Raw genomic sequence first — 57,671 nt, 5'->3', positions numbered from 1 at the left:
TCGGCATAAACGTTTGGCACACGACTTCACGGTATTGAGCCATCAAACCTTTGATGCTAACGAGCAGTCTAAAGGTGAGTTTGTGGGTAAAATCACATTACCATCTGACTTAATGACCAATGCAGAGCGCTTGGCTTGGGTGGCTTGGATTGAACAAGAAGGGCAAGCCATTCAAGCTGTCGGTGATTGGCTGGTGCCCAATAACATTCATTAAGCAGAGCAAAAAGCCCCAATAAAGGGGCTTTGGGGTGATGACCGATTAGAAGCGGTAATCAACAGATAGGTAAAGCTGTTGGCTGTCGTTCAGTGAAGCCTGTTCTGTAAAACCAGTTCCCATTGGCGTAGGTTCACCATAAGACCCTGACGCTTCGAAGTCTTGTTTTAAGTAACGGTAACCAATCTCAGTGCTCACGTTATCGTTAATATTATACATTAAGCCTGTTTGACCACCCCAGACGAAACGGTTCTTTGAGCTGTATTCTGCCGCATCAGGGCTGACATGATTCATACCTGCTGTAGCACCGATGAACCAGTTGAACTTATTGTTTGCGTCGAGGCCGACTAAGTAATCGTACGACACTAATAGGCTTTGCTGTCTGGTTGCATCGTCTGAGTTATAAGAGTAAGTACCATATACACGGTTGTTGTCATTGAGGTATGCACCAGCGCGTAGTTCATAAAGAACGTTATTTTCTGTCTCTTTGAAGTTATCGGCGTTAAATCCTGGGTCCACATTTTGAGTGACAGACCCTTTGTAGGTGTTTTGCTGTGCGCCAACACCGCCACCGATGAACCAGTCTGCAGCCATGGTTGGGGCTGAAAGGGCGACTGTCATTACTGCTGCTAGTGCTAATGTCTTGGTTTTCATAATATGCTCTCTCTGTAAAATGGACTGTGTTCGTTTTCGTTGAGGGCATAGTAGAGTAAATAAGCTGAACGATAACTGAATGATATATCAGTGAGGTGAAAGATATGATTTTTGTATTACTGTCTAAGGTACTTGCACCATGATATCGAAGGTTCTGCAGTCAGTGTGGTATAACGAGGATCACCACTTTTGTTTAGGGATGAATAATGAAACTTGTTTTTATACATGGATGGAGTGTCACCAGCACGCAAACTTACGGTGAATTGCCCCAAGCACTGGCCAGTTTGGCAGGCTCTTCATTAGCCATTGAGATCACGCATATTTATCTCGGGCGTTACATCAGTTTTAACGATGCGGTCACGCTGGATGATATTGCGATAGCATTTGAGTCTGCTCGTCAACGAGAGCTCGACGGTTGTGAATTTTCGGTGATCACCCACTCAACTGGTGGCCCAGTGATAAGGGCATGGTTATCTCGGTTTTACGGAAATCATCTTGAGGATACGCCGTTAAAGCATATGATCATGCTGGCTCCTGCTAACCATGGTTCATCCTTAGCACAATTGGGTAAATCACGTATTAGCCGTCTTAAATCATGGTTTGATGGGGTTGAGCCTGGTCAAAAGGTGCTAGATTGGCTAGAACTTGGCAGCGATGGTCAGCACTCTCTAAATCGTGAATGGCTTGATTGGAACTGCCTTGAAAAGGGGATTTATCCGTTTGTATTTACTGGAGAGACTATCGACAAAGCACTGTATGACTATATGAATAGCTATACCGGTGAAGTGGGGAGCGATGGTGTGGTGAGAGTGGCGGCAGCAAACTTAAACTTTAACTATTTAGCATTGGCGCAGCAAACGGTGCAAACATGTATGAGTTTCGACGGTCAGTGCGCTCAGCTACTGCAGCTAACGGAGCAAAAATCATCACTTAGCCAATACGTGTTCGATGTGATCCCTAAAGCGAGCCATAGTAATAAAAAAATGGGGATCCTCAATGCCATTACACGGCGAAATGCCCACAATAAACCTGTGGTGCAGCGAATACTTGCGAGCCTTTCAGTCGATTCTACCTATGATTACCATGACGTTCGTAAGCAGTTTGTTGATAGCAGTCAGCGCAAAGGTATGGGACGTTATTGCATGGTGGTGGTAAGGGTGTGTGATGACTTAGGCCACAGGGTGACCGATTTTGACTTTTTCCTCTTGTGTGGCGATGACTATCATGCGGGTAACTTGCCTAGTGGACTTGTCTTGGACAAGCAGCGTAACAGTGTCAATGGCAACACCATTACACTCTACTTAGATGCCAATAAGTTAAATAGACTCAAAGCAGGAAAACTAGGATTCAAGGTCTCGGCAAGACCTGATAGTGGCTTTAGCTACTATAAGAGTGTCGAATTTCACTGTCAGCCAGACCAGGTATCGCAATGGCTGTGTGCTGACCAGACCTTGATGTTAGACATTACCTTGAAGCGGTATATAGCCGATGACACCTTTAGCTTTGCGCAGGTGGGTGATGAGCCAAGCTTTAAGTCTCTGACGGGCGATTAAGTCTTAATGGGGAGAAGAGCATAGGGTGATAAGGGCCAATTAACCCTAATCACCCACTTACTTTTTTGACGGCTATTTTTTAAAGAAAGCTTCGTTGGTGCCGTATGGGCCTAAGTTTAGATCGCGCTTACGGATCTCATCCACCCGGTCAAAGGCTTCTTCGGCAACGCGAAGGTTTTTAACGTCTTTACGCCAGTAGTATTTAAAGCCATCGAAATGGGCATTGTTTGGATACCAGTACATCACACCTAAGCCTTTTTCAGACATGATAGGGGTATTGTGAATGGTCGCCCCCGGGATGTAGAAGTATTGCCCAGTGCCCAGCTTTTTAAATTGATTATCAGCTAGTGTTTGACCTTCACCATTTACCACGTAGTAGCACTCTGGTTGACCATGGAAATGTGGCGCGTGATCTGACTTGCCGCCATCGGTGATACCTATCACGACAGGGCTGTCTGACAGCTCTTTCCAGATATAGCCGACAGGCGATTGAGTGCGATCACAGTCTTTAACTTCCAATATGTTACCGTCATCATCTAAGGTCTTACAGAAGCGTTGATCCATCGCAATGCTGGCGTTGGCTTGAATGGTATTGAAGTCAATTTTACCCGCTTCCCATGCGGCAATATAGGCTTCAACTTCTGGGTTACTGCACTGCGCTGGCATAGTGTCTTGCGGTGAGTATGGCGTGCTGTCATATGGCACTGGTGTCATCTGTTGGTATGGAAGTTGAGCGTGGTTACATTGTGGCCCTTGGGCTACTGCAGCGGTTGATGCAAGTGCTGCAATACCGAAGATCATTTTAAGTTTCATCATTCCTATCCTATTTTTATTAGTGCAGCAAAGCTGCGGTATTTTGCTTGTAAATTGGTGCTTGAACTAACAATAAAGTGATTAGTTTGTTGTAAAGTTGAATTGGATCACGCTGCATTTTTAACAGCAAAATTATTCGTGACTCAGCTCGCGAATAATCTTACCTATCTAAGTTGATTACAGATGAAATTGCATACTGAGTTGGGCGTAGTTAGAGGCCCCTTGTGCGGGGACGGTCTGATGATATGAGCTGTTCGCGTCATTGATTTGATAACGACCAACCTCAAATCCCAGCACTAATGCTGGGGATAAATTAGTAAACACATTTAAGCCAATATGAGAGCGATCTGTGGCTTCGACATCTGTCTTGGTGCGGCCATAGAATAAGCTTGAACGCGTGCGCTCGGTCCAGAAGTGACGATAAGCAAACATTGCGGCAGTGGTTGTTTCTAATTCACCATTGATGATGTCACGTGCCGCATCGGTACCTACATAGCGACCAAGATTGCCGTAATGCAATTGCAATTTAATATCATCACGGCCGAAAGTGTTTAGGTTGGCGGCGAGAGAGACTCCTGCGCCAAACTGTGCTGTATTGGCCGGATCTAAATACCGAAACAGACTCGACAGTGAGACGTTGCCCCAATCGCCGTGTTTGTTATAGCGAATAATCGCATCGGGAACATAGTCGTTGTTTGTATCGATCCACTGTTTATCTTTGGTGGTTGTTTCAGGTTGAGTGCCGTAGGTGTAAGGGTTCTCTAGTGCGAGTTGCCAATTCCCTTGGGTCAATTTTACCAGCGCTTGGCGCACCATGGCTTGACCAACGAGTGGGCCACCTAAATCAGCGGTTTCGGCAAAGGCGCTGCTGTTGACCATAGTTGACCAGGTTTGTCCGGCGGTAATACCCTGATATTCGATATAGGCATGCCTAAGGCGAGGGCTATAAGAGTTAGAAAATACACCATTGCCTTGCGATGAACCTGCAAAATCGATTTCCACAAATCCAGTCACATCACCATGTTTTATCCCCATATTAAAGCGACTTTCAGCGGCGCTAAATTGGGTTCGCTTGGCTGACTCAGCGACACTACCGCCGCCAGTCCAGCTATCCTGAAACGCGATGTTGCCGTCGATAAATAGCATGTTCTGGCAATTGGCGAGTTCAGAAAAAATTGAAATATTACGTCATCGCGTAAATCTGTTTTGGAGTTGTATTCGAGCGCCTATCGAACAGGCGGTTGCCCAAGGTGAATTAGTTGCAACTGAGATGGACATTAAGGAGTTGGTACAGTCACTGTATTTCTTCTTAGCGGGGGCGACATCCTCTTACGAAAGCCGGTTGATGGATGAGTGTTATTTTACTCCCGATGATGAGACTGGTTTTCGCCACATTAGTCGTTTAATGAACCGCTATGCGTGGAAAACACCGATCACCCAGGAGATGATGTGCGATATGGTGGTGAGGATCAGCGAGTTTCTCGATAGAGGGGAAGGTAAGGTTCGAACCTATGAAACCTGCTTAACGACCGGTAAACGTCATGATTGCCGAGGCTAATCTTGCCTCATTTTTTGCTATAAAACTATTCACTGATAAGGTCATTAACATAGGTTGGCCTGAATCAGTGTGTGGTGCAAACCTTCTCATCATACTTTTCGTTTAACTGTTTCAAAATCTGTACTCCTTTCTTGATGAAGACTTTGATGACAGCCCCCATTGTGCTTGACTTTATAGCGGTGCATCCATAGTCTGCTTATTCAGTAATCAAGGTGGTATGCAATGCACATAAACTATAATTTAAAACCTGCGTCTGAGCGCCGTACTGAGCAGTTTCAGCCTGAAACCAATGTTGGATTCGGTAATTTAAGAACTGATCATATGTTTTTGATGGATTATCGCGATGGGGAGTGGCGTGATCCGAGAATTGTCCCATATGGACCTTTTGAGGTCGCCCCTGGCGCGATAGCGCTGCACTATGGGCAGTCAGTGTTTGAAGGTGCCAAAGCCTTTATGCATGAAGATGGTGAAATATATACTTTTCGTTTAGACAAAAATGCCGAGCGTTTAAACCGCAGCGCGGACATTATTTGTATTCCAGCGCTTCCAGAAGCGATGCAGCTTGAAGGCATTAATGCCTTAATTGACGTTGACCGTTTGTGGTTTCCAATGCAAGAGGGCGCGTGTCTTTATATTCGTCCCTTTATCTTTGCCACAGAGGACCGTCTATCTGTCAGCCCAAGCCAGCAATATACTTTTTGCGTGATGTTGAGCCCAAGCGGCGCGTATTACGCAGATGGTTTTGATAAGGCGATTCGCTTGCTGATCACTGAACGCTTTCACCGTGCGGTGTCCGGTGGTACGGGGGCCTCTAAAGCCGCTGGTAACTACGCGGCATCGTTGAAAGCCGGTAAGGCAGCAGCAGAGTATGGTGCAGCGCAAGTGCTCTACCTTGACGCTAACAACAAACAGATTGAGGAAGTGGGTGCAATGAACCATTTCCATGTGCTCAAAGATGGCACCATTATTATTCCTAAATTTACCGACACCATTTTGAAGTCAATCACCTCGCAATCTATTTTGGATTTGGGTGAGGTGCTGGGCTGTGAAGTGCGCCAAGAAACAGTGATGTTGGATCAGTTTATTCGTGATATCGAGTCAGGTGAAATCATCGAAGCGGGTGGATTTGGCACCGCTGCCGTTGTCTCGCCTGTGGGCTCTTATATCTTTGAAGACAACCGTGTTGTGACGGTCGGTAATGGTGAAGTGGGTGAGCATACTCGCCGAATTTATCAAGTGTTAACCGACATTCAAAAGGGCAAGCGTGAAGGCCCTAAAGGTTGGATTCAACACGTTGAGCGTATCGTGGGTTAATCCAGTAAGTATCTGGTTAAAATGCTATTTTACTCACTTAAAAGGCGCTGATGGCGCCTTTTTTATTGGCCGTGGGATGGGGTTTTAAAATGAGAAAAAGCCTCGCCGGAAGGGTGGGGCGAGGCTGTCTCATGTCAATGGCTACCAGTTCAACACTCGATAACCATGAACCCTGTGTCGAGGGCTCGGTATACCAACGGCATCAATAAATCACGCATCTATTGAATGACATTTGTATGACTCGTGCACTCATTAAAATTTGGATAATCATTTTTCTATTGGCTTTGCTGTAATGTCGCTAAGCGTTTCTCTGTATTCTTTCTGCCCTGCTCAATATGGCGTCGCATTAATAAACTGGCTAACTCACCATCTCGCTGGGCAATCGCTTCGACAATGCGCCGATGGTCAGCCAAGGCCTTGGTCGGCCGGTTGATGTTGGTGCATTGATAACGATACATTCTCAGTAGGTGATAAAGACCACCAATCAAGGTTTCTTGAAGGTGTTTACTCCTACTGGCCTGAATGATTCGATAGTGAAAATCCACATCGCCCTCTTTTTGAAAGAAGGTATCCCCAGCCGCTAATGCCTGCTCTTGTTTGACGAGCAGTGCCTCTAACTGTGCGAGTTCCTCTTGATTGATATGTTGTGCCGCAAGCTCACAGGCCATGCCTTCTAATACGCTGCGCAGTCGATATAAATCGTTAAGCTCCTCGATTGTTAATTCTGCAACCCGCGCGCCAATATGGGGTGTTCTGACAATGAGGCGTCGTCGCTCTAGGGTGAGCAGTGCTTCTCTTGTCGGCCCGCGACTCATTCCATATTGCTCAGCTAATGCTTGCTCATTGATTTTACTGCCTGCAGCTAACTCGCCCTTAATAATACTGGTTTGTATTGCAAGCAAGGCCTTATCAGCCAAGGTTGCACCAGATTTTGTCGGGTGACTTGTTTGATGCTTGGACAGGTTCAAATGATTCTGCTCTCGGTTTTGTGTGCACTGGTAAAATTAGAGCGACACATGTCTATTGTCAACAATCTAACTGTTAGACATAAGTCGCAATGGCTTTGGTTGGTGATTTAAGTTGTTGTTTTTTGGTTGTGGATGATTTTTATTGTCGAGTTCAAGGTGGGTTGTATAGCTTGTTTACGGCTTTATTGTTGACAATTTTTTGTGCGATAATAAAAAAGTCGCCCTGAGGCGACTTTGTGTGGCTGGCCTCTAAGAGGCAAAGATTAGTGAGACTCTATTGCGTCCGATTCTTGTTTTGAACCAGAGAGTTGCTTAGAGTTGTACTTGAGCAAAATTTGATGGATCTGTTCATCTTTTTGTTGCCACACGCCATTAAGCCAGCGTTGAAATTGTGCGCGACAATCAGCGTCACTAAAGTATTTAGCATCATCGACTTCAGGTACTGGCATGGTCTCAATGCGCACCACAATGCGTTTTATTTTTCCGTGCATCACTTCAGTTAGTGTGTCATCTGCAGAATCTGGATACACTAAAGTCACATTGAGTAAGCTGGTAAACTGTTCGCCCATTGCTGAAATAGTAAACGCGATACCACCGGCTTTAGGGCGAAGGAGATAGCGGTATGGAGAACGCTGACGGGCATGTTTCTCTTTGGTAAAACGGCTGCCTTCGACGTAGTTGATAATAGATGTAGGCATGGTTTTGAACTTCTCGCACGAACGACGAGTCGTTGCTAAATCTTTTCCTTTCAGTTTAGGATTCTTACGCAACTGCTTAGCGCTAGTACGGTTCATAAATGGCATATCAAGCGACCAACAACCTAACCCCATGAAAGGCACCCAAAGTAGCTCCTTTTTTAAGAAGAACTTTAACATTGGGATGTTATTGCGCAGGACATACGTGAGCGCAGCGATGTCGAACCCGCTAAGATGGTTGCTAATCAGTAAATACCAACCATCTTTCTTAAGCCCCTCTAGGCCCTCAATATCCCATTCTATCTTGGCGATAAGATAGAGAATACCGCCATTGCAGGTCGCCCAGCCCCACATAAAGCGGTTCATGATGATGGTTATTATTCGTCGAAATCCAGCAATAGGCACCAATAGTTTTACTAAGCCACCAACACAGATCAAACTGCTCCACAGTACGGTATTTATCACCAGCAACAGTGAACTCAATGCAAATAAGATGGGGCCTGGTAAAAAATTTAACATCTTTCTGAAATACCTTTGTTTAGTACAAACTATTGCTTAGCCAATTTATCTAATGTGAGATCTTTGTCTTTCCAAATTTGGTTAAGCTCATTTTGGAAACTAATTTTAAACTCTCTATCATTCATATAGTCACCGCGCATGGCTGGGGCGATTTCAGACACTTTAATGTCGACTCTAACTTGTTTCACTTGGCCAGAAATATATTCCCAATAGCTAGGGGTTTTACCTGGATAGTAAATGGCAACATCAACCAGCTTGTGGATCTGTCCGTCCATGGCTGATAAGGCAAATGCCATTCCGCCCGCTTTAGGCTTGAGTAACCGTTTAAATTCAGAGTTTTGCTTGCGGTGCTTTTCGGCACGAAAACGTGTGCCTTCGACGAAGTTCATGATACTGACGGGTTTAGATTTAAATTTAGCGCACGCTTTACGGGTGATCTCGATATCTTTCCCTTTGAGTTTAGGGTTTTTTCGCAGTTGTGCGCTGCTGTAGCGTCGCATGAAAGGAAAATCTAATGCCCACCAAGCAAGGCCTAGTACCGGCACATAAATCAGTTCTTGTTTGAGGAAGAATTTTAAGAATGGGATCTTATGATTGAAGACTCTCTGTAGCACAGGGATATCCACCCATGACTGATGATTTGCGATCACCATATACCACTCTTTAGTCGAAAGTTGTGCATCACCTTCAATAATGATTTCAACAGGATGAAATATGCGCTCGATAACCGTATTGACACTTATCCAGGCAGTGGCGCAGTGATCAAGTAGATAGCTACAAACGGTTCGCAGTGGCGTAATGGGGATGAGTTTTATGATACTTACCAATAAGATAGGTATTACCCAAAAGATGGTATTAACGATATAGCAGCTAAAAGCTATGCTGCCTCTTATCCGTGATAAAACCGAGCCCATTTAATTCCCCATTAAAAATTCGGAGACCTATGTTACTCGCCCTAGCGCTTGAGCTCAATGATCACGTGCTAACCTCTGTGCCGATATGGCCAAAAACCATAAAAAATTCGATGATATCCTAACAGTTACTCGCCCTAGCGCTTGAGCTCAATGATCACGTGCTAACCTCTGTGCCGATATGGCCAAAAACCATAAAAAAATCGATGATCTCCTAGCAGTTACTCGCCCTAGCGCTTGAGCTCAATGATCACGTGCTAACCTCTGTGCCGATATGGCCAAAAACCATAAAAAATTCGATGATAGCCTAACAGTTACTCGCCCTAGCGCTTGAGCTCAATGATCACGTGCTAACCTCTGTGCCGATATGGCCAAAAACCATAAAAAATTCGATGATATCCTAACAGTTACTCGCCTGCGAGGTTGATGCTACAGATCCAAAATCCTGAACCCAGATTTAATAACTATTCTGCAGACTATGTAGTAGACGATCCATTGCCCTGTAACCTAAAGCTTGTGCAATGTGACTGCGCTCAACCATAGGAGACTCGGCCAAATCGGCAATGGTGCGTGCCACACGCTGTAACCGATGGTAACTGCGTACAGACAGGCCAAGTTTATTGACGCTTTGCTCTAAGAACTCCAGATCAGTTTGCGAAAAACCACCAGTCGCTGCGAGTTGTTTACCCGTTAACTCAGCGTTTAGGACGCCTGCTCGGGTAAGTTGACGCTCTCTTGCTGCCTTTACTCTGCCGGCAACTTGTTGGCTAGTTTCTGTGGGCTGATGTTGCTGCGTCAAGGTGCCTTCGGGCAGCCGAGGAACATCAATCGTGAGATCGAAGCGGTCAATAAAGGGTCCAGAAAGCCGTGATAGGTAACGTTGAATTTGATCTTGAGATGCCCGAGCATTCGCGGTATCACCACAAGGACTGGGGTTCATTGCGGCAACCAGTTGAAAACGGCTGGAGAAGGTCAGTTTAGCCGCGGCTCTAGATATAATCACCTCTCCCGTTTCCATCGGCTCTCGCAAACAATCAAGCACTTTGCGAGGGAATTCAGCGACCTCGTCGAGAAATAGCACTCCACGATGCGCCAGTGAGATCTCGCCGGGCTTAGGGTGACTACCTCCGCCGACAAGGGAGATAGCTGAGCTGGTGTGATGAGGGCTGCGAAAGGGCCGCTGGTAAAATTGATTGGTAGGAATGGTCTGCCCTGCCACTGAATGAATGGTGGCGACCTCTAATGCCTCGTCATAGTCTAGTGGTGGCAGCAGTTGCACAATACGGCTGGCAAGCATGGTTTTCCCTGTGCCTGGTGGGCCTAGAAAAAGTAGATTATGGTTCCCTGCAGCGGCGATTTCGAGTGCGCGTTTAGCCTGATATTGACCGATAACATCGCTGAGGCATTTCTGTTGCGAAGTTGCCTCTTCGGCAACCCATTGCAGCCCCGTAGCGATGCTAGGGAGTGATTGCTGCCCATGAAGGTATTCACTCAATGCTTGTAGGTGGCTAGCGAAAAAAGTCTTTTGGTAGCCCACTAAGTCGGCATCACAGCGGTTATCGAGCGGAATCACCACGATTTTTTGCTGCTTGCGCGCATCAACGATAACCGGCAGTAGTCCATGGCAGTGACGTATGTGGCCTGATAATGCCAGCTCACCCACAAATTCATGATCTTTTAGTGCTTGTGCGGGGATCTGTTTAGAGGCGGCTAAGATACCTATAGCGATGGGAAGATCGTACCGTCCTCCCTGTTTTGGCAGATCGGCTGGCGCTAAATTTACAGTAATACGTCGTTGAGGAAATTCAAATCCGGCGTTAATGAGTGCGCTGCGTACTCGCTCTTTAGCTTCTTTGACGGAGGTTTCTGGCAGGCCGACTAAATTGAACGCGGGTAGTCCGTTACTGAGGTGCACTTCAACGGTGACTTCAGGGGCATCGACACCAAGGCTGGCTCGGGTGGTCACACAGGCTATTGCCATAAACAAATCCTTTTGTTTTGTTGGTTGAGATTATCGTGTGGCGAGGCAGTAATACTAGTAAGTGTAGCAGGCATTTGCTGGTGTGAATTTATTCTCAATCGCAGTGCTTACTATTTGTAGACTGTGGTGTAGTGCGCAATATTTGCCCAATTTAGTGAATTTATATTGCCTAATTTTAGGTTTCTGATATACAGACCACACTTATCTGCATCCACTCAATACTAAGTGCTTTATTACTCACCTTCAGGCGTTGTTACTGCATCAACCACCGCTATTTAGACGGGGGAAGATAAAGAGATCCTGTCACTAGTTTGAGTAGCCTAGAGCACTTTTCTCGTTGGGTTTGCAGTGGTTGCGCGAAGCGGTATGTCTGCCATGCCGCTCGTAGGTTAATGTCGCTGTAAAATTTTTTAGGTAAATAAATGAGTCTCTTTGATAACACCATGATTATCTTGTTGTTGATTGCCACCAGTTGCTTTTTCTCCATGTCAGAAATTGCGTTAGCGGCTGCTCGAAAAATTCGGTTGCGTGCCATGGCTGATGAGGGAGATATGAGGGCGGAAAAAGTGTTGCAGCTACAAGCACACCCGGGCAGCTTTTTTACTGTGGTACAGATTGGGCTGAATGCTGTGGCCATTATGGGGGGGATTGTGGGTGAGTCGGCATTCACTCCCTATTTTTATATGTTGCTGTCCAATTGGGTTGCCGATCCTTGGTTGAGTCAAATGAGTTTCGTGTTGTCTTTTGTTTTGGTAACCAGCCTCTTTATTTTAATTGCAGATTTAATGCCTAAGCGTGTGGCGATGGCGATGCCTGAGTTGGTGGCAGTCACACTGGTAAGCCCAATGATGGTGTGTATTCGTATACTAACACCGCTGGTCTGGGTGTTTAATGGCTTAGCGTCTGGAATTTTTAGGTTGTTACAGATCCAAACGGCACGCAATGATCAGGTGACCTCTGATGACATCTATGCGGTGATGGATGCAGGGGCTGAAGCGGGCGTATTAGATAAAGATGAGCAGAAGATGATGGAAAACGTGTTTGAGATGCAAACCGTGCCAGTGACTTCAGCGATGACAGCCCGTGAGAGTCTCATTTACTTTTTACTGCAAGACAGTGAAGAGGAGATCAAGCGAAAAATATCAGATGAACCTCATACTAAGTTTTTAGTGTGTGATGGTCAGCTTGATACGATAAAGGGGGTTGTGGATGCTAAAGAGCTACTTATTAGGGTAATCAATGGTCAGAGTATCTGCTTAAGTGACAGTTCGCTACTGCATAGCTGTCCAATTATTCCCGATACATTAACCTTATCTGAAAGTATGGAGTATTTTAAAAATACGCGTGCCGACTTTGCTGTGGTGATGAACGAATATGCTTTAGTGGTCGGCATTGTGACCACCAATGATTTACAAAGTGCGGTAATGGGAGCATGGTCACTCCATGAGAGCGAAGAGCAGATCATCGCCAGAGATAAGCACTCTTGGTTGGTGGATGGGGTTACTCCCATTACTGATGTAATGCGTACCTTCGGCATAGAGTCGTTTCCTCAAAGTCAAAATTACGAAACCATTGCTGGATTTATCATGTATATGCTGAGAAAAATTCCACGTCGTACTGATTTTGTTAATTATGCTGGATTTAAGTTTGAAGTGGTTGATATTGACGCTTATAAAGTCGATCAGTTACTTGTTACGCGTATTACAGAAGGAGATAAGGCGTTACTGCTTGATGAGCCTAGTCAGCTGGTTAGTTGAGTGATGCATGTAGATAGATGATGACATTTTCGTCTCAACGCTCATCGTTGGCTGAAAGTGTTTACGATTGGGGGAAGTCGTTAATGTCGTCATTCGTGGAGTAGGTTTCGTAGGTGTTACCACTTCGCTTAGCTTTGTACATGGCAATGTCGGCATTTTTCATTAAGGTTTTTCTGTCTTCGCCATCTTGTGGGTAGCATGCAATGCCGATACTGATCCCAACAGCTAGACGATGGCCTTCGCATAAAATATCTTGCATGATGTGCTGCTGAATACTTTGTGCTAATTGTTTGGCTTGATCAATGCAAGACGATGGTAGTACAACTGCAAATTCATCACCACCTAGCCTGACTGCTAGAGCTTGCATTGGCATCATGGTCTGGATTCGGTGAGCGATTATCTGTAATACTTTGTCGCCAGCGTCGTGACCTAAGTTATCGTTGATCATTTTAAAGTCATTAAGATCCATCATTAAAAAACAAAAATGCGTGTTCTCGTTTTGACTTAGCTCGTCTATTTTCTCATACAGTTGATGTCGATTGGCGAGATCGGTGAGTGGATCGTGGTAGGCTTGATAGTGTTTTTCGGCCAAGGTGTTTTGCAGGGTTAAAATGGTTTCTTGACTCATTTTTACGACTAGCCAAACAAACCCGCCCCCTGCTGAAAATACCGCAGCAACAACCATCTCCAGCGATGCCGTGTTTCTGTGCATCAGCATCCATAAAAAACCCACGTAGCCTAAAATAAACATGCCAATCATTGCTAACAGGAGGTGCCAACCACGGTGTCCTGCCTGTTTTTGGTGGCAGATTTGATAAGTCGGAATTAGTGAGCCCACTAGCCCCATTAAACCGATTAACACAATGAATACGGCAACGGCTGTCATGCGTGCATTAGCTCCTCTTAAGTGTTGAGGCGGTATGAAATTTTGCAAATTGAATTTAAGTATAGGCCAAGTTTTGTAACTGTTTATTTAATACAGGCTTTAACCTAAATGTTGGCAGAGTAAGTGAGGTCAGAGTGGTAGTAAGGTTGTGATCGTTGCACGATTTTAGCGTACCTAAGGTAATAGTCATGTGGAGGCTGTTCTTTCATTTATTGTCTAAATGCTCTTCTTTGTGAGGCGATGGCTATTAGGGAGACGGTTTGATTTTATCTAACAGATCCAGTTGGTATTCAAGCATACGTTGCAGCTCACCATCGGCTCGCAGTGAAGCGACTTTGCTGTCAAATAGCGCTTTTATCTGGTGCTTGTATTTTGATTGATGCGAAATCAGCATATGAAAAGGCTCCGCTTGCGTCCCTGGTACTCTAATCCCTCTAAGGAGTTTGGACAGCTCATATTCGCTATTGATTGCCAGAGTGCCACTAAGGGTTTCCTTGCGGGCGAGAAAAAACTGACATCGTCCGCGCTGTAACATTTCTGGCAAATGGGCGAGATCGCGAATTTCATATATTGTTTCATTTTTAGTGACGCCAAAATTTTGGTAATTGAACCCTTTTATCCCACAGATGGTACCGTATTGCCTTAGGTCGCTGAGGTTGTGTACTCGCACTCCATCTGGAAAGCTGAACTTAAGGAAAAAGTAACTTGGCGTTAAATGGTAGTAGGCGGCTGAAGACAGAAAGTCTCTACTTCGTTCTGGGTTGAGCGAAGCACTCATTGCCGCATCAATGGTGCCTTCTTTGACATCTTTTAAGCAGCGACGCCAGGGTAAGGCGATAACCTGATGCTTAAAGTCGCTTACGGAAAAAACACGATTGAGGAGATCGATATCATAACCAGTGCTGGTCCCCTTTTTGCCATTTTCTCTTTGAAAATAGTTAAATGGTGGAAACTCGGTATCTTCAACGCAAAAGGTGATCGTTTGCTCGGTGGCTTGAGCCACAGGCAATAGGGAGAATAATAAACAACAGATAATCACGATTAACCATCGCAAGTGGCTCATATTGAGAAAGTCCAATTAAGTCTATGCAATGAGTATAGCAGAGCAAATTTCTTATTAAGTTTATCGCTATATTGGTGTTACCTCTTTGAGGAAAGCTGCCAAAACGGGTTCATCTGAGCGGCTTTTTTTACTACAACATCCGAGTTCAAATGGTGCAATGGCGACTGGAGAGGGGAGTTGTTGGATCCTGTCTTTAACCGGACTATTTTGAATGACTATCTCAGGAGTAATACTTACGCCACAGCCTAGAGCCACCATAGAGGCTATCGCCTCTTGGCCAGAGACTTGGGCATAAACGTTGGCATTCAGTCCTAACTGTTTAAACCAATTGTCGATGCGTCGACGTCCGGGGCCGTGCTCAGGAATGATAAAGGGTAATCTGTCCCAGGGGATGTATGATTCGGTGAGTAATTGTTGTACGGCACATTTAAAGGTCGGAGCGATAATCACCAGTGGCACATCATCGATTTTTATAAAGTGCAGTGATTCAGGAAGGGTTTCTGGCAGTGCTGCGATGCTGATGTCGGCGCGATTTTGGCGCACCATATCGACCGCATTGGCGGCATCTCCAGTGGTTAGGGCTATCTCAACCAAAGGATGTTCGTTACGGAATCGGTCGAGTAACGCAGGTAAATGGCTATAGGCTGCGGTGACAGAGCAGTATAAATTGAGTCGGCCGCGTAGCAGATCTTGCTTGGGGTCGAGACGGTGTTTTAGTTTGCCCCAGTGGTCCAGTGTTTGTTCGGCGAAGTGGCGATATTCAATCCCCGCGCTCGTCAACGCCACGCTGCGATTGTCACGTTCAAATAACTTTGCACCGACTTCGTCTTCTAATCTTTGCATCGTGCGGCTCAGTGTCGACGGACTGACATGCATCTGCTGCGCAGTTTTAGCAAAGTGCAGGCTATTTGAAAGATGCAAATAGAGTTTTATTGTACGAATATCCATCAAAGCCGCCTATGTTACTAAATAACCTGTGTTGCAAAATATGCAATGTGATGTTTCGAATATATCATTTTAAGCAACGCTAGTCATCGGCTATAGTGATCTCAATCACGGCTTAGCCAAGGCGGTTAAGCAAGTTTTTTACGTCCTCATTCAAAGGTGGAACATCCGATGGCTAATTACTTTAACTCTCTGAATTTGCGTCAACAATTAGATCAGCTAGCGCAATGTCGCTTTATGGATCGCAGTGAATTTAGCCAAGGTTGTGACTACATCAAAGGCTGGAATATCGTTATTTTAGGTTGTGGTGCTCAAGGGCTTAACCAAGGTTTAAATATGCGTGATTCTGGTCTCAATATCTCTTTTGCACTGCGTCCACAGGCGATTGCAGAGAAGCGTGCTTCATATCAAAAAGCTACAGGCAACGGTTTCCGTGTCGGTACCTTTGAAGAGCTAATCCCTGATGCAGACTTAGTGTTAAACCTGACACCAGACAAGCAGCATACCGATGCGGTAAATAGCGTCATGCCTTTGATGAAAGAGGGGGCTGTATTGTCTTACTCTCACGGTTTCAATATCGTCGAAGAGGGAATGCAAGTTCGTCCCGATATTACCGTTATCATGGTGGCGCCTAAGTGTCCTGGCACTGAAGTACGTGAAGAGTATAAGCGTGGTTTCGGTGTGCCAACATTGATTGCCGTTCACCCTGAAAATGATCCAAAGGGTGATGGTTTCGAAGTCGCTAAAGCCTATGCGAGTGCTACAGGCGGTGACCGTGCAGGGGTATTGCACTCATCATTTATCGCCGAAGTGAAATCAGATCTGATGGGTGAGCAAACTATCCTTTGCGGCATGCTGCAAACCGGAGCCATCCTTGGTTATGAAAAGATGGTTGCTGACGGTATTGAGCCAGGTTATGCCGCTAAGTTGATTCAACAGGGTTGGGAAACGACCACAGAAGCACTTAAGCATGGTGGCATCACCCATATGATGGATCGTCTATCAAATCCTGCCAAGATCAAAGCGTTTGAAATGGCTGAAGAGCTTAAAGGTATCCTTGCACCGTTATTTGAGAAGCACATGGATGACATCATCAGCGGTGAGTTCTCTAAGACGATGATGCAAGATTGGGCTAATGATGACGCAAACCTGCTTAAGTGGCGCAGTGAGACCAATGAAACTGGTTTTGAAAATGCACCGCAGTGTGATGAAGCGATTGATGAGCAAGCCTATTTTGACAAAGGTATCTTCCTAGTTGCCATGATTAAGGCGGGTGTAGAGCTGGCGTTCGATACCATGGTATCAGCAGGCATCGTTGAAGAGTCGGCTTACTATGAGTCTCTGCATGAAACGCCACTTATCGCTAATACGATTGCGCGTAAGCGTTTGTATGAGATGAACGTAGTGATCTCTGACACTGCCGAATATGGTTGCTACTTATTCAACCACGCAGCGGTTCCTATGCTACGTGATTACGTTAATAACATGTCATCAGAGTACTTAGGTGGTGGACTACAAGACACTGGCAACGGTGTTGATAATCTACGCTTAATCGAAGTGAACGATGCTATTCGTCACACGTCAGTTGAGTATATTGGTGCCGAGCTTCGTGGTTACATGACCGAGATGAAGCGCATTGTCGAAGAAGCTTAACATATAATATCCATGCACTAAGCCCAGCATAATCCTGTGGGCTTAGTGACATAGAAACAAAGCTATGTGTCGTCGAGGATGATTGAACATAGAGAATAATTTGGTCCAATGAGTAGCAAGGTTATCAAAGCAAGCGTCGCTTCATGGCAGATTTTTGTTGAAGAGATTAACTGTTTCGAGAGATAGCCGCAGGTTTTGGTTGTGTTATTCACAGGCTTTGTGGTATTGATTAAAAGGTCTACAGAAATTGAGTACCGTAGACACCGAATTTAAGCAAACACACTGATTAGGAATTTCCAATACACCATGTTTAATCAAGCTGCCCTACTCATTATTGAGATTATTACCGTCGTGATTATTAGATCACAGCGGGGGCATCGCATGGCGCATCGAAAAACCTAATTAGGTTAAGATTGCAACAATAACCCCCGCTCCGAAAGGACCGGGGGTTTTTTGTTTTTAGCGGTTTGAACTGAACGCTTAACCCCGAAACAATGAAATGCAGGAAGTCACGAATGGAACAAGGGCAGAAGATTAGAGGCGCAGACGCCGTTATCAAGGTACTCGCCGCACACGGTGTTACCACAGTTTTTGGTTATCCGGGTGGTGCGATTATGCCCATCTACGATGCACTCTACGGCGCACCCGTTGAGCACCTGTTGAGTCGTCACGAGCAAGGGGCAGCTTTCGCGGCGGTTGGCTATGCTAGGGCGAGTGGTAAAACTGGTGTTTGTTTCGCGACCTCGGGCCCCGGAGCGACCAACCTAGTCACCTCGCTTGCCGATGCCTTACTCGATTCTGTTCCCTTAGTTGCCATTACTGGGCAAGTTTCCACTGCCGTTATCGGTACCGATGCGTTTCAAGAGATCGATGTGTTGGGCATGTCACTGTCGTGCACTAAGCACAGCTTTATGGTGACCGATGTCAATGAGCTTATTCCAACCCTGTATCGTGCCTTTGAGATCGCGGCCTCGGGTCGCCCAGGCCCGGTGCTGGTGGATATACCTAAAGATATTCAGATTGCGCTGCTCGATTACAAGACGCCGCTATTGGCGATTAGCCCCGAGCCTCAAGCATCTGAGCAACAAATCGAGGCTGCCAAAGCGTTGTTGAGTGAAGCCAAAAAGCCAATGCTCTATGTGGGCGGCGGTGTTGGGATGGCTGGTGCAGTTGATCAACTACGTGGCTTTATCGATGTTACTGGCGTGCCATCGGTCGCGACACTCAAAGGGTTGGGGAGTATCCCTCACGACGACGCTGGTTACTTGGGAATGCTTGGCATGCACGGCGGTAAAGCTGCCAACATTGCCGTGCAAGAGTGTGATTTATTGATTGTGGTTGGCGCACGTTTTGATGACCGAGTGACGGGACGTTTAGCCACATTTGCTGAACATGCCAAGGTTCTTCATCTTGATATCGATGTGGCGGAGTTGGGTAAATTACGTCGTCCTGATGTAGCGATTGCTGGCGACCTGCGTCAGATCTTACCGGCGATTGCACAGTCGCTTGAGATTGCCCCTTGGCAGGCAGAAGTTGCTAGTCTTAAAGCCAACCACCAATGGAACTATGAGCGTCCTGGTGAGCTAATTTTCGCCCCTAAGATGCTTAACCGTTTGGCTAATAAACTCCCTGAAGACAGTGTTATCGCTTGTGATGTGGGTCAGCACCAGATGTGGGTAGCGCAACATATGTGGTTTAGGCGTCCAGAAGATCACTTGTCTAGTGCAGGCTTGGGCACCATGGGGTTTGGTTTGCCAGCCGCGATTGGCGCTAAAGTCGCCCGTCCTGACGCCTGTGTAGTCGCGGTGTCAGGTGATGGCTCATTTATGATGAATGTCCAAGAGTTAACCACTATCAAACGTCGCCAAATACCGTTAAAAATCTTGCTTATTGATAACCAGAAACTGGGCATGGTTAAGCAGTGGCAGCAACTGTTTTTCGAAGAGCGATTTAGTGAAACCGACCTGTCAGATAACCCTGATTTTGTCACCATGGCATCGGCGTTCGATATTCCTGGTCGCACGATTACTCAAGGCGATGAAGTTGAGCAAGCATTAGATGAGATGTTAAATGCAACAGGGCCATTTTTACTGCATGTGAGAATTGATGATGCTCATAACGTGTGGCCACTGGTACCGCCCGGTGCTTGCAACCGAGACATGATGGATGAGATGGAGAAGCAGACATGATCTATAACTTAGCCCTAACCCTAGTACAGCAACCCGAGGTATTGGAACGGGTACTGCGAGTGACTCGCCATCGTGGTTTTAAGATCACTGAACTCGGTATGCAGCTTGACGCCAACGGTGACACAAAGTTGGATATGGTGGTTGAGAGTGAGCGCGCATTAGAGCAGCTTAGTCACCAGCTCAATAAACTAATCGATGTAACAGAATGCAAAGTCGTATCGACTAAGCAGCTAACCCAAACCGCAAACGCATAAATGCTTAGAAGATAGGTGACAAATTATGGCCGCGAAAACTGCAGAATTTATTTGGTTCAATGGTGAAATCATGCCTTGGGGTGACGCCAAGGTGCACGTGATGTCTCATGCGCTGCACTATGGGACATCAGTGTTTGAAGGTATTAGAGTCTATGATACTCATCTAGGACCTGCGGGTTTCAGGCTCACTGAGCATGTACAACGCCTGTATGATTCGGCCAAAATTTACCGCATGCCTATCCCTTACTGTTTTGATGACACCATGCAAGCGTGTCGTGATGCAGTATTGAGTAATAAGCTTAACAGTGCCTATATTCGTCCATTGGCTTTTTACGGCGATGTGGGCATGGGGATCACGCCACCTAAAGATGCACAATGCGACCTACTGGTGGCGGCATTTCCATGGGGAGCCTATTTAGGTGAAGAAAGCATGGAGCGAGGTGTTGATGTGGCGGTAACGTCATGGAATCGCCTAGCGCCGAACACCATCCCAACGGGTGCGAAAGCAGGTGGTAACTACCTATCTTCATTGCAAATTTCGACCGAAGCAAAACGTAATGGTTTCGATGAAGGGATAGCGTTAGACGTTAACGGATTGGTCAGTGAAGCTGCTGGTGCTAACCTGTTTGTCATCAAGAAAAATAAACTTTATACCCCGCCAGCCACAGCGGCTATTTTAATGGGGATCACCCGCGATACCATCATTACGCTTGCCAGAGATAGCGGCTATGAGGTGGTTGAAGAGGCGATGTCACGTGAGTTTTTATACTTAGCCGATGAGATATTTATGACAGGCACCGCTGCTGAGCTAGTACCAGTTCGTAGTGTCGATCGCATCGAAGTGGGCGCAGGCAAGCGTGGCCCAATTACCAAGGCTATTCAGCAACGTTTCTTCGGCCTGTTTAATGGTGAGACCGAAGATAAATGGGGTTGGTTAGAACCGCTATAAATCTGCGTGGATTTATCCCTCGTTTGATAGATATTTAAGATAAGATGACTCAAAGCCTGATAACTCCTTAGGGGTTATTGAGGACTCAAATTTCAAAGCTAGGCGATCTGATGTCGCCTAACGATAAAAAGGAAGCAGTATCATGGCAAAATTACGTTCAGCTACCAGTACCGAAGGTCGCAATATGGCTGGTGCTCGTGCACTTTGGCGAGCAACAGGTGTAAAAGATAACGATTTTGGTAAGCCGATTATTGCCATTGCTAACTCCTTTACCCAATTTGTACCAGGTCATGTGCACCTGAAAGATATGGGGTCGTTAGTGGCGGGTGCGATTGAAGAAGCGGGCGGTATTGCAAAAGAGTTTAATACGATTGCCGTTGATGATGGTATCGCCATGGGGCACGGCGGCATGCTCTATAGCTTGCCGTCACGTGAGTTGATCGCCGATAGCGTAGAGTACATGGTTAATGCCCACTGCGCCGATGCGTTAGTGTGTATCTCTAACTGCGATAAAATCACCCCTGGTATGTTGATGGCGGCGTTGCGTCTCAATATTCCTGTAGTGTTTGTATCGGGCGGGCCGATGGAAGCGGGTAAGACTAAGCTATCAGATAAGATTATTAAGCTGGACTTGGTTGATGCCATGGTTGCCGCTGCTGATGACCGTATCTCTGATGAAGACAGCGAAAAAATTGAGCGTAGTGCATGTCCAACTTGTGGTTCATGTTCGGGGATGTTTACTGCTAACTCGATGAACTGCTTAACCGAAGCCCTAGGGTTGTCGCTGCCGGGTAACGGATCTATGTTGGCAACTCATGCCGATCGCCGAGAGCTGTTTTTAGAGGCGGGTCGCCGAGTGATGGATCTTGCCACACGTTACTACAAGCATGATGATGAGTCTGCATTGCCGCGTAACATAGCTAATTTTAAGGCGTTTGAGAATGCCATGGCATTGGATATCGCCATGGGTGGTTCATCGAATACCGTATTGCATCTACTGGCCGCAGCCCAAGAGGGCGACGTCGATTTCACTATGGCTGATATCGATCGCATGTCACGTCAAGTCCCCCATTTATGTAAAGTTGCGCCATCTACGCCTAAATATCACATGGAGGACGTGCATCGCGCTGGCGGTGTCATGGGTATTTTAGGTGAGCTTGACCGCGCGGGTTTATTGCATACCGATGTGAGCCATGTCGCAGGTGACAATCTTAAAGCGGTATTGGCTAAATATGATATTGCCCAAAGCAGTGACGAGGCGGTGCACAAGTTTTTCTCAGCAGGGCCTGCAGGCATTCCAACCACTAAAGCCTTTAGTCAGGCCTGTCGCTGGCCAAGTGTCGATGTCGACCGTAAAGAGGGCTGTATTCGTACTCGTGAGTTTGCCTTTAGCCAAGAGGGCGGGCTAGCCGTTTTGTCGGGCAACATTGCTCTAGATGGTTGCATCGTCAAAACCGCTGGCGTAGATGAAGCCAACCATACCTTTGTGGGCAGTGCTAGAGTCTATGAAAGCCAAGATGACGCCGTTGCAGGCATCTTAGGCGGCGAAGTCGTTGCGGGCGATGTGGTAGTGATTCGCTATGAAGGCCCTAAAGGTGGCCCAGGCATGCAAGAGATGCTTTATCCAACGAGCTATTTGAAGTCAAAGGGGTTAGGCGCAGCGTGTGCATTAATTACCGATGGACGATTTTCTGGCGGTACGTCGGGGCTTTCTATTGGTCATGTCTCGCCAGAGGCCGCAGCTGGCGGCACTATTGGTTTAGTTGAAACTGGGGACCGAATCGAAATCGATATTCCTGCACGTTCAATTAAGCTTGCTGTAAGTGAGATAGAGCTAGCCAGCCGCCGCGCAGAGATGGAAGGGCGTGGTAAGCAGGCCTGGAAGCCGAAAAGTCGACAGCGCGCGGTATCGCTTGCGCTTAAAGCCTACGCGATGCTTGCGACCAGTGCCGATAAAGGCGCTGTGCGAGATGTTAGTAAGCTGGAGGATTAATATGTTGGCATTAGCCTCACAATCTCAGTTAGATCTGGCGCACTATTATCTGCAGAAGATATTGCTATCTTCTGTCTATGATGTGGCCAAGGTTACCCCACTGTCTAGCTTAAATAAGTTGTCGGCGCGCTTGGGGTGTCAGGTGTTTCTAAAGCGTGAAGATATGCAACCTGTGCACTCATTTAAGCTACGCGGCGCCTATAACCGAATTGCGGAGCTCAGTACCGAAGAGTGTGAACGCGGTGTGGTGTGTGCGTCAGCGGGTAATCATGCTCAAGGTGTGGCGATGTCAGCATCGGCGCGCGGTATCAGTGCAGTGATTGTGATGCCAGAAACCACGCCTGATATTAAAGTTGATGCGGTGCGCAGGCTAGGCGGCAATGTGCTGTTGCATGGTCAATCCTTTGATATGGCTAACGAGCATGCCCAACAATTGGCCAAGACTGAAGGGCGTGTGTACGTGGCACCGTTTGATGATGAAGCTGTGATTGCGGGACAAGGCACGGTAGCGCAAGAGATGTTACAGCAGCAGCGTGATCTCGAAGTGGTCTTTGTGCCTGTTGGTGGTGGTGGCTTGATTGCAGGCATTGCAGCCTACTACAAAGCGGTGATGCCACAGGTCAAAATTATCGGAGTTGAGCCAGAAGATTCTGCTTGTCTTAAGGCCGCGCTGGCGGCCGATGAGCGGGTAGTATTGCCGCAAGTTGGGCTCTTTGCCGATGGTGTTGCCGTAAAGCAGATTGGCGCAGAGCCCTTTAGGTTGGCTCGCGAATATGTTGATGATGTGGTGACCGTCACCTCTGACGAAATTTGCGCTGCAGTGAAAGATATTTTTGAAGACACCCGGGCCATTGCCGAACCTGCGGGAGCGTTATCACTGGCCGGTTTAAAGAAGTATATTGGTGATTCAGGTAAAGGGCAGAAGGTGGCAGCCATCTTGAGCGGGGCTAACGTCAACTTCCACAGCTTACGTTATGTGTCGGAACGTTGTGAATTGGGCGAGCAAAAAGAAGCGATTTTGGCAGTTAAAGTCCCTGAGCGTCCAGGTATCTTTTTACGCTTTTGCGAGCTCTTAGAGAAGCGCGCTATGACCGAGTTTAACTATCGCTTCTCTAGTCGCGATAAAGCGGTGGTGTTTGCGGGTATTCGTTTATCTAATGGTCAGGTTGAACTTGATGAGATCATCGCTAACTTAGAAAATGATGGCTTTGAAGTGCAAGATCTCTCTCATGATGAAACTGCCAAATTGCATGTGCGTTATATGGTGGGAGGTCATCCGCCAGAGGCGCTTGAGGAACGTTTGTTTAGTTTTGAGTTTCCCGAACATCCCGGGGCCTTGTTTAAGTTTTTAACCACGTTACAGAGCAAATGGAATATCAGTCTATTCCATTATCGTAATCATGGTGCCGCCTATGGTCGGGTATTGGCTGGATTTGAGGTACCTGAAAGTGACAGTATCGCCTTTCAGCAGTTTTTAACAGAACTCGGCTTTGTCTATCAGGAAGAGACTCAAAGTCCTGCTTATAAACTGTTTTTGGATAACCGCGATTAATGGCTATTTTTATGGCCGGCGGCTACAAACTTTAACGGTTAAAGGGGCGCAGTAGCGCCTTTTTTTATGTTATCTTGCAATGCACTAAGACTAATAAGATGCCAATCATGGCACTACAATAACTGTTAATACGTAGGGAGATAACCTAACGCCTGAGCGGACGTTATCTGATAACACGACAGTTAGCCTTAACCCTAACTTTTTAAGCCACGGCTTTAAAGAGGAAACAAGATGTTAGCAGCACCTAAAGTAAACGCGTTTAATCCCCCACGTAGAACATTGATGGGTCCAGGCCCGTCAGATGTGTACCCCGAAGTATTGGCAGCCCAAGCTCGCCCGACTATTGGACACTTAGATCCCCTTTTTGTCGGCATGATGGATGAGCTTAAGTCGCTTATTCAGTACGCCTTCCAAACTGAAAATGCTATGACGCTTGCGGTATCTGCCCCAGGCAGTGCTGGTATGGAGACCTGCTTTGTTAATTTGGTCGAACCCGGCGAGAAAGTCATTGTGTGTCGCAATGGTGTTTTTGGGGAGCGGATGCGCCAAAACGTTGAACGTGTCGGCGCGATTGCCGTTGTGGTTGACAATGAATGGGGCGAGCCCGTTTCTGTGAGTGATGTTGAAGCCGCTTTAAACGCCAACCCAGATGCGAAATTCCTGGCTTTTGTCCATGCTGAAACTTCAACCGGTGCGCTATCAGATGCCAAACGCCTCTGTGCGCTGGCCAAGCAGCATGATTGTCTCTCTATCGTTGATGCGGTGACCTCATTAGGTGGGGTTGAGCTGCGAGTCGATGAGTGGGGTATCGATGCGATTTACTCAGGTAGTCAAAAGTGTCTCTCCTGCGTACCAGGCTTATCGCCCGTTTCGTTCTCACCAGCGGCGGTCGAGAAACTTAAAGCCCGTAAAACACAGGTACAGAGTTGGTTTTTAGATCAAAGCTTAGTGATGGGCTATTGGAGTGGCGATCAAAGTGCGGGTGGTAAGCGCAGTTATCATCATACCGCGCCTGTGAATGCACTGTATGCGCTTCATGAGTCGCTTCGTCTACTTGCCCAAGAGGGGCTTGAAAATGCGTGGATGCGTCATCAGAGCATGCATCAAGTCTTGCGCGATGGACTCGAGTCATTAGGGCTTAAGTTTGTTGTTGAAGAGCAATCTCGTTTGCCGCAACTCAACGCCGTGTATATTCCTGAAGGGATTGATGATGCCTTAGTGCGTAAGCAATTACTGGAGAACTATAATCTAGAGATAGGCGCGGGATTGGGGGCATTGGCTGGTAAAGCATGGCGTATCGGTTTAATGGGCTTCGGGGCAAGACGTGAAAATGTTGCTCTGTGCCTCAGAGCCTTACAAGAGGTACTTAGCTAATCACTCACAAACAGAAGGGGAACTTAGCTTCCCCTTTTTAGTGACGGATCACTCGCGCCGAGCTATCTAATCTATTGTCATGCCAAAGGAGATTAGCGACACGGTTGAGACCACCGTGACCAGCGAGAATATCGTCCCCAAAATTGCAAATATCTTCTTACGCTGTTTCTGGCATAGCCCCGCTATACCTAACCCTGTGGCGATCAGTGCGGTACCGATAAAAGCAAATAGCAGTAACCCCACTACGATAGCTTCTATAGATTCTTCATTCATGCCGCCAGGAGTGGTGGCTTCGAGTACACCTGCGACAATTAATAAGCCAAAGGTGAGCACTAACGAAACGATGCTTAATACCAATCAGTATAAAGATGTGATCGCTCAGCGAGAAGTTAGCGCTTATGAGGCAAGGCAGCGAGTGAAGAGCATAGTTGTTCTACGGTCAAACTCGTTAACACTGAATCGAAAGCGCTAAAACTCGCCTGTTAGGCGTGTTTTTGGCTGCCTACTTCTGCGTTGAACGGCCTCACAAGGGAACAACCATTCCGTCGCCCATTCGTCTTGAATTAGTTGCCAAAAAACACGCTGAGTAGATCACTTTCTTATACTAATTGGTATAATACAAATGAAGTAATACCAAGCCCTGAATGTTTGGCTTCAATAGCTGGGGTTGCTGACGTTGTTGAGTTTGCTGGTGTGAGTGTAGCTTCCATGCGCTGTCCTTGCTACTGTGGTCAAATCAGTGAAAATAGTTCGACTGACTTTATTTGGATTAAAAATACGCTTCGTAAGAAACCACTTCAACAAAAACATTATCGATAGCAATAGATGCTAGGCGCCCAATTGATGTCCTTATTTTTTATAATGATGAGTTTGAGAGGAGTTAGATCGGGATTTAGTTGGGCTTTAGCAAGATGCCAAAAAGTGAAAGTGACTTTTCACGAGTCGTAGATAACTAACCAGTTTAATGGCTATGAAATAGAGAGAAGGCACCGAGAGGTGCCTTCTCTATTGCTAAACCTTAATAATTCAGGCAAACCGCAGGCGGCAGTGGCGTGTCATCTTCTACCATTAATGCTGGAAACTGGTTGGTGATCTCAGTGTAGGTTTCAGGGTATTTCAAACGTACCAGTGACATTAAACGTTGATGATGCGGATGGATATTGGGTTCAAGTAGCATTAGCAAGGATAAGTACTCCAATAGATGCTCAGGCTTAAATTGGTAATGGCTGGTATCTAGTAACAGGTAAAGCGGATCTCGTCCATTAGCTTTAACTGGGTAGCTAATATGCTGATTAACCAAATGGTTGAGCAGTGGGAGATCGTGTTCAAGTATCGCAATATCTAACCAACTTTTACCCGCATAATCTAGTTTGTCTATGTCCAAACCTTGGTTGATAAGAGAAATGGTTTTGCTACGCGCAACTTGGTACAAAGTGTCGTAGTCGAAAGTCTCTTGACGTAATTCGCTCAGTTGTAATAGCGTGAAATACTCAGGGTTGTAACCTAATAGCTGATAGAAAAACCAACGATTTACCGCCTCTTCTAACTGCGCGTTCTCAACCATTTCAATGGCTTCATTTATCTGACGCTTAGCCGCCAGCCCATATACCGTGCTGCTTAAGCTGTTATCGCCGCCTTGCCAGCTGGGGAGGTGTTGCTGCTGTCGATAGGCAAAGCAATCGGCTAATGCAGGATCAATGTGATGTAAATTTGTGGCGGTGACCTCATGCCCCTCTTTGATTAGTTTATTGCTAAAGTAATCAAGATTATGTGGCTGCCATTGAGTATCGACCTTTTTAACCAGCGATCGGCAACTTGCCACCATTTCAGGTGTGGCACTGTTTGTATTTAGCGTTGCAAAATTGGCGTTAAGTTCCGCTAAAAATGGGGAGTGAGCATCGAATACTAAGGTAGCCTTTGGGGCTATTTCGGTGAGTGTGAGGCCATACATCTGCTGTAAATGTGTTATTTGTTGTGCATCGAAACGGTAAATATGACGAGGAAAGAAACCTAAGGCCTTTTGTTTCGACAGAATGCTAAAGTTGGCAGTGCTATTTACCCCGTGAAGCGCTTTAATTATGTTGGCTTGTTTTGCAATTAACTCATCTTCTAAAGGGGTATCCATGCGGAAATAGTAATCTAGACGGGCAAGGGCATACTCCATGGTTGTGCCAAGGTAGGCATCGTCACTGAGCACGCTGTTTTTTGCCAGTAGAGCTGTGACGATTTGCTCTCTGCCATAGTAGGCTGCGGTATCGATAAGGCGTAGCGTTTCGCCAAAGCCGATAAGCGCGTCAGTATCATCTATTTGTTTAACGGCTAGTAACAACAGCGGCTCATCTAGTGAATCTTGTTTCAGTAACCAATCAACATCCTCAATGGTGAGTTTTACTTCTTTAATCAGGGCTAGCGCGTCAGCTTGGCTGAGTGATGCAATATTATCTATTTGAGGTTGAGGAATACTTCTCTCGACTCGAACAAAAGTAGGTAAGTCAGGTGCTAAGGCTTTTACTTTCTCTGTTAGATTTTGATTCTGCTGTTTAAGTTTCGAGTTCTTTTTGAGCTGTTCAGCTCGCCAACTCGCAGCGAAGTTTGAGTTTAAAAAGTGATCGATAGCCAAGGTGATATCATCGATAGAATACCCCTTGTCTAACCATTGAGCCCATTCGATCTTTCTAGCCCAATTCCATCGTGTTTCTTTGTTAGATTCGATAAGTAACTTACAGCTTTGATAATCCTTAGGCGCGTTAACCTCTGGTTGAGCGGATTCACTATCGAGAGTGACGGGTGATGAGAGGGGTGGGTTTGTGTTTATGCTGTCATTTAACGGCGACGAGCTAGTAGATGGGGTTTGGTTAAACCAAAATAGCACAGCTATACAGACGACTACGGCGACAATGACCTTCTTCATTTAGTTTCAATCCTTAAAACTAGAATACAATTATAGTTATGTTTTATATGGGAATAGTAGCATTAGTGTTCGTCATAGTATAGCTGCGATAACAGGCAAGCTTACGCTTGCCTGTTGAGGGTAATGGAAAACTAACCTGAGATCAGTTGCACTATGATAAGAATGATTAAGACAGGGCAAACAAATTTTACGTAAACAGGCCAAATCTTCCAAAAAAGACCATCGGCATTGGCACCATCTTGTGCGCGAATAGCGGTAATCAGGCTGTTTCTGTTCCATACCCAGCCCAGATAGATGGCGATACCTAGGGCAATAAGAGGTTGGGCGCGTTCAGTGGTGGCGGTGATCATAAAGCCAAACAGCAGCTCAAAGTTTAACACCATAATAATAGACAGCAGCGTGATCACTCCTGCCACTAAATAGGTGGCGCGGTGGCGTTCTATGTTGGCTTTCTCAACAATGTAGCTGGTCGGTACTTCGACAATCGATATTGCAGATGTTAAGCCCGCAATGGTCATTAGTATGAAAAAGATGATAGCAATCAGCGGCCCTAGGACCCCCCCTAAGGTGTCAAACAGGGCTGGTAATACCGTGAATACCAGCGTGTCGGCATTTAATAAGCTGCCGTCGGCGCTGAAGATCTGCACGCCATTATGCTGTGCCACATACATGGCTGGGATGATCATTAACGCTGCAAGAAAGGCCACACTCGTATCCGTTAAGGTGACGTAAGCGGTGAGGGTAGCAATGTTTTCCTGCTTGTTAAGGTAAGCGCCGTATACCATCATCGCGCCAGTTCCAATGGTCAATGAAAAGAAGGTTTGCCCTAGTGCGCCGACTAACACCTCGGTTTCCCAAATTCGGCTAAAATCAGGGACCAATAGCGCAGTTAACCCTTCAGACGCGCCGGGTAGCGTAAGAATATAACCAACGCCTATTACCAATATCAACAGCAGTAATGGCATGAGTCGTTTAGACCAGCGCTCAATTCCTTGTTGCACACCTTGGCGAATGACCAGAACAACCATCAAGGTGAAGATAAGAGTGAATAACAGATTTCGTTCAACCGAGAAGGCCATTAACCAGTTTGCCATTGGTTCAAAGCCCGAAAGCTGGGCAATGGGCGCAATAGCAAAGCTGACAAACCAGCCTGATAGAATCATATAAAAAGTGCAGATTAAGCTGGCGGTGATAATAGAGGCAAAGCCAATAAGCTTACCGACTTGGCGGCTGAATGTTGAGCGTCCAATATTCGCCATGGCGTCTGCGGGGTTAGTTTGGCCGTGACGACCAATCATTAACTCTGCAACCAGCATGGGGTAGCCGAGGATAAGAATGAGCACCAGATAAACCAGTAGAAATGCACCGCCGCCATGGGTTGCTGCTTGCGTTGGAAACCCCCAAATATTGCCGACACCGACGGCACTACCTGCTGCGGCCATGATGAAGCCAATTCTTGAACTAAAATGGCTGGAATCGTTTGAACTCATCGTGCTCTCCCCTGCAAAAGAGGGCGAATCATAGACCTTTATTCTAGCGGGTCAATAGTAAAGTTCTGCCGGTTTTAGGCTCTTTGTTGGCGAGTATTTCTGTATTTTTGCCTGTTTGTGGATAATTATTGCTAATAAATATTATATCTTGAGATTTACTTGCTTTGTGGTTTGAGTGGGGACGGTTAGCGCGATCTGATTGCGCCAGAAAATAAAACCCAATCTGTGCAAAAGATCGGTTTTATTGCCTGACACTAATGAGGTGTTGGGCTTGTGGCTAGGATTTTGGTAATGGAATTGCGGTTTGGTTTTTCACCTGTTTCAGTACAAAGCTTGAACGAATACCGGCAATATCTTGCTGGGTGGTGAGCTTCTCTAATAGAAAGCGCTTAAAGGCTTCCATGTCGCACACCAGCACTTTTAGCTGATAATCGGCATCACTACCTGTGAGTAAACAGCATTCAAGTACTTCATCGTAGCTGCTCATTGCTAGCTCAAATGCATCGAGTATTGCTTGGCTGTGCTTCTCTAAGCGGACCTGGATATAGGCGGTGAGCTGCAGATCAAAGTGCTTTGGGTTAAGCAGTGTGGCATAACCTGCAATAAAGCCGGCCTCTTCAAGCGCTTTAACCCTGCGTGAGCAGGGCGACGCCGATAACCCTACAAGCGAGGCTAACTCTTGATTGGCTAAACGACCATGTTGCTGAAGCAACGCCAGTATTTTCAAGTCGATATCATCTAGCTGCAGGGTCATATTAAGTACTCTATGGCGTGGTTAATGGTTTTGTATTGGTGAGCGTTGCGATTAAGGTGGCAAGGCGAGGCCAGCATCGATTCATCCCCCAAATACAGGCTAAACCTATAAGACCGCCGATAACCGTCGAGGCCAGCACGTCTTGTGACCAGTGCATTCCTAGCAGCATGCGGCTAAAGCCCATACCTAAGCTCCACAAACATAATAGAGATGGTAATAGATATTGGCCGCTAAGCAATAGGAAGTAGCTCATTACCATAGATAAGGTCACGGCAAATAGCGTATGCCCAGAGGGGAAAGCGAAGCCGACTTCATTCCGCCAATGACTGGCGATAAGAGGCGATAATTGCAAATTATGGGGGTCAGTGGTGAATTGATTGACGGCATGGTTGATAACAGGTTTGCGTTGCGCTGGGGCTAGTTGATAAAACTCGTTAATATTGAGCAGTTGTTGCTGATGCAGTAATTGGGCATTGGGCCTAGGTTCGCTGAAGTACGGCTTTAGAAACTGGTTGAGCGCTAAGGTCGACACCATACTAATAGAGACCGTGATAAACAGTGGCAGAAAGTGGGCTTTGGATATTTGTCTAAAGCACAAACCGAGCAAGACTAAGACGGTAAGTACGCCAAATGGCGCTGTGCCAGAAGAGGTCAACCAATAGAGGCCTTCTGCCTGGGATGAATTAAGTGAGATGAGTGGAAACATGGCTGTGTGAGTTAGCAGTAGTATGGCTGGCACACTGATAAGCAACATCCACCCAAGTAACAGATAGATTTTTCGGCGTAATGAAAGTGTCAAAGAGAGGCCTCACAAAAAACAGCAAGGCTAACCTGTCCATGTTGGGCTGGCTAGCCTTAGCGACATAAACTGAGATTAATTTTGCTTCATCTCTACAAGGTCTTCTGGGCTATGTCGGGTGATATACATCAAAATTCCCAGCACCACGACTAATAAACCTGTGCCCATCAATAGTGCATAATCTTCGAGTTTTAGAATGGAGTAAAGCACACTATAGAGGGCGATGAGCATGGCCGCCATTATTCCTCCTCGTTTGGCGCTGCGAGTGACGCTGCCAATATAGATTGAAACCGAAAATAGCGGCATAGCGGCGGCTATCAGATAGGCATAGCCAAATCTAATATGTTCTGAGAGTGACAACAGCACAAGGTAGAATAGCGTCATGGCACTGGCGACCAATAGATATTGAATGGTAGATAGCGACTGTGCTTGGCCCAACTCAAAAATCAGCAACATGATGCTAGTGAGGATGATGAAAAGCAGGCCATACTTTACTGCTCGCTCAATTTTTCCGTAGTGAGTCACTGGCTCAAATAGTGTGGTGTGGGCGTTGACCTCGCGTAAGTTGATTTGATTGTTTTTACTAAAGCGCTGCGGATAGTTACGGGTTAAATGACTCACATTCCATGTTGCGCTAAATCCATTACTGTCGATTTCGCGAGCCATGGGAAGTAGACCACTAAAGCTAGGGTGGGGCCAATCGGCATTAAGGTTAATTGTGGTTTGTTGGCCTGTAGGCAGCACACTCAGCCCCTGAGAGCCTCGTAGATTGATAGTGAAAGCCAGATTTAATTGCTTTGTGCTTTCGGGTAAGTTAATTGCTTGATGAAAGCCTCTATCAAGGCCTGATAGCTGGCCAAGTCCGGTACCCGGCATCAGCGTATTACTTTGCTCAATCGGCTGTTGAGCCCCACCGCTGCTTGGGGGGAGTTGTGGTTTAAATAGGTCGATACTGTCGATAGCTTGATTTGCTGAGATACCAAATACCAGTCGTGCACGCTCAGGATACGTATTGACGATATTTGGTAGGTCAATCTTGCCGATATCGAAGTTAGCAGAACCCGATAGGGTGGCGTTATATACCAAAGATTGAAAAATTCCTCGAGAGAGAAAGTCATGTTTAAGACTGATATCAAGGTTGAGATCTGTGGGCAAAATAATAAATTCACTATCGAGGGTATGCCGTGTTTTAGTGAGCTGACCCTGCTCATTAAAGCTTTCTTGAATCATCTCATAGGTATAGGGGAGCACAAGCGCTGGGCCTGCAATCTCTTGTTGTTCCCCCCATGATTGGCCAATTTCCGCCACCACTTGATGATAAAGCTGTTGTCTGTCAAAGGTCATATCCATGACTAACCCTAGGGGAATGAGTGAGCCTAGGGTTAGCAGTGCGATGAACAGTATTTTTTGGCTTAACGGACTATGACTCAGTCCAATGCGGTTTAACATATAAATTCCCTCTTATACCGATCGGTATCTAGCGTTATGGTGTTTGGCTATATTTAATCAGGTTAAAAGGAGATAAGGGGGGCAGACTGATGATCAATGGTGGCGAAAAAGAGGCAATAAAAAAGAGCGCATTGCGCTCTTTTTTAAATCAGTAAGGAGCTTATTCTTGCTTAAGCTTCGCTTCTAAAGCATCAACTTGTGCTTGCAGGGCTTCTAGCTTTTCGCGGGTTTTTAACAGCACATGTTGCTGCACATCAAACTCTTCACGGGAAACAACATCAAGTTTCATCAACTGATTTTGTAATATCTGCTTGCTCTTGTCTTCAAACTCGCCGGCAAATTGCTTTAGGCCGCTAGGTAGGTTGTCGCTAAGTTGCTTGGCAACTTCTTCGATCTTCTTTGGATTAATCATTGTCTAAGTCTGCTCTTGGCCATCAAGTATGTATGGTTGAGAATTGTACCTGAGCTAGCTGGGATTAGAAATAAAAAGGCCTAGCTATACTAGGCCTTTTGTGACTTTCGCGATAGCTACCCCTTATCTGGCTGGGCGAATTCTTCATCAAACACTGGTAAAGGTTCGTGCTTCTCTGCCAGATAGACATAGATAACCGGCAAGACAAACAGGGTAAATAGTGTACCGATAGCTAAGCCTGATACGATCACTAAACCAATATTAAAGCGTGCCACAGCCCCCGCGCCAACGGCAAATAGGAGTGGAATCAAACCTGCAATCATGGCCGCCGTTGTCATCAAGATAGGGCGCAGACGAATTGTAGCTGCCAGCTTAATGGCATCAAGCTTACTCAAGCCGTTATGAAGCTGCTCCTCTTTTGCCACTTCACACATCAAAATCCCGTGTTTGGTGATGAGCCCCACTAGGGTAATAAGCCCAACTTGGGTATAGATGTTCATCGACGATAGGCCAAAAATATGAGTCCAGCCCAGCGCGATTAGTGCACCACTGATGGCCAACGGTACTGATACTAAGATAACCAGTGGGTCTCTCACGCTTTCAAATTGACTGGCGAGCACTAAGAAGATGATCGCGAGTGCCAGGCCAAAGGTGGCAAACAGCGCCGAACCTTCGGTAACATATTGACGAGCTTCACCAAGAAAATCATAGCTATAACCCTTAGGCAGGTCATTGTCGCCAATGTTCTTTAAGAAGTCGATGGCATCGCCAATGGCCACACCTGGGGTGGCGACACCGCCAACGGTTAGCGCATTCATCTGGTTAAAGTGCGGCAGCGACCTTGGTTGCGAGACCATCTCGATATCGACCAAACTCGATAGCGGAATCGACTTACCATCGGCGGCGGTGAGGTAGTATCCCGCTAGTGATTCTGGGTTGGCGCGATACTGACGTTCAACTTGGGGGATCACTTCATAAGAGCGACCATCTAAGTTGATGCGGTTAACGTAGCCATCACTCATCATAGTGGTGAGCGTCATACCAATATCTTGCATGGTAATGCCATAGCTCCCTGCTAAATCCCTTTTTATGTGGATTTTCATGGTGCCAGAGTCAAATTTTAAGTTGATCTCTGAGTAGACGAATAACGGACTTTTCTGCACTTTTTCAAGCACGCTGGAGCCAATTTGAAACAGGCTTTCAAATGAGTTCGATGTAGTGATCACAAACTGGATGGGTAAGCCGCCTGACGCGCCAGGTAGCTCAGGCATTTGGAAGGTGGTCACTGCCATACCAGGTACTTGTTTTACCTCTTCAGCAAACATTTTCTGTACCTGTTTTTGACTCATATCGCGCTCACTCCAAGGGACTAATGGTGCAATACCAAATGCTTGATTGGAATTAGGCACACCCACAAAGGCAAGTGATGCCGCCGCTTCAGCATGGGAGCTGATGATGTCTGTCACCTCAGCCATATTGGCTTGGATATAGTCGAGGTTAGCGGTAGAGGGCGCAGTGCCCATCATCATGACCACGCCTTTATCTTCATTGGGTGCCAGTTCAGATGGAATGAACTTGAACATGATAGGCAGTGAAACAAACACAATCACAGCAAAAGCGATAATAACCGGACGACGTTGCATCACCGCGTCAAGCATTTTGCTGTAACGCTGTGTCATATTATCTAAGAAGCTCTCAACCCCCGCCTCGAAACGATTAGGTGCAGCATGAGGCTTAAGGATCTTAGAACACATCATTGGCGATAGGGTGAGTGCGACGATCCCTGAAATAAATACCGCGCCAGCAAGGGTTAAAGCAAACTCCTTAAATAGCGAACCTGTGATCCCCCCCATGAGGGCAATTGGTGCATACACGGCGGCGAGTGTGATGGTCATGGATATCACCGGAACGGCAATTTCACGGGTGCCTATGATGGCTGCTCTAAATGGGGTTTCTCCAAGCTTGATATGCCTGTCGACATTTTCGACCACCACAATGGCATCATCGACCACCAAGCCAATGGCCAATACCATTGCCAGTAGGGTCATTAAGTTAAGGGTAAATCCAAAGAGCTGCATGATCACAGCAACGCCAATAAGGGATAATGGAATGGTCACAATAGGAATGACGACCGCGCGCAATGAGCCTAGAAACAGGGTGATCACCACAATCACAATCAACGCTGCCTCACCAATGGTTTTAATCACCTCTTGAATCGATTCATCGATAGCTAAAGAGGAGTCATAAAGAATACGCACCTTCATTGACGCTGGCAGGTTACGTTCTATGTCAGGCATTAGTTCGCGAGCATCGGCAGCAACCACTAGCGGGTTAGCCGTTGGGGTGACATCTAGCCCAACGACAACGGCTTCCTGTCCGTCGGCCAACGCGCGATAGATATCGTGACTTTTCTCTAGGCTAACATCGGCAATATCACCTAAGCGGATCACTAAGCCCTCTTTACTGCCGACAACTAGACGTTTTAGTTCATCGACAGTAGCCACTTGGGTGTCGGCGGTACCGTTAAACAGGGTAAATACCCCATTAGCCTGACCTACCGCAGATTGGTAGTTGTTGGCTTGCAGTACTTGCATGACATCTGTCGAGGAGAGGTTAAAAGCACCCATACGAGCGGGATCTAACCATATTCGCATCGCATACTTGATGCCGCCATAAAGATTAACCTTGGCGACGCCATCAATGGTAAATAGTTGAGGCTTTACCACACGTTCAAGGTAGTCGGTGATCTGACTGGAGTTGATCTCATCACTATAAAAAGAGATATACAGGACAGAGGTTTGTGATCCTGTAGACATCTCAACGGTGGGGTCTTCCGCCTCTTTAGGTAGTTGGGATCTTACTGAGTTCACCTTAGCGAGAATATCGGCGAGTGCACCGTTAGGATCTGTGTTGAGCTTCATGTAAACCGTGATCTTTGAGCTACCTAGAAAGCTGTCAGAGGTCATAAAGTCGACGTTGTCTGCTTGGGCTAATGCTTGTTCAAGGGGCTGAGTAATAAACCCCTGAATGAGATTGGCATCTGCGCCATAATAGCTGGTGGATACGGTGACAACCGTATTGGTCATCTCTGGGTATTCACGTACCTGCATGCCGTTGAGGGAATTAAATCCCAAAATGAGTAGCAAGATACTGATGGATGCCGCTAAAACAGGCCTGCGGATAAATATATCGGTAAAACGCATGGCTAATCTCCGTTAAAGCTGTGGCATGTTAGCTGGCGGTGTGAGTGCATCGCTTTGTGTAACGCTAACCTTGCTATTGTTACTTAAACGAAGTTGCCCAGAGGTAACAATATTGTCACCTGCTTTTATCGCACCACTCACGAGCGCGTCGTTACCGTTGCGCTCAAGTACGTCAACATTCACTTGTTTGACTCGCTTAACTGTCTCACCATCTTCAGTTTTATCTTCAATGATAAAAATAGAGTTGCCGTAAAGGGTGAAGGTAATGGCGTTTTGAGGCAGAACAATTTGCTCTGTCATCTCTGGCAGTAGCACTGCGACCCTAGCAAACATACCGCTGCGGAGTTTGGCATCAGTGTTTGGGATTGTGGCTTGTATTTGAATGAGACCACTTTGATAAAATACCGCGGGCTCAATGGCGGAGATAAGTCCTTCAAATGGTGTATCTGGGTAGGCATCTACATATACATGAATGCTTTGACCCTTACTCACTTTTGGTAGTTGGGTTTGTGGAATAGTAAAGCGGATCTTCATGGTAGAGATATCTTCAAGACGCACAATGTCAGTGCCGGCTTGTAAGTATTCACCTAAGTTGACACCACGGATACCCACCAAACCACTAAATGGTGCATCAATCTCGCGGCGCTCAATGGTGGCAGTGAGGCTTTCAATATCAGCCTTTAGAGTGAGGTATTTGGCTTCACTATTATCGAGATCTTGTTTGGATACCGAATTTTGTTTGTAGAGTCGAGAGAGACGCTTAAAGTCAGCTTCTGCTGCGGGGAGTTGTACCATCTTACTTTTTAAGTTTGCCTTTTCTACAGCAGAGTCGAGTTCGATAAGGTTTTGGCCAACTTGTACTTCACTGCCATTTTCAAAGTTGATGTTTGCTACTACTCCAGAGAGTTCATTGGCAATAGTCACTCCTTGATTGGGCTCGACAAAACCAATGGCATCGATCGTTGGCTGCCAATGTTGCGGTGTCACGACCATGGCGGTGATGGGGGAAACGGGCTCGGGCATATTGGCGATAGCATCGGCAATTTTGCCTTTAACCATTAAGTTGAAGCCAATCACTGAGCCAAAGGCCAACATTGCTATGATTAGCATTATCAGGGTCCACTTTTTCATTGTCCTGACGGCTCCTATTTCTGTAAATATGTGGGGGTAAGTATAGCTAGCCAACAGAGATGGCAAGCTTGTTCAATTTCATTGACGTCATATTGCATTTGCCCCCGGCGAATACTTCTGCCTAAGGAGACGGCTGGCTCAAATGCGATGGCAAACAGTACTTTGTCTTGCAGAGGGTGAAAAATCTTAAGTTCACGGCCTTGTTCAAATAGCTCATGTAATTTGCCAAAGGTCTGTCTCTCAAAGCCTTGGTGGGCATCATTATCGATGCCAGGTAGATGAATATACTGTTCATAGCTCAGGTTCGTAGATGTACGCTGGCGACCAAAATTAACAATATTGTGCCAGACGCGTTTAAAGCGATCTTCGATGGAGCCATTGTCTATATCGGCTAAGATACGATCAGCGACTAATCGCAATACATTTTTTCGCAGCTCGCCGATTAACTCATCTTTATCTTTGAAATAGCGATAGATGGTACCAGCTGCGACGCCAGCCTCGCTTGCTATTTGCTGCATAGATAAACCTTGTAATCCCTTAGTTGCAATGATCTTTTCTGTGGCATCAAAAATTAGTTGGCGTTTATCATCCATACTCTTCTCTACTTTGTGAATGAACGTTCATTCAGTATTTTAGCTACATTGATGAAAATCGGCAATCACAAAATCAAAAATGGTTAGATTGGAAGGTGAAGTTGTGGTGGCTTAAAGCATTCACCAGCATGAACAAGTAGCGTTAATATAAAAATGAGCCAATATTTTTGGCATCGAAATAAGAGAGATTCTGGTATGATCACTGGCTGATTTAAATGTGCTTGTTTAGTTTGGTAGTCATCAATTCATGAAGCTCAATCCCGGTCAAAATGATGCCGTACACTATGTTTCTGGTCCCTGCCTTGTATTGGCGGGTGCCGGTAGTGGTAAGACGCGTGTGATCATCAATAAAATCGCATACTTGGTGCAAAAGTGTGGTTATCAGGCTCGCACTATTGCAGCCGTGACCTTTACTAATAAAGCCGCTCGCGAGATGAAAGAGCGTGTGGCGCAGTCTATGGGACGTAAAGAAGCGCGTGGATTGTGGATTTCGACCTTCCATACCTTAGGTCTGGAGATCATAAAGCGTGAATACAAGGTGGTTGGACTCAAACCGGGTTTTTCACTGTTTGATGATCAAGACAGCTTGGCATTGCTCAAAGAGCTGACCGAAGATGAGCTAGATGGCGATAAAGATCTACTGCGTATGTTGATGACGGCTATCTCTAATTGGAAAGGTGATCTGGTCATCCCAGAACAAGCGAGAAAGATAGCTAAAGATGAGCAGGCACAGTTGTTCGCGCTTCTCTACCAGCGTTATGCACAGCACATGAAAGCCTATAATGCGCTGGATTTTGACGATCTAATCCTGATTCCCACGCTGTTACTCAGGCACAATCAAGAGGTGAGGGAACGCTGGCAGAAGCGGATTCAATATCTGCTGGTGGATGAGTATCAAGACACCAACACCAGTCAGTATGAGTTAGTTAAACTGCTGGTGGGTGAGCGTGCACGCTTTACCGTGGTGGGGGATGACGATCAATCGATTTACTCATGGCGCGGCGCTAAGCCTCAAAATTTGGTGCTATTAGGTAAAGATTTTCCCTCACTGAGATTGATTAAGCTGGAGCAGAACTATCGCTCTAGTCAGCGCATATTGCGCGCGGCGAACATTTTGATTGCCAACAACCCTCATGTATATGACAAATCGCTGTTTAGTGAACTAGCTTACGGTGAACCGCTAAGAGTATTAATGGCGGCCAACGAGGAGCAAGAGGCTGAGCGAGTGATTGCTGAGATGATTCGGCATAAGTTTATGGGTAAGACCCAGTATGGTGATTACGCCATCTTGTATCGGGGTAATCATCAGTCTCGCTTGCTTGAACGCTCATTAATGACCAACCGTATTCCCTACAAGTTAAGTGGTGGTACCTCATTTTTTGGTCGTGCAGAGATTAAAGACATCATGGCGTACCTGCGCCTGGTGGTAAACCCCGATGATGACAATGCGTTTTTGCGGGTGGTTAACTTGCCCAAGCGTGGTATTGGTCCTGCGACATTAGAGCGTTTAGGCAACTATGCTAATGAAAAACAGATCTCCATGTTTGAGGCCATTTTTCAATCTGAACTGAACCATCATTTGCCACCAGCGGCGATGGCATCCCTGTATAAGTTTGGTAAGTTTATTGTTGATACGGGTGAAGAGGCTAATCGAGGCGAGCCAGTTGAAGCGGTGAAACATCTGATTCGTAATATCAATTACGAAGACTACCTCTATGAAACCAGTACCAGTGCCAAAGCAGCCGAGATGCGCATGAAAAATATCTCTGAGCTTTATCGTTGGGTAACGGAGATGCTACAAGGGGATGATCTCGATGAGGGGATGACGCTGCCTGAAGTGGTCACGCGTTTGACCTTGCGGGACATGATGGAGCGCAACAGTGAGGATGAAGCCGGCGATCAGGTGCAATTAATGACCTTGCACGCCTCTAAGGGACTGGAGTTTCCTTACGTCTTTATGGTGGGCGTTGAAGAGCGTATCTTGCCGCATCAATCCAGCATTGATGAAGACAATGTCGAGGAGGAGCGCCGCCTCGCGTATGTTGGCATCACGCGAGCGCAAAAAGAGCTATGGTTTATGATCTGTCGTGAACGTCGTCAGTTTGGTGAAGTGATGCGCTGTGAGCCTAGTCGCTTCTTAATGGAACTACCGCAAGATGATCTGATTTGGGAGCATCGTAAACCCGCGCAGACTGAAGAGCAGCGAGTACAATCGGGCAAAAGCAACATTGCTAACTTGCGAGATATGTTTAAGAAATAGAGCATGTTAGATAACCGCTTAGGCGTAACGGTTTGTCTCGTGATGCTTGGGAGGCTCGAGTCTTGTGCTATCTAGCGTTTCACCTAATGCCTGACCTTGACCGAGTGAAAAGCCTAAGCTCGCTAACTGTTGTCGTTGCAGGTCAGTTTTTACCCCATCAACATACAGTTCGAGCTCTAATGCTTGGGCGCTAAGCTGGTGGGCCTTAAGCAGGTTTTTATGCTGAGGATGATTCAAGTGGCTGATGTAGCTTGGATCGAGCTTTAGTCCGCTTAAGGGTAAAAAACTTAAACTGCTTAGGGCACAATGGGCGCTGCCATAGGCGCTGAGCCCAATATTGACGTTGAGTTTTTTTAGCGTATCAAATGCATTAATGTGGCTTTCACTGTCTTGTACAAACGCCTTTTCATCAAAAAAGGCCCAGATGTGATCACTTGGAAAAAAGCTCTGTTTTATTCGATTTTTTAATTTACGCACCGCATGTTTATGCTTGAGATGTTGACTGGAAATATTGAGGTGCACATGGGTGTCGGCATTCATGCTAACACTGAGTTTGTTGTAGTCGTCGTTGAGTTGCTCGATGAGATAAAGGTCGAGTTCTTTAAGTAAGTTACAGTGCTCGGCGATATTCGCCAGCTGTGCCTGTTTAATTTTGCCTAACTGAGTATGTTGCCAATACAGGCGTGGCTCAAGAGCAACCACTTTTTGGGAGTCTAGAGTCATAATGGGAAAGTACTGTAGCGCGAGGGCTTTTTTCTTGAGCGCTTCGCGCAACTCGATCTCTAAGGTGACATCGTGTGCTTGCTGATGACTAGTGCTATCGTCAAATATCACATAGCAACCTTTACCGTTGGACTTAGCTTGATACATAGCTGCATCGGCATCTTTAAGCAGTGACTCGCTGGTGTCGGTATTGTTTTTACCGCTAAAGGCGATGCCAATACTCGCGCCAGAGGTGAAACTCTGATTCGCTAACTGATAGGGAGTGGCTAGCTCTCCTAAAATTCTTTCTGCTACTTCAATGGCATCATGGTTGTTATTAATCGAATCTAACAGAATGACAAACTCATCGCCGCCAATGCGTCCTAAGGTATCGTTTTCTCGGATACAAAGGTTTAATCTGCGCGCCGTTTCAATCAGGAATCGATCCCCTTGGATATGACCTAAGGTATCGTTAATTAATTTGAAACGATCAAGGTCAATAAACAATAGTGCAAACCTGTCTGAGTCATGCCGCCTGACATGTTTAACGGCTTGAGCGAGTCGTTCTAAAAACATGGCGCGATTTGGCAAGCCAGTTAATGTGTCATGACTTGCATCGTGCACCAACTGTTGCTCCACCTTACAACGCTGGGCAATCTCTTTTTCAAGGTCTTGATTTAGTGTGGCTAATGCACGAGTGCGTTCAACGACTTTCTCTTCTAACTGTTCATAGCTTTGCTGCAGTGATTGAGCTGATAGCTTACGTTCGATTGCAGAGGCGATATGCTGTGACACAAAGGTAAGCAGACCGAGATCTTTCTCTTGATAGGTTTGGGAGTCGCTAAAACTATAAATGGTTAACGCTCCCCGAACGACGCCTTGAATAAACAGTGGAACGCCAATCCATTGATAGATAGTTTCTGTGTAGTTGAGCTGTGGTGCTTTGGCGTATAGCAGCTTGTTCTGTATCAGTGATTTGATATCACCACTATCGAGTAATGAAGGACGCTTATGCTTTAAAATATACTCGGTTAAGCCATCAGCTAACGGACGGTTCTGAGGTTGACCAACGTTGAGCTGTGAGACGTAGAAAGGAAACTGCAAGTTGCGCCCTGTGTCATCGAGCAATGCGATATAACAGTTGTTTGCGGGCAGCAGATGACTAATGATTTGATGTAACTCCGCATAGAAAGTGCTGTCATCAAGATCTGCATTCGATAGTTCTGCTATTTCGAAAAGCGACTTCTGCAATTTCTCTGCTCGACGGCGCTCAGTGACTTCTCGTTGCAACTTATCGTAAGCCACGCTGAGCTCTTTAGTTCGGTACTCGATGGCTGCTTCTAGATTGTGCTGATATTGAACGCGTTCAATAACCCCGGCAACATGTTGGCTGATGAAGGTCATCAGCTCCACTTCTATGTCACCATAGCAAATGGCTGGGTTGTAACTTTGAACCGCTAAAACCCCAATGGTTTGCTCACCACTAAAAATGGGCACACCTAACCATTGATGACAAGAGGAACCTCTGCTGACAATTTCGTTATTGGCAATCAGTTGTTCATATTTGTCATTGTCACAAAGGAGCGGGGTCTGATGCTTAAGCACATAACCTGTTAAGCCACTATGTAGGGTTTGAGAGATATCTTCGCTTGGATAGAGCTTGCTGGGGTGTTGATCTTTTTCATCAACGAAAAAGGGCACATCGAGTCTATTGGTTTGCAGGTTCAGGATAGCGATGAAAAAATTGTCAGCGGGCAACAGCTTATTGAGATTATTTTGAATGCCCGCGTAAAATTCGTCAGCGTGCTCAACACGTGCTGCTAGATTTGAGATATCTAACAGAGTATTTTGAATGATTTCTGAACGCTTGTATTTTCGAGCGAGGCTCTTTAAGCGTTTAATCCTTTTAAATAACCGACCAATTTCTCGTGGCGAGTATTGGTTTGTTTTTTCCCTAAACATGGCTCCGCCAATCGCTTAAATTTATTTTTATTGATTAGGTTTGAGGTAATAGCTATTGATAGCATAAAAAAGCACCATCACCAAGTCATAATTTTGACCCCAACACCATCGTAAAAGGCCTAAATCTGTTAAAAGTTGAGCAAACGCATAAAAAAAACCGTAATAGCTATAGACGTGCCGTTAAATAATCCATACTATATGCGGCGCTAACAAGGCAGGCACCCATAGCTCAGCTGGATAGAGCGCACCCCTCCGGAGGGTGAGGCCGAGGGTTCGAATCCTTCTGGGTGCACCAGTTGGGTTTGAGGTTAAGTTAGCAGTAAGAAGATTAAAATCAGTGGTGATTGTAGCTCAGTTGGTAGAGCCCCGGATTGTGATTCCGGTTGTCGTGGGTTCAAGTCCCATCAGTCACCCCACTTCTTCTTAATATTCGGTGATTAGCGCAGCCCGGTAGCGCATCTGGTTTGGGACCAGAGGGTCAGAGGTTCGAATCCTCTATCACCGACCACATTATAAAGTAGCGAGCAATGCTCGGTATTTGTAAGTTAAGTAAGATTAAAGATTTTCGGTGATTAGCGCAGCCCGGTAGCGCATCTGGTTTGGGACCAGAGGGTCAGAGGTTCGAATCCTCTATCACCGACCACTTTCGAAAAGCCTTCTGAGAAATCAGAAGGCTTTTTTCGTTTTAGCATTTTGAATGATTCAGCCAGCTGATCTATTCGATGACTGAGTCTTCTGGTCAGTGGATTTAGGGGCAGCGGATTTAGAGGTAGCGGATTGAGGGGTAGCGGATTGAGGGGTAGCGGGTCAAAGCGTCAGAGATTCGAATCCTCACTCTTTTCATTGCCGACCACTTTCGAAAAGCCTTCTGAGAAATCAGAAGGCTTTTTTCGTTTTAGCATTTTGAATGATTCAGCCAGCTGATCTATTCGATGACTGAGTCTTCTGGTCAGTGGGTTTAGGGGCAGCGGATTTAGAGGTAGCGGATTTAGAGGCAGTGGATTTAGGGGCAGTGGATTTAGGGGCAGTGGATTTAGGGGCAGTGGATTTAGGGGCAGCGGGTCAAAGCGTCAGAGATTCGAATCCTCACGCTTTTCATTGCCGACTACTTTCGAAAGCCTTCTGAGAAATCAGAAGGCTTTTTACGTTTTGGCCCCCACCAATGAGTATCGTAGACAATAAAAAAGCTGCCGTAAGGCAGCCTTTTTATGCTGATAGGTGTTATTGACTACTCAACGGGCTCTGGTGGATAGATAAAGCCCATATAGGCATTGGTCTTCAATGGCTCGAAACGTGCCAGCTGTGGCTGTTCCTGAATCCCTGTGACAATGATTTGGATGTCTAGGCCTCTAGCAACGTTAACCAGTGCGCGACATAATTCACTGCTGTGCTCACTTTCATCATAAAAGGCGAAAGACTGATCCAATTTGACGTAACTCGGTCTGAGAGTTTGCAAGTAGGCCATTGAGCCAAATTGACGCCCAAAGTGGTCAATACCAAAGTGTGCCCCATTGTCTCGAATGATATGGCAAAGTGCTTCGCACGACTCTGGGTCACTGTATACCCCAGCTTCAGGGATATCGAAGACGATACGTTTTGCCCAGCGATGGTTGCGTAAGAAATGATTAAGCCACTCGTGGAACTTCTTGTCACTTAAACTATGGAACGTTAAGTTAATAGCGACAGGCTCATGATTTCTATCAAGTAACCCGCTATCAGCAATAGTTTCGATGAGGCACCGGTCGAGCAGAGAGCCTAAAGATAGTAACTCCACATAAGGCATAAATTGCCCCGCATGGATCTCTTTGCCAGCGATTTCTAATTTACAATAAAGTTCGCGCTGTATTATCTCGTCACGCTCTGTGAGATAAACCGGTTGCCATTTAAATTGAAAGTTCTTGTTTTTGATCGCTGAGCTTAAGTGCTCTCGCCACTGCTCTCTGGTGTAAAGCTGTTTTTCGTTACTTTCAAACCAGTGGAACACCTTATCATCGGCGATAGCTTTTTGTAGTGCATTATCGGTTTGCGCCAAAATCTGTGACACATTCATGTCGTCAGTACGCTGGGCGATACCAATATAAAACTGCTCATTAGGCTTACAACCAGCCTTAGATATCTCCTGATTCACCGTTCTGATAAGTGTATGTAAGTATTTACTGCATACTTCTTGCTCACCACTGGTTATAAGGAAGGCAAACTCATAGGCGGCAATTCGAGCGATAACAGAAGGCGCAATTTCGTCGAGTTGCTCTTTCATTTTTTCAGAGAGTAAGCGAATAGTTTCATCGCGAACTTGGTAGCCATACTTTCCATGAACATCTTCGAGCCAATCAAACTTCGCCATCATTAACGAGCCATTATTGGGCTCACCTAACCAGCTATTGAGACGGCCCATCATATACTGACGATTGGGGAGTGCTGAGACTTGGTCGACAAGGTTTTTCTTTCTTAACTCGGAGACCTCTTCATCTAGGGAGCTAAAAATCTGTTTAAGTTGGTGTGACATGCTATTGAAAGCAGAAACCACTGATTTAAGTTCAGAGGTTTTAGGTAAGGCCATATCTGGTCCGAATTTTCGGTGGGCGATATCTGTGGCATGTTCGGCGATGTCATGTAAGGGTTTAAGGATCCAAGTTAACCCAAAGCGGGCCAGCATGATCGCGATTAAAAAAAGTATCGATATCATGATGATGGCGTTTGTCAGTGAGCGCCATAATTCATGGTAACCAAATCCTGGGTGAGCGGTGATTTCTAAATTCGCCAGCTGAATCCAACCTGAGGTAATAGTGCTCTCTCGTTTGATGGTCTTAAAGAAACCTAAATCAATAAACCACTGCGGTACACCATCAATTTTAAGGTCGTTTTCCCAAACTTGTTGTTTTCCATCGACCAACCAGGTGAGCTTTACTTGCTGATAGTAGCCACCTTCAAAGATGACATTGATCAGGGTTTCAGCACCCACGATATCACCGGCTTCGAGGTCGGGTACTAGCATAATGCCCAGGCTGTTGCTGGTGTTGTTAAGATCCGATTCCATCTGCTTACTTAAGAAACTCTGTGTCTCAGTAAATTGCACATAGGCTAGGCTCATAACGACTACGAGAAACAAGCCGAACAGCAGTGAGTATATCTGTCGAAACAGTGTCATTGTTCTAGCTACTCCAATCTTAATTTGGGCATTCTGAGTCTCTCAACACCCAATCTGTGTTTAAGGTCATTCCATTTTTCAAGACGAGAAGATGAACCTGCCAGTACACCGCGTCCTTTCTCTTTGTTTAACCACAGCTGTCGACCATTAAAACTGTAAACAGGAATGAGATCTTTTCTTTGTGTTGCGGGCTTTATTTGTCGATCTAAGTTGTCCAGTACCAAGGGGATTGAACCTGGTGTTTCATAGTAGGCTAACACCATATGGTATTGATTGACTGAGGTCGCTTTGACCATAGTGATCCGCAACTTCTCATCGGGTATGCCCAGTTGTAGTAGAGTGAAGTATTTAGCGATAGAGAAATCTTCACAATCACCACCATTTACGCCGATAAACTCCATAGGGCTAGCCCAATAATTACTATCACCCCAGAGTTTGATGTCATCGATAAATCGAAAAAGATTGAAAAAATTGTTTACCTTAACAATCTTCTCTTGCTCGCTAAGACCTTTTGACTCTTCAAGCACCTTGAACCAAGCATTAACTCTTTTTCCAGCACGCTCACCATATCTTGCCTCTAATGTAGAGGTGATATGGTTAACGTCGAGTTTTTGAGTCGGAGAAGCGTAAAGGCAAGAGATACCAAAAGTCACTGCCACAATGCTAAAGTGGCAGACCTTTTGATAATGCTTATGCCTGCGGTGTTTAGCGCTCATCTTCCCCGACTTTTAACGACGTATTATTTAACTTCTTCATCTACCGTATAGATATGCCATTTCATATCTGCGGTCGTATCTTCGCCTGTGACTTCTGCTATCACGCGTCTGTTGCGTTTGTGAGCCATCTGCGTATGCGTTGGATCAACCGGTCTGTCATAGCTGTAGCCGATAGCGGTTAATCGATCTGCTTCAATCCCAAAGCGCTCTGATAACGTTGATATTACAGCGTTAGCGCGGTTTTGAGATAGTGCTAAATTGTGATCATAAGAACCCGTTTTACTACAGTGGCCTTCAATGGTCACTTTAGTGTTTGGGTACTCTCGCATAAATGTTGCGATAGTTTCCACCTGATCATAATATTGCGGATCGATATAGTAAGAGTCGTTAGCGAAAAGAATCTTGAGTTCTTGTCGCTCATTAATGGGTTTTATTTTACCGCAGCCATAGTTATCAATGGTTGCTCCCATGACGGTATCGTTGCATCGTTCACGAGCGACAATGACGCCATCTTTATCGTTATCATTGAGATCGAATACTTGGTTGGTTGGTGTGTCCATGTTTACGGTATCACGCATAGAACAACCGCCAATAAGTGCGATACTGAGTATAATTAATAGGGCTTTCATTATTTTACTCCCCCTTCATAGTCACGCTCACCTTGCCAAACGTCTGGGCGTGTCACTCGAAGTGATTCCAATAGTCTTCCTGTAGCATTTAAGATACGGTACTCAGCGATGATTTCATCGTATTCCGCTTCTAGATAATCTTTTCGTGCCTCAAACAGCTCGTTCTCGGTATCCAATAAATCGAGTAGAGTGCGTTGGCCAAGATTAAACTGCTGGCTATAGGCGACTTGGGTATCTTTTGCCGCCACAACATGGTCTCGGATATACATTTTTTGAGGCTCTAATAGTTCATAGGCATTCCAAGCGAGGTTAACCCCCTCGATCACTTGGCGATAAGCACGCTGACGGATCTCTTTCGCTTCACCGACTTTATAAGCGGCTTCTTTTTCTCGGGCGAGATCTTTACCGCCAGCAAACAAGTTGTACTTAACCCGCACCATCGCGACGAGATCATTGCTGTGACCACCAACATTTTGCGATGCGAATGCAGAGTAGCCGTCTTCACCGTCTAAGTTGTCGTTCCAATTGCCGCCAAGCTCTAACGAAAGCTTAGGGTAGTAGTTTGACTGGGCGGATGAACGCTCATTTTCTGCTGCAGAAATATCACTAGCCGCTGACTTAAGGATTGGATGACTCTCTTGTGCAACCTTGAGGCTATTGTTGAGATCTGTTGGCAACATATCGTCATCAGGCACTGGTACTATTAAATTTTCAGGCGCTTTTTCTACAATGCGCATAAATTGTGCTTTGGCATCATAGAAATTATTCTTAGCTGAAATCACATTAGCGTTGGCACGCGCAAGACGACCAGTAATTTGCGATAAATCAGCAATCGAACCTAGCCCTGAGTCAGTGCGTTGTTTAATCTGTTCGTAAATATCTTTATGGCTTTGCAGGTTTTTTTCTGCAAGTGTAAGTACTTGCTCACTGCGGATATAGTTGACGTAGACTTTAGCCACATCTAACGCCATATCTTCGGCAGCAGCAAACAGTGCCCATTGATCGGCGCTTGCTTCAAAGCTGTAGCGGTCAACTTCACTTGAGGTGTAGAAGCCATCAAATAACATCTGCTTGATGCTAAAGCCAACTTCACCACGCATCAACTCGATAACACCTTCATCGTCCACGTCGCCCTGACCTGCTTTACGACGGCTCGATGGGCTATTGGTTTGTTCCCAGCCATACCCACCGCTAATATCGACAGTAGGCATATAGCCAGCGATAGCTTGATTGACTTGTTCTTCACGTGCTTTAAATCGATTAAAGGCAATGCGGATATCGGGATTGGTATCCAGCGTATGCGCTACAGCTTGTTCAAGCGTTTGGCTTGCGGCCATACCTGGTATCAACATCGCACTAATCGCTAGCGCCATGGCGCTTCGCTTTAGGTGATGTACAGTTTGCTTTCTCATTAGGTTAACCCCCCTGGTTATTTGTTGTGAACTTAACGTTCACGCAGGGCAGAATCTCTTGCCCTCAAAATTGGATTAAGTATGTACTCAAGAACTGATCTTTGCCCAGTTATTACGTCAACCGAGGTCAACATGCCTGGAATAATAGGCATCTGGGTTCCATCGTCTTTCGTTAAACTTGATAGTTCAGTTCTAACCCTTACAAGATAGAAACTGTTTCCCTCTTCATCCTGTGTTGTATCGGCACTAATGTGCTCTACAACGCCATTCAAGCCACCATAACGGGTGAAGTCATAAGCGGTAACTTTGACAATGGCGGGTAAGCCAGGATGTAAAAATGCGATATCTTTTGGAACAATTTTGGTTTCAATCAGTAGCTGATCTTCTGACGGTACAATCTCGATGATGTCTATACCGGGTTGCACCACGCCGCCGAGCGTATTGATGTGGACGGTTTTAATTGTGCCATTGACTGGCGAAACGATTTCCGCCTTGCTCACTTTATCTTGAGCACCAACTTGTGCCTCGGTCATACGTGACAAACGGGTTTGCATGTCATTGAGTTGCGTGCGAGTCTCTGCGGTAAAGACGAATACCGCCTCACGACGCTTTAAAATCGCCTCATCTTGAGAGGCTTTTACTTTTGGTCGCAATAAGCGGACCGACGCGAGTTCGCCACGTATATCATTCACGATACGTTCAAGTTTGAGTAACTCGACCTCCGGTACAATGCCTTTGTCTGCTAAGGGGCGCGTAAGCTCCAATTCTCGCGTGACCAGTTGGAAACTCGTGGTGAGTGTACTGATTTTAGACGCGAGCTCTTGGGTTTCTTGCTGTTTCTGCTGTATCTGCCTTGCAAGAATTTCTAATTGATTACTGAGATTGTCGAGTCTACCTTCATACTCTTCTGTTTGTCGGCGTACTAAATCAGGCTCTGTTTCAACTAACTCTTGTGTAAATTGCAGTGGTTGCTTGACTACTTTGACCTGCTCTCGCCAGTCAGAAGCCATATCGGAAATGGTGATGCTGTTAAGCTCGGTACGCAGACGCAATACATTAGCTTGTAGACTGTAGACTTCTTGTTCTTGCTGGGCGAAATCGGAGCGAAAACGGGTATCATCAATGCGCACGAGTGGTTGACCTTTTGTGACCACCATCCCCTCTTGTACATAGAGGTCCTGCATAATGCCGCCATCTAAGCTTTGAATTACTTGAATTTGAGAGGAGGGGATCACTTTTCCCATTCCTGTAGTGACTTGATCAAGCTCAGCAAAATAGGCCCAAAGTAAAAAGCATAGCGCTAATGCAGAGAGTGCCCAAATGATCAATCTATGGCTTGTTGGTGCATCAGTCATCATCGCACCATACACGTCATCGACCATTTCTAGTTCATGGGTAGTTAGGTGCTTACTCACTCTTCGGCCCTCCCGCTAATAACCCTTTGGAGAGCTGATTAAGAACGGTTTCTTTAGGGCCGTCAGCGACAATATGCCCACGATCTAACACAATTATGCGATCCACTAAGTTAAGTAAGTGCATCTTATGGGTGATCAGTAAAAGTGTTCTTTCTTTTGTGACATTTTGCATGGCACGAATAAACTGTTTTTCAGCACGTGCATCTAAACTAGCGGTAGGCTCATCCATTAACAATACTGGCGGATCATTCAGTGTTGCTCGTGCAAGGGCGATGGTTTGTCGCTGACCACGAGATAACGATTGACCGCCTTCGCCCACTTGTTGATCTAAGCCTTCGGTTTCTATGTCTGTAAACTGATTAACCCCCGAAAGCTGAACCGCTCGAATAAGTTGATGTTCAGTCACCTGGCGTGTACCAAATAGAATATTGTCCCGAATTGTGCCGTGAAATAGGGTGATATCTTGAGGTAAGTAACCAAAGTTTCTGCGTAAATCAGTAGGGTGGATTTGCGCCGAATCTAACCCATCATAGCGTAAGCTACCTTTAGAGGGTTGATAGAGACCCACTAATAGTTTTGCGAGGGTACTTTTACCTGAACCGTTACGACCAATAATTGCAACGCGCTCACCAGGGGTGATAGAGACGGACATAGGGTGCAATACGGGGCGCTCTGAACCTGGGTAGTTAAAGCTAATGTGATCCGCATTGATTTGTCCTTGCAGACGTTGTTTACTGACAAGATGACCTTTGTTTTCAAACTCATCTTCTTGCGTCATTATTTGATCTAACTGTCGTAGCGCGCTAGCGGTATGGTTGCCGCGAGTCATTAATCCAGCCAGCTGAGCCATAGGAGAGATTGCACGGCTAGAGAGGATCACCGCCGCGATAATGCCACCCATAGAGATAGCGTTGTCAGCAACACGGTACACACCAAGTATCACCACACATACGACTGACAGTTGCACTGTAAAGTTAGCAACATTCGTGACTGAGGTGGAGATCTTCTTGGCTTTTAATTGCCAATTGGCCGTGTGCCCAATCATCTGTTGCCAGCTTTTTTGCACTAAACCTTCAGCGCCACTGGATTTTATTGACTCAAGCGATGCGAGAGATTCGATAAGATGACCATGTTTTAAACTGGCAAACTTATTACTCTCCTCGATAGCAGCCTTTAAACGTGGCTGCATAATGAGCGTGTAAATAATAATGATTGCACCGCCAATGAGGGGGATTAATGCAAGGTCGCCTGCCACAATATAAATGACGATGACAAAGAATATCGCAAAGGGCAGATCGACTAATGTGGTTATCGTTGCCGAGGTCAAAATCTCTCGAATACTATCGAATTCCCCCAGTTGTCTTGCCATGCCACCAACACTAGGAGAGCGCTTTTCAAGTGGGATACCTATCGCCTTAGCAAACAACCGAGATGAGACAATGATGTCAACTTTTTTACCGGCAACATCAATTAAGTAGGCCCTAAGCTGCCGCATCACTAAGTCAAAAATGTAAGCGATACCTGCACCGATAGCGAGTACCCATAAGGACTCGAAAGCGAGGTTAGGCACCACTTTATCATAGACATTCATGATGAATAATGGGGAGACTAGTGCAAAGAGATTGACCAGAACCGATGCGATCAGGGCGTCACGATAAATGGGGGCGGAGTCTTTAAGCGTTTGCACCAGCCAGTGGCCATTATTGTCATGAAGGTGCAGGTCAAAGCCCATGTCACCGCGGTATTGCTGTTTAACCAGAAACAGATAACCCACATAAATTGCTTCAAGCTCTTCGATAGAGAGCTGTTCTTCTCCGCCAGTTTCAGGCAGTTGAATGACAGCTTTATCATTATCAATATCGATTTCCCGCAATAAGCAGGCTTTTTTGTCTTTAAGTAACAAAATACAAGGCAAAAAAATCGGTGAGACTTGATCTAGGCCTTTGCGGGTGAGTTTTGCTGCAAGTCCGGCACGTCCAGCGGCTTGTGGTAACAGTTCTGGTGTTAATACACTGCCAGACAGCGGTAGCCCTGCGGCTAATGACTCGCTAGAGCAGGGGCTGCCGAAGTATTCGGTTAATAACACTAAACTGTCTAACAAGGGATCGACAGTCACTCTTTGGGAGGCTGAAACTGTCCATTGTTCAGTTTTTGGAGACGCTGATGCTTGCACCTTAAAAACTTATCCTTAAGATTTTATTAATATTTATAGTAAAACAATTATAGAAGTAATACGTTCACATAACAAAAGTAATAATCGCACTAGCTAACTCTGGCGTTCACTAGTGCGATTATGTTTGTGTAGCGATTACGGCAATAAATGCAATATTTGGTCATCATCCTGGTGATTAGGTGCTGACAATCCCGCTTTAGCAGCATTAACCTCTGGATTATCAATAATCAAGGCTCCATCACCATTAGTGCCGAGCAAGCCATTAATAATCTCACCTTCGCTATTACCGAACGCTTTACTTAAATCAACACCGTCTAAAACTATGTGCTGTTCATAAACACCATCCAAATCAGCATCGATATCTATCGTTGTTGATGGCGTATTCGTCGAATTATCAACAGTAAAGTGTAGATATTGAGATAGGTTACCGCCGTTTTCATTGGTGAGAAGATCACTTAGGTCTAGCTTATCTTGATTGATATCGAAATCGGTAATGTGATCAGTACCAGACTCACCTTGCTGCCACACGAAGGTGTCTGCATCAGTACCACCCGTTAAGGTATCGTCACCTAATCCACCGATAAGGGTGTCAGACCCAGAACCACCAATAAGCTCGTCCAGACCACTTCCGCCTATTAATAGGTCATCACCACTACCGCCATGAAGCTCGTCATTACCACCTTGGCCGAAGAGAATATCATCCCCTCGGTTACCGGCGAGAATATCGTCACCATCATCACTACGTGATGTGTCAAACAGTGATGGATTTGCTGACACATACTCGTGAACATCTTGAATAGAAACGTCAGCCGGATTTGCACCAGTTTGTTGCGCAACAAATTTTTGCAGTGCAGCGTAGCCTTGTCCCTCGATGCCATCAAATGCCACTATGTCACCGAAGATGATATCATCACCTACACCAGAGTTGACGGTATCGTCACCTTGCAGTAACAGCTGCTTGGAGCCAAGAATGATACTGGCTAAGTCGCTGACATTAATATTCGTGGCGACGTTACCATCTGAGTCATAAGGGGTAAGCTTGTTCAGACTTATGCCACTGCCAATGCCGATAGCTTCTACATTAGACAGGGTGTTAAGCACCTGGAAGGCTGCTAGGGCTTCAGACTCAGCGTTGACGTCTGTGCCATTGCCGTTACTGTATCCAGATGCGATCTTAGCCACATAGTAGTCGCCGTTTTCATCCACTCTTATCGTACCAATCTGGCTACTTTGCATGGAACTATTTGTATAGCCCGACCAATAATTAATATTACCGTATTCATCGACAATGACTTTGCCTTTGTGAATAAGCTCTTTGCCAGGGACATAATTGTCGAGAAGATCAGACAGATGTTTGTCGTCATTAGATTTCCAATTGTCTGTGTAATATACCCAAACATCTTCAGGAGAGGCGTCAACATTGTAGTTGTTTGTTTCACCGTCTGTGATGAAGTAGGTCAGGTTAGTGCCGGTATTTGATGCTGCTGAACCATTGTTAAACCAATCGATGACAGTTTCAAAGGCTGCCTCGTAGTTGGTTCTACCATCATCATCTATGCTATCTAATACATTTGAGAGTTTGGTGATGGCATCAACGTCAGCAAGATCTACCGCAATATTGGCTTTGGTACCGCTATCAAAGTCTACCAATAAAATATTGACTGTTCCCGACGTTGCACCGCCAACACTGGCTTTAAGTGTATTAAATACTTGTAGTAACTGCTCTTTTGCTGTATCAATTTTTGCAGAGCCCATGCTGCCTGATGAATCTAGAATGAAGGCGATATTGTAGTTTTCGCCCTGTACAACCTGTATTCCCGTCGTGTCGCTGACGATAATGTCATTGTCAATACCGCCGTTAATTGTATTGTCGCCATCAGTGCCGTTTGTTTGAATGTAATCGCGCACTACAACCTGAGGTGTAACAGCAAAATGACCTTCTGCACTATCGCCATCTGAATCTGTTGCGAGGAGGTTAAAGTCCAACTGCCCATCTGCCGTATTTTCTATCGCCTTATATTGGTAGAACTCCCATTGCCCAGTGCTCGGTGTAAATTCAACCTTGAAGATCAATTCGCCCGAGTCAGTTTGTCCCAATAGTGTATTGCCCAATAGGGAAGTCGTAATACTTTGTCCATCAGCAGTATATAAACCTTGCTCTTCTGATCCTGCGAACACGAGCGAACCTCGTCCATCGGCGCCCCAATCTACATCAGTCGTACCTGTTGCGTATCCGATGGCAATATCATCAGTGCCCAAAAACTCTATGGATTTAATTGCTAAATCACTATTGTCACCGTGTGCCGCGTTAAAGCCATTATCAGTAGCTTTGATGACCATTTGATCAAAGCCACCTTGTAACACTTCAAAAATAGCGGCGTAGTTACCATTATTTGCATCAGAGCTGAATGACTGTGCAGTGATTAGCTGGCCATCTCGATAAAACTCAACGATCCCCACCTCCAGCTCTCCACCAAACATAGCTGAAAACTCAATATTAACGCCGTAGGCGAGTGTGCCAGGATCTAACGTAACGACAATCTCTTCAGAGGCTTCAGTACCATCGGCAAATTTACGGAAATCTATCTCTCCATCAATTTGGTGATAAGGCGCGTCTGCACTTTTAACACCAATTCCACTGCCATTACCAAACACAGAGGCTGCCGTTAATGATGAATCTGTGGCAGAGGTGAAACCTCTCGCTGTGATAGTGAAACCATCAAAATCTAGGTCACTACTGCTACCCCGACTATTTGTGAGGGAGAAACTGCCAACTAATGCATCAGGGATGTCGGTATCTGATACAGCTACAGTGGCAGCATCAGCGATTTCTGGAGCATCATCTGCTACCTGAACAGTCATGCTAGATGTAGCGCTATTGCCTTGTGCATCAACAGCAATCACATCAATACCACTAATGACTAAGTTTTCTGCGCTAACATTGTGAGGGAAGGTATCTAAGAGCTCTACTGTTACCGACACGCTGCCTTCTTCACCACTCTCAATACGGCCGCCATTTAGAGTTAGGCTGATAGCCTCTTTCCCCATAAAAGTGCCGATTAACTGGCCATTGTCATTAAATGACCATTTAATGTTTGCGTTAACACCAGATATTTGGATGTTATCTGTGTTGCCAAACTGGAATGAAGTAATAGATTCACTGCCAGACTTAAAGCGTAATTGCTGGGAGTCAGCATCGGAACCATTACTGTAAAGATCGCCTTCACTGAGCAAGGACATAGCACCAGTTGTCAACGCTGTTGGCGATGTCGGTGTGTTTGTGCCTGGAGCATTGAGGTCAACATGAATAGAACCGTTTGCGCTGTCGCCATCGCTATCTGTTACCGTCACATTGAAATCAAGATCGACATCCGTCGTCTCAGTAACGATGTTTTGTGCTGAGGTGCCAGTAAATTGGAAATTCGCATGGTTGCCTTGTGCACTCGTGGACACCTCTATGTAACTAATTTCACCCAAGTTACTGATCACTTGACCACTAGTGATATCACCTTCACCCAGCAGGTTTCCGTTTGCATCATAGGCTTTAAAGTGAGCGTAAGTCGCTCCCTCAAACTGAATCGATGCGGAGGCGACATTATCGGCATAGTCTACGATTAGCGCTTCGCCTTGGTCTACCCAAGCGTTCTGTACACCAAACCCATTGGTATTACCGTTGACTGTGCTAGAGACTAAACCAGAAGTTGATGTAAGCGTGAAGATCATCTCATGGGTTGGATCTACATCACTGATATCGTTGTTTATAATGTAATTAGTTCCATCGAATGTGACATAAGCTGCTGGAGTGTTACCTCCTTTACCACCGCTCATATCTGCAACGGTAATCGTTTCTACTTGGTCAATTGGGCGTACGACATCAAGCTGATAGCTGTCGCTATTTGGATCTATCGATAAGGTAAATATTATGGATTGACCGCTATTATCAGGATCATAAGCCGAAGGTGTAGCACTGGTATCAGAATACGCGATTAAGATACTTGGGTTGCTTGGATCGACATAATAGAAGACGGTTAACCCTCCCGCAGTAATTCCTGAATTTGAGAATGTGCCACCACCGGAAATATTGCTCGACAGATCTGCGCTATAGTTTTGATCTGCACCATCGACGTTAATAACACCTTCATACTGACCCACCGCATTATTGCCAACAAGATCCTGTGGCGTTAGGTCTACACCATCATCGACCACTTTAACCGAGACAGTGCCTGTTGCTGTAGCACCAGATGCATCAGTTGCAATTACAGTGATGCCATCAATCGTAAGTTCATCAACAGATACATTGTGAGACAGGTTATCAAGCAAGGTTACTGAAACAGTTACCGATCCAGTTGTGCCTGCTGATATTGAGTTGCCAGTTAAAGATAACTGCAGTACGGCTGTGTTGCCGATACTACCAATTAGATTGCCTGATGAATCTAATGACCAAGTGAGGTTGCCATCTAAACCATCTACAGTAATCTCGTTTAAGTTTGTAAATGCAAATGCCGTAACATCATGTGCACCCGCAGTGAAACTAAGGCCTGCAATGTCACTATCTGTCGCAGTACCTAGGGTGTTGGCATCATCGACCGTCAAGTCGACATTGCTGCCGCCTGAGACTTGAATGACTGTGTGTGTCGAAATGGTGTCGGCGGTAAATGGGTTACCGGCGTCATCAGTACCGGAGACCGTCGCAGTGAACGTGGTATCCAGTGCCAAA

At 45.9% G+C, this 57,671-nt stretch carries 41 protein-coding genes and 4 tRNA genes (1 of these 45 running past the window's edge); 17 read left to right on the top strand and 28 right to left on the bottom strand.

The annotated features are described in order from the left end of the window. A protein-coding gene (locus BEL05_RS05905) for a DUF1223 domain-containing protein (protein WP_069670593.1) crosses the window boundary here: on the top strand, window positions 1–214 show its 3' portion. 563 nt of this gene lie to the left of the window's left edge; the window shows 214 of its 777 coding nt (coding positions 564–777); its start codon lies off the left edge, out of view; its stop codon occupies window positions 212–214. A 45-nt stretch (window positions 215–259) separates the two neighbouring features. Here the strand turns inward: BEL05_RS05905 and BEL05_RS05900 are convergent, their stop codons facing one another. Continuing rightward, window positions 260–868, bottom strand: coding sequence for an outer membrane beta-barrel protein (locus BEL05_RS05900; RefSeq protein WP_069670592.1), 609 nt, complete (start codon window positions 866–868; stop codon window positions 260–262). 206 nt (window positions 869–1,074) lie between these two features. Here BEL05_RS05900 and BEL05_RS05895 point away from each other — a divergent pair, with 206 nt between their 5' ends. After that, window positions 1,075–2,421, top strand: coding sequence for an esterase/lipase family protein (locus BEL05_RS05895; protein WP_069670591.1), 1,347 nt, complete (start codon window positions 1,075–1,077; stop codon window positions 2,419–2,421). 72 nt (window positions 2,422–2,493) lie between these two features. Here BEL05_RS05895 and BEL05_RS05890 read toward each other — a convergent pair whose 3' ends face one another. Next, complete coding sequence (locus BEL05_RS05890) at window positions 2,494–3,237, bottom strand: cupin domain-containing protein (RefSeq protein WP_069670590.1); 744 nt, start codon at window positions 3,235–3,237, stop codon at window positions 2,494–2,496. 174 nt (window positions 3,238–3,411) lie between these two features. Further along, the gene (locus BEL05_RS05885) at window positions 3,412–4,380 is read right to left on the bottom strand and encodes a DcaP family trimeric outer membrane transporter (protein WP_245686949.1); all 969 of its coding nucleotides are present in this window, start codon (window positions 4,378–4,380) and stop codon (window positions 3,412–3,414) included. Between BEL05_RS05885 and BEL05_RS05880 the strand changes: the two genes are divergently transcribed. Next, the gene (locus BEL05_RS05880) at window positions 4,379–4,792 is read left to right on the top strand and encodes a hypothetical protein (RefSeq protein WP_083250310.1); all 414 of its coding nucleotides are present in this window, start codon (window positions 4,379–4,381) and stop codon (window positions 4,790–4,792) included. The genes BEL05_RS05885 and BEL05_RS05880 overlap by 2 nt on opposite strands. Window positions 4,793–5,014: 222 nt before the next feature. Further along, on the top strand, window positions 5,015–6,106 hold the full coding sequence (locus tag BEL05_RS05875) for a branched-chain amino acid aminotransferase (RefSeq protein ID WP_069670589.1): 1,092 nt from the start codon (window positions 5,015–5,017) through the stop codon (window positions 6,104–6,106). Window positions 6,107–6,381: 275 nt separating this feature from the next. Here BEL05_RS05875 and BEL05_RS05870 read toward each other — a convergent pair whose 3' ends face one another. The 4 genes from BEL05_RS05870 to BEL05_RS05855 form a co-directional block, all read right to left on the bottom strand. Next, window positions 6,382–7,074 carry a GntR family transcriptional regulator gene (locus BEL05_RS05870; protein WP_051413056.1) on the bottom strand — a complete coding sequence of 231 codons (693 nt, stop codon included), beginning with the start codon at window positions 7,072–7,074 and terminating at the stop codon, window positions 6,382–6,384. A gap of 263 nt (window positions 7,075–7,337) precedes the next feature. Then, window positions 7,338–8,288, bottom strand: a complete 951-nt coding sequence (gene yihG / locus BEL05_RS05865; protein WP_028763593.1) for a 1-acylglycerol-3-phosphate O-acyltransferase, YihG family — start codon at window positions 8,286–8,288, stop codon at window positions 7,338–7,340. Window positions 8,289–8,317: 29 nt separating this feature from the next. Beyond that, the gene (yihG, locus tag BEL05_RS05860; RefSeq protein ID WP_069670588.1) at window positions 8,318–9,202 is read right to left on the bottom strand and encodes a 1-acylglycerol-3-phosphate O-acyltransferase, YihG family; all 885 of its coding nucleotides are present in this window, start codon (window positions 9,200–9,202) and stop codon (window positions 8,318–8,320) included. Between the two features lie 454 nt (window positions 9,203–9,656). Continuing rightward, a complete protein-coding gene (locus tag BEL05_RS05855; protein ID WP_028764425.1) occupies window positions 9,657–11,180 on the bottom strand; it encodes a YifB family Mg chelatase-like AAA ATPase in 1,524 nt (507 codons plus the stop codon). A gap of 422 nt (window positions 11,181–11,602) precedes the next feature. Here BEL05_RS05855 and paeA point away from each other — a divergent pair, with 422 nt between their 5' ends. Continuing rightward, complete coding sequence (gene paeA / locus BEL05_RS05850; RefSeq protein ID WP_069670587.1) at window positions 11,603–12,937, top strand: polyamine export protein PaeA; 1,335 nt, start codon at window positions 11,603–11,605, stop codon at window positions 12,935–12,937. 61 nt (window positions 12,938–12,998) lie between these two features. On the opposite strand, the gene BEL05_RS05845 is transcribed toward paeA, so the two are convergent. From BEL05_RS05845 to ilvY, 3 genes are all read right to left on the bottom strand, one after another. Then, window positions 12,999–13,823 (bottom strand): GGDEF domain-containing protein, encoded by an 825-nt coding sequence (locus BEL05_RS05845; protein ID WP_069670586.1) that lies wholly within the window; start codon window positions 13,821–13,823, stop codon window positions 12,999–13,001. 247 nt (window positions 13,824–14,070) lie between these two features. Continuing rightward, window positions 14,071–14,886, bottom strand: coding sequence for a substrate-binding periplasmic protein (locus tag BEL05_RS05840; protein ID WP_069670585.1), 816 nt, complete (start codon window positions 14,884–14,886; stop codon window positions 14,071–14,073). Window positions 14,887–14,952: 66 nt separating this feature from the next. Then, window positions 14,953–15,834, bottom strand: coding sequence for an HTH-type transcriptional activator IlvY (gene ilvY, locus BEL05_RS05835; protein ID WP_028764429.1), 882 nt, complete (start codon window positions 15,832–15,834; stop codon window positions 14,953–14,955). Between the two features lie 168 nt (window positions 15,835–16,002). On the opposite strand from ilvY, the gene ilvC reads away from it, so the two are divergent. The 7 genes from ilvC (at window position 16,003) to BEL05_RS05800 (ending at window position 25,795) form a co-directional block, all read left to right on the top strand. After that, the gene (gene ilvC, locus BEL05_RS05830) at window positions 16,003–17,484 is read left to right on the top strand and encodes a ketol-acid reductoisomerase (RefSeq protein WP_069670584.1); all 1,482 of its coding nucleotides are present in this window, start codon (window positions 16,003–16,005) and stop codon (window positions 17,482–17,484) included. Between the two features lie 515 nt (window positions 17,485–17,999). Beyond that, window positions 18,000–19,673, top strand: a complete 1,674-nt coding sequence (ilvG, locus tag BEL05_RS05825; protein WP_069670583.1) for an acetolactate synthase 2 catalytic subunit — start codon at window positions 18,000–18,002, stop codon at window positions 19,671–19,673. Then, window positions 19,670–19,927, top strand: coding sequence for an acetolactate synthase 2 small subunit (gene ilvM / locus BEL05_RS05820; RefSeq protein ID WP_028764432.1), 258 nt, complete (start codon window positions 19,670–19,672; stop codon window positions 19,925–19,927). The genes ilvG and ilvM overlap by 4 nt, the downstream gene beginning before the upstream one ends. Window positions 19,928–19,952: 25 nt before the next feature. After that, the gene (locus BEL05_RS05815; protein WP_028764433.1) at window positions 19,953–20,876 is read left to right on the top strand and encodes a branched-chain amino acid transaminase; all 924 of its coding nucleotides are present in this window, start codon (window positions 19,953–19,955) and stop codon (window positions 20,874–20,876) included. A 142-nt stretch (window positions 20,877–21,018) separates the two neighbouring features. Continuing rightward, a complete protein-coding gene (gene ilvD / locus BEL05_RS05810; RefSeq protein ID WP_069670582.1) occupies window positions 21,019–22,869 on the top strand; it encodes a dihydroxy-acid dehydratase in 1,851 nt (616 codons plus the stop codon). A gap of 1 nt (window position 22,870) precedes the next feature. Continuing rightward, complete coding sequence (ilvA, locus tag BEL05_RS05805) at window positions 22,871–24,421, top strand: threonine ammonia-lyase, biosynthetic (protein ID WP_028764435.1); 1,551 nt, start codon at window positions 22,871–22,873, stop codon at window positions 24,419–24,421. A gap of 231 nt (window positions 24,422–24,652) precedes the next feature. Then, on the top strand, window positions 24,653–25,795 hold the full coding sequence (locus BEL05_RS05800) for a pyridoxal-phosphate-dependent aminotransferase family protein (protein ID WP_028764436.1): 1,143 nt from the start codon (window positions 24,653–24,655) through the stop codon (window positions 25,793–25,795). A 66-nt stretch (window positions 25,796–25,861) separates the two neighbouring features. Here the strand turns inward: BEL05_RS05800 and BEL05_RS05795 are convergent, their stop codons facing one another. The 10 genes from BEL05_RS05795 to BEL05_RS05750 form a co-directional block, all read right to left on the bottom strand. Beyond that, window positions 25,862–26,128 (bottom strand): hypothetical protein, encoded by a 267-nt coding sequence (locus BEL05_RS05795; RefSeq protein WP_245686948.1) that lies wholly within the window; start codon window positions 26,126–26,128, stop codon window positions 25,862–25,864. 685 nt (window positions 26,129–26,813) lie between these two features. After that, on the bottom strand, window positions 26,814–28,706 hold the full coding sequence (locus BEL05_RS05790; RefSeq protein ID WP_069670580.1) for a hypothetical protein: 1,893 nt from the start codon (window positions 28,704–28,706) through the stop codon (window positions 26,814–26,816). A 131-nt stretch (window positions 28,707–28,837) separates the two neighbouring features. Next, a complete protein-coding gene (locus BEL05_RS05785; RefSeq protein ID WP_069670579.1) occupies window positions 28,838–30,196 on the bottom strand; it encodes a sodium-dependent transporter in 1,359 nt (452 codons plus the stop codon). A 277-nt stretch (window positions 30,197–30,473) separates the two neighbouring features. Further along, window positions 30,474–30,950, bottom strand: a complete 477-nt coding sequence (locus tag BEL05_RS05780) for an Lrp/AsnC family transcriptional regulator (protein WP_069670578.1) — start codon at window positions 30,948–30,950, stop codon at window positions 30,474–30,476. Between the two features lie 10 nt (window positions 30,951–30,960). Next, window positions 30,961–31,749, bottom strand: coding sequence for a phosphatase PAP2 family protein (locus tag BEL05_RS05775; protein ID WP_245686947.1), 789 nt, complete (start codon window positions 31,747–31,749; stop codon window positions 30,961–30,963). Between the two features lie 75 nt (window positions 31,750–31,824). Continuing rightward, window positions 31,825–33,198, bottom strand: coding sequence for a cell envelope integrity protein CreD (gene creD, locus BEL05_RS05770; protein WP_069670577.1), 1,374 nt, complete (start codon window positions 33,196–33,198; stop codon window positions 31,825–31,827). A gap of 160 nt (window positions 33,199–33,358) precedes the next feature. Next, window positions 33,359–33,610, bottom strand: coding sequence for a ubiquinone biosynthesis accessory factor UbiK (gene ubiK / locus BEL05_RS05765; protein ID WP_069670576.1), 252 nt, complete (start codon window positions 33,608–33,610; stop codon window positions 33,359–33,361). 116 nt (window positions 33,611–33,726) lie between these two features. Further along, entirely contained in the window at window positions 33,727–36,813 is a 3,087-nt protein-coding gene (locus BEL05_RS05760; RefSeq protein ID WP_069670575.1) for a multidrug efflux RND transporter permease subunit, read from the bottom strand. Window positions 36,814–36,825: 12 nt separating this feature from the next. Continuing rightward, complete coding sequence (locus tag BEL05_RS05755; RefSeq protein WP_069670574.1) at window positions 36,826–37,944, bottom strand: efflux RND transporter periplasmic adaptor subunit; 1,119 nt, start codon at window positions 37,942–37,944, stop codon at window positions 36,826–36,828. Between the two features lie 14 nt (window positions 37,945–37,958). Continuing rightward, the gene (locus BEL05_RS05750; RefSeq protein WP_069670573.1) at window positions 37,959–38,537 is read right to left on the bottom strand and encodes a TetR/AcrR family transcriptional regulator; all 579 of its coding nucleotides are present in this window, start codon (window positions 38,535–38,537) and stop codon (window positions 37,959–37,961) included. Window positions 38,538–38,784: 247 nt separating this feature from the next. Between BEL05_RS05750 and rep the strand changes: the two genes are divergently transcribed. Beyond that, window positions 38,785–40,797, top strand: coding sequence for a DNA helicase Rep (gene rep, locus BEL05_RS05745; RefSeq protein WP_028764444.1), 2,013 nt, complete (start codon window positions 38,785–38,787; stop codon window positions 40,795–40,797). A gap of 18 nt (window positions 40,798–40,815) precedes the next feature. Here rep and BEL05_RS05740 read toward each other — a convergent pair whose 3' ends face one another. Further along, window positions 40,816–43,461, bottom strand: coding sequence for a sensor domain-containing diguanylate cyclase (locus BEL05_RS05740; protein WP_069670572.1), 2,646 nt, complete (start codon window positions 43,459–43,461; stop codon window positions 40,816–40,818). A gap of 218 nt (window positions 43,462–43,679) precedes the next feature. On the opposite strand from BEL05_RS05740, the gene BEL05_RS05735 reads away from it, so the two are divergent. The 4 genes from BEL05_RS05735 to BEL05_RS05720 all read left to right on the top strand — a co-directional run bounded on the left by BEL05_RS05735 (window position 43,680) and on the right by BEL05_RS05720 (window position 44,104). After that, window positions 43,680–43,756 (top strand) — tRNA-Arg (locus BEL05_RS05735). 45 nt (window positions 43,757–43,801) lie between these two features. Beyond that, window positions 43,802–43,877: transfer RNA gene (locus BEL05_RS05730), tRNA-His, on the top strand. 15 nt (window positions 43,878–43,892) lie between these two features. Next, a tRNA-Pro gene (locus BEL05_RS05725) sits at window positions 43,893–43,969 on the top strand. A gap of 58 nt (window positions 43,970–44,027) precedes the next feature. Then, window positions 44,028–44,104 (top strand) — tRNA-Pro (locus BEL05_RS05720). A gap of 585 nt (window positions 44,105–44,689) precedes the next feature. Here BEL05_RS05720 and BEL05_RS05715 read toward each other — a convergent pair. The 7 genes from BEL05_RS05715 to BEL05_RS05685 form a co-directional block, all read right to left on the bottom strand. Beyond that, window positions 44,690–46,609: a bifunctional diguanylate cyclase/phosphodiesterase gene (locus BEL05_RS05715; RefSeq protein WP_069670571.1), complete on the bottom strand. Its 1,920-nt coding sequence runs from the start codon at window positions 46,607–46,609 to the stop codon at window positions 44,690–44,692. An 8-nt stretch (window positions 46,610–46,617) separates the two neighbouring features. Further along, on the bottom strand, window positions 46,618–47,325 hold the full coding sequence (locus BEL05_RS05710) for a transglutaminase-like cysteine peptidase (RefSeq protein ID WP_028764447.1): 708 nt from the start codon (window positions 47,323–47,325) through the stop codon (window positions 46,618–46,620). Window positions 47,326–47,348: 23 nt separating this feature from the next. Continuing rightward, complete coding sequence (locus BEL05_RS05705; RefSeq protein ID WP_069670570.1) at window positions 47,349–47,954, bottom strand: OmpA family protein; 606 nt, start codon at window positions 47,952–47,954, stop codon at window positions 47,349–47,351. After that, window positions 47,954–49,366, bottom strand: a complete 1,413-nt coding sequence (locus BEL05_RS05700; RefSeq protein WP_028764449.1) for a TolC family outer membrane protein — start codon at window positions 49,364–49,366, stop codon at window positions 47,954–47,956. Before BEL05_RS05700 ends, BEL05_RS05705 begins: the two co-directional genes overlap by 1 nt. A 32-nt stretch (window positions 49,367–49,398) precedes the next feature. After that, a complete protein-coding gene (locus BEL05_RS05695; protein ID WP_028764450.1) occupies window positions 49,399–50,781 on the bottom strand; it encodes an HlyD family type I secretion periplasmic adaptor subunit in 1,383 nt (460 codons plus the stop codon). Then, window positions 50,774–52,954, bottom strand: coding sequence for a type I secretion system permease/ATPase (locus tag BEL05_RS05690; RefSeq protein WP_028764451.1), 2,181 nt, complete (start codon window positions 52,952–52,954; stop codon window positions 50,774–50,776). Before BEL05_RS05690 ends, BEL05_RS05695 begins: the two co-directional genes overlap by 8 nt. Before the next feature lie 135 nt (window positions 52,955–53,089). Next, a partial coding sequence (locus tag BEL05_RS05685) for a type I secretion C-terminal target domain-containing protein (RefSeq protein WP_083250309.1) occupies window positions 53,090–57,671 on the bottom strand: 4,582 nt, incomplete at its 5' end.

Source organism: Shewanella colwelliana, from assembly GCF_001735525.1.
Taxonomy (GTDB): Bacteria; Pseudomonadota; Gammaproteobacteria; order Enterobacterales; family Shewanellaceae; genus Shewanella; species Shewanella colwelliana.
The sequence above is the reverse complement of the archived record's forward strand: the minus strand, read 5'-3'. Positions and strand labels throughout refer to the sequence as shown.

What these genes read in the sequence shown, in the direction of transcription:
- ilvM (WP_028764432.1), top strand. Translation starts at nt 19,670, where the DNA reads ATGATCTATAACTTAGCCCTAACCCTAGTACAGCAACCCGAGGTATTG.
- ilvA (WP_028764435.1), top strand. Translation starts at nt 22,871, where the DNA reads ATGTTGGCATTAGCCTCACAATCTCAGTTAGATCTGGCGCACTATTAT.
- BEL05_RS05895 (WP_069670591.1), top strand. Translation starts at nt 1,075, where the DNA reads ATGAAACTTGTTTTTATACATGGATGGAGTGTCACCAGCACGCAAACT.
- ilvG (WP_069670583.1), top strand. Translation starts at nt 18,000, where the DNA reads ATGGAACAAGGGCAGAAGATTAGAGGCGCAGACGCCGTTATCAAGGTA.
- BEL05_RS05855 (WP_028764425.1), bottom strand. Translation starts at nt 11,180, where the DNA reads ATGGCAATAGCCTGTGTGACCACCCGAGCCAGCCTTGGTGTCGATGCC.
- BEL05_RS05890 (WP_069670590.1), bottom strand. Translation starts at nt 3,237, where the DNA reads ATGATGAAACTTAAAATGATCTTCGGTATTGCAGCACTTGCATCAACC.
- BEL05_RS05845 (WP_069670586.1), bottom strand. Translation starts at nt 13,823, where the DNA reads ATGACAGCCGTTGCCGTATTCATTGTGTTAATCGGTTTAATGGGGCTA.
- ilvD (WP_069670582.1), top strand. Translation starts at nt 21,019, where the DNA reads ATGGCAAAATTACGTTCAGCTACCAGTACCGAAGGTCGCAATATGGCT.
- yihG (WP_069670588.1), bottom strand. Translation starts at nt 9,202, where the DNA reads ATGGGCTCGGTTTTATCACGGATAAGAGGCAGCATAGCTTTTAGCTGC.
- ubiK (WP_069670576.1), bottom strand. Translation starts at nt 33,610, where the DNA reads ATGATTAATCCAAAGAAGATCGAAGAAGTTGCCAAGCAACTTAGCGAC.
- BEL05_RS05840 (WP_069670585.1), bottom strand. Translation starts at nt 14,886, where the DNA reads ATGAGCCACTTGCGATGGTTAATCGTGATTATCTGTTGTTTATTATTC.
- BEL05_RS05790 (WP_069670580.1), bottom strand. Translation starts at nt 28,706, where the DNA reads ATGAAGAAGGTCATTGTCGCCGTAGTCGTCTGTATAGCTGTGCTATTT.
- BEL05_RS05880 (WP_083250310.1), top strand. Translation starts at nt 4,379, where the DNA reads ATGTTCTGGCAATTGGCGAGTTCAGAAAAAATTGAAATATTACGTCAT.
- BEL05_RS05715 (WP_069670571.1), bottom strand. Translation starts at nt 46,609, where the DNA reads ATGACACTGTTTCGACAGATATACTCACTGCTGTTCGGCTTGTTTCTC.
- BEL05_RS05785 (WP_069670579.1), bottom strand. Translation starts at nt 30,196, where the DNA reads ATGAGTTCAAACGATTCCAGCCATTTTAGTTCAAGAATTGGCTTCATC.
- yihG (WP_028763593.1), bottom strand. Translation starts at nt 8,288, where the DNA reads ATGTTAAATTTTTTACCAGGCCCCATCTTATTTGCATTGAGTTCACTG.
- creD (WP_069670577.1), bottom strand. Translation starts at nt 33,198, where the DNA reads ATGTTAAACCGCATTGGACTGAGTCATAGTCCGTTAAGCCAAAAAATA.
- BEL05_RS05755 (WP_069670574.1), bottom strand. Translation starts at nt 37,944, where the DNA reads ATGAAAAAGTGGACCCTGATAATGCTAATCATAGCAATGTTGGCCTTT.
- ilvY (WP_028764429.1), bottom strand. Translation starts at nt 15,834, where the DNA reads ATGGATATTCGTACAATAAAACTCTATTTGCATCTTTCAAATAGCCTG.
- BEL05_RS05740 (WP_069670572.1), bottom strand. Translation starts at nt 43,461, where the DNA reads ATGTTTAGGGAAAAAACAAACCAATACTCGCCACGAGAAATTGGTCGG.
- BEL05_RS05705 (WP_069670570.1), bottom strand. Translation starts at nt 47,954, where the DNA reads ATGAAAGCCCTATTAATTATACTCAGTATCGCACTTATTGGCGGTTGT.
- BEL05_RS05760 (WP_069670575.1), bottom strand. Translation starts at nt 36,813, where the DNA reads ATGCGTTTTACCGATATATTTATCCGCAGGCCTGTTTTAGCGGCATCC.
- BEL05_RS05750 (WP_069670573.1), bottom strand. Translation starts at nt 38,537, where the DNA reads ATGGATGATAAACGCCAACTAATTTTTGATGCCACAGAAAAGATCATT.
- rep (WP_028764444.1), top strand. Translation starts at nt 38,785, where the DNA reads ATGAAGCTCAATCCCGGTCAAAATGATGCCGTACACTATGTTTCTGGT.
- BEL05_RS05885 (WP_245686949.1), bottom strand. Translation starts at nt 4,380, where the DNA reads ATGCTATTTATCGACGGCAACATCGCGTTTCAGGATAGCTGGACTGGC.
- BEL05_RS05800 (WP_028764436.1), top strand. Translation starts at nt 24,653, where the DNA reads ATGTTAGCAGCACCTAAAGTAAACGCGTTTAATCCCCCACGTAGAACA.
- ilvC (WP_069670584.1), top strand. Translation starts at nt 16,003, where the DNA reads ATGGCTAATTACTTTAACTCTCTGAATTTGCGTCAACAATTAGATCAG.
- paeA (WP_069670587.1), top strand. Translation starts at nt 11,603, where the DNA reads ATGAGTCTCTTTGATAACACCATGATTATCTTGTTGTTGATTGCCACC.
- BEL05_RS05700 (WP_028764449.1), bottom strand. Translation starts at nt 49,366, where the DNA reads ATGAGAAAGCAAACTGTACATCACCTAAAGCGAAGCGCCATGGCGCTA.
- BEL05_RS05780 (WP_069670578.1), bottom strand. Translation starts at nt 30,950, where the DNA reads ATGACCCTGCAGCTAGATGATATCGACTTGAAAATACTGGCGTTGCTT.
- BEL05_RS05710 (WP_028764447.1), bottom strand. Translation starts at nt 47,325, where the DNA reads ATGAGCGCTAAACACCGCAGGCATAAGCATTATCAAAAGGTCTGCCAC.
- BEL05_RS05900 (WP_069670592.1), bottom strand. Translation starts at nt 868, where the DNA reads ATGAAAACCAAGACATTAGCACTAGCAGCAGTAATGACAGTCGCCCTT.
- BEL05_RS05815 (WP_028764433.1), top strand. Translation starts at nt 19,953, where the DNA reads ATGGCCGCGAAAACTGCAGAATTTATTTGGTTCAATGGTGAAATCATG.
- BEL05_RS05875 (WP_069670589.1), top strand. Translation starts at nt 5,015, where the DNA reads ATGCACATAAACTATAATTTAAAACCTGCGTCTGAGCGCCGTACTGAG.